General features: G+C 47.1%; 39 protein-coding genes, 2 tRNA genes and 3 rRNA genes (2 of these 44 only partly in view). 8 read left to right on the top strand and 36 right to left on the bottom strand.

What is annotated here, in order from left to right; translation table 11 throughout:
- Positions 1-1,171, top strand: the 3' portion of a protein-coding gene (locus tag OIM59_RS01525; protein ID WP_299174366.1) for an MFS transporter. It extends 29 nt beyond the left edge of the window; 1,171 of the gene's 1,200 nt are visible here — the last part of the coding sequence; its start codon lies beyond the left edge, outside the window; the stop codon is at positions 1,169-1,171.
- Positions 1,172-1,181: 10 nt separating this feature from the next.
- On the opposite strand, the gene OIM59_RS01520 is transcribed toward OIM59_RS01525, so the two are convergent.
- Both OIM59_RS01520 and OIM59_RS01515 read right to left on the bottom strand, forming a co-directional pair.
- Positions 1,182-2,318 (bottom strand): hypothetical protein, encoded by a 1,137-nt coding sequence (locus OIM59_RS01520; RefSeq protein WP_299174368.1) that lies wholly within the window; start codon positions 2,316-2,318, stop codon positions 1,182-1,184.
- Positions 2,319-2,393: 75 nt separating this feature from the next.
- On the bottom strand, positions 2,394-3,218 hold the full coding sequence (locus OIM59_RS01515; RefSeq protein WP_299174371.1) for a lipopolysaccharide assembly protein LapB: 825 nt from the start codon (positions 3,216-3,218) through the stop codon (positions 2,394-2,396).
- 112 nt (positions 3,219-3,330) lie between these two features.
- Between OIM59_RS01515 and msrA the strand changes: the two genes are divergently transcribed.
- The gene (gene msrA, locus OIM59_RS01510; protein ID WP_299174374.1) at positions 3,331-3,816 is read left to right on the top strand and encodes a peptide-methionine (S)-S-oxide reductase MsrA; all 486 of its coding nucleotides are present in this window, start codon (positions 3,331-3,333) and stop codon (positions 3,814-3,816) included.
- 63 nt (positions 3,817-3,879) lie between these two features.
- Here the strand turns inward: msrA and leuB are convergent, their stop codons facing one another.
- From leuB to OIM59_RS01425, 17 genes are all read right to left on the bottom strand, one after another.
- Positions 3,880-4,941: a 3-isopropylmalate dehydrogenase gene (leuB, locus tag OIM59_RS01505; RefSeq protein WP_299174377.1), complete on the bottom strand. Its 1,062-nt coding sequence runs from the start codon at positions 4,939-4,941 to the stop codon at positions 3,880-3,882.
- Between the two features lie 12 nt (positions 4,942-4,953).
- On the bottom strand, positions 4,954-6,486 hold the full coding sequence (locus OIM59_RS01500) for an alpha-isopropylmalate synthase regulatory domain-containing protein (protein ID WP_299174380.1): 1,533 nt from the start codon (positions 6,484-6,486) through the stop codon (positions 4,954-4,956).
- Positions 6,487-6,504: 18 nt separating this feature from the next.
- A complete protein-coding gene (leuD, locus tag OIM59_RS01495) occupies positions 6,505-7,101 on the bottom strand; it encodes a 3-isopropylmalate dehydratase small subunit (protein WP_022354342.1) in 597 nt (198 codons plus the stop codon).
- Between the two features lie 12 nt (positions 7,102-7,113).
- Entirely contained in the window at positions 7,114-8,511 is a 1,398-nt protein-coding gene (gene leuC / locus OIM59_RS01490) for a 3-isopropylmalate dehydratase large subunit (protein ID WP_148330476.1), read from the bottom strand.
- A 17-nt stretch (positions 8,512-8,528) separates the two neighbouring features.
- Positions 8,529-10,025, bottom strand: a complete 1,497-nt coding sequence (locus tag OIM59_RS01485) for a 2-isopropylmalate synthase (RefSeq protein ID WP_022354344.1) — start codon at positions 10,023-10,025, stop codon at positions 8,529-8,531.
- Positions 10,026-10,337: 312 nt separating this feature from the next.
- The gene (pncB, locus tag OIM59_RS01480; RefSeq protein ID WP_148330472.1) at positions 10,338-11,510 is read right to left on the bottom strand and encodes a nicotinate phosphoribosyltransferase; all 1,173 of its coding nucleotides are present in this window, start codon (positions 11,508-11,510) and stop codon (positions 10,338-10,340) included.
- Between the two features lie 28 nt (positions 11,511-11,538).
- Entirely contained in the window at positions 11,539-12,867 is a 1,329-nt protein-coding gene (locus OIM59_RS01475) for an alpha-L-fucosidase (RefSeq protein WP_299174389.1), read from the bottom strand.
- Positions 12,868-13,071: 204 nt separating this feature from the next.
- Positions 13,072-13,182 (bottom strand): 5S ribosomal RNA (gene rrf / locus OIM59_RS01470).
- Between the two features lie 161 nt (positions 13,183-13,343).
- Positions 13,344-16,225: ribosomal RNA gene (locus OIM59_RS01465) — 23S ribosomal RNA — on the bottom strand.
- Between the two features lie 149 nt (positions 16,226-16,374).
- Positions 16,375-16,448, bottom strand: a tRNA-Ala gene (locus OIM59_RS01460).
- Positions 16,449-16,532: 84 nt separating this feature from the next.
- Positions 16,533-16,606: transfer RNA gene (locus tag OIM59_RS01455), tRNA-Ile, on the bottom strand.
- 152 nt (positions 16,607-16,758) lie between these two features.
- Positions 16,759-18,285: ribosomal RNA gene (locus OIM59_RS01450) — 16S ribosomal RNA — on the bottom strand.
- The 16S, 23S and 5S rRNA genes sit together here with 2 tRNA genes alongside, the layout of an rRNA operon.
- A gap of 1,453 nt (positions 18,286-19,738) precedes the next feature.
- Entirely contained in the window at positions 19,739-21,253 is a 1,515-nt protein-coding gene (locus tag OIM59_RS01445) for a SusD/RagB family nutrient-binding outer membrane lipoprotein (RefSeq protein ID WP_303894454.1), read from the bottom strand.
- Positions 21,254-21,281: 28 nt separating this feature from the next.
- On the bottom strand, positions 21,282-24,491 hold the full coding sequence (locus OIM59_RS01440) for a SusC/RagA family TonB-linked outer membrane protein (protein WP_299167651.1): 3,210 nt from the start codon (positions 24,489-24,491) through the stop codon (positions 21,282-21,284).
- A 453-nt stretch (positions 24,492-24,944) separates the two neighbouring features.
- Entirely contained in the window at positions 24,945-26,519 is a 1,575-nt protein-coding gene (locus OIM59_RS01435) for an IS66 family transposase (RefSeq protein WP_299170862.1), read from the bottom strand.
- Positions 26,520-26,596: 77 nt separating this feature from the next.
- Positions 26,597-26,953, bottom strand: coding sequence for an IS66 family insertion sequence element accessory protein TnpB (gene tnpB / locus OIM59_RS01430; RefSeq protein ID WP_177865198.1), 357 nt, complete (start codon positions 26,951-26,953; stop codon positions 26,597-26,599).
- Complete coding sequence (locus tag OIM59_RS01425) at positions 26,940-27,515, bottom strand: hypothetical protein (protein ID WP_303894447.1); 576 nt, start codon at positions 27,513-27,515, stop codon at positions 26,940-26,942. The genes tnpB and OIM59_RS01425 overlap by 14 nt, the downstream gene beginning before the upstream one ends.
- Positions 27,516-27,717: 202 nt before the next feature.
- On the opposite strand from OIM59_RS01425, the gene OIM59_RS01420 reads away from it, so the two are divergent.
- Positions 27,718-29,229 carry an IS1182 family transposase gene (locus OIM59_RS01420; RefSeq protein ID WP_303894444.1) on the top strand — a complete coding sequence of 504 codons (1,512 nt, stop codon included), beginning with the start codon at positions 27,718-27,720 and terminating at the stop codon, positions 29,227-29,229.
- 170 nt (positions 29,230-29,399) lie between these two features.
- On the opposite strand, the gene OIM59_RS01415 is transcribed toward OIM59_RS01420, so the two are convergent.
- From OIM59_RS01415 to OIM59_RS01400, 4 genes are read right to left on the bottom strand one after another with little or no spacing between them, the layout of a single operon-like run.
- Positions 29,400-30,668 carry an adenylosuccinate synthase gene (locus OIM59_RS01415; protein ID WP_299170128.1) on the bottom strand — a complete coding sequence of 423 codons (1,269 nt, stop codon included), beginning with the start codon at positions 30,666-30,668 and terminating at the stop codon, positions 29,400-29,402.
- Between the two features lie 29 nt (positions 30,669-30,697).
- Positions 30,698-31,156 (bottom strand): Fur family transcriptional regulator, encoded by a 459-nt coding sequence (locus OIM59_RS01410; RefSeq protein ID WP_299170129.1) that lies wholly within the window; start codon positions 31,154-31,156, stop codon positions 30,698-30,700.
- 53 nt (positions 31,157-31,209) lie between these two features.
- The gene (locus OIM59_RS01405; protein ID WP_299170276.1) at positions 31,210-31,884 is read right to left on the bottom strand and encodes a DNA alkylation repair protein; all 675 of its coding nucleotides are present in this window, start codon (positions 31,882-31,884) and stop codon (positions 31,210-31,212) included.
- Positions 31,885-31,886: 2 nt separating this feature from the next.
- The gene (locus tag OIM59_RS01400) at positions 31,887-33,854 is read right to left on the bottom strand and encodes a dihydrofolate reductase (protein ID WP_303894441.1); all 1,968 of its coding nucleotides are present in this window, start codon (positions 33,852-33,854) and stop codon (positions 31,887-31,889) included.
- A 192-nt stretch (positions 33,855-34,046) separates the two neighbouring features.
- Here OIM59_RS01400 and recQ point away from each other — a divergent pair, with 192 nt between their 5' ends.
- Positions 34,047-35,867 carry a DNA helicase RecQ gene (gene recQ, locus OIM59_RS01395; RefSeq protein WP_299170278.1) on the top strand — a complete coding sequence of 607 codons (1,821 nt, stop codon included), beginning with the start codon at positions 34,047-34,049 and terminating at the stop codon, positions 35,865-35,867.
- Here the strand turns inward: recQ and OIM59_RS01390 are convergent.
- The 7 genes from OIM59_RS01390 to OIM59_RS01360 all read right to left on the bottom strand — a co-directional run bounded on the left by OIM59_RS01390 (position 35,864) and on the right by OIM59_RS01360 (position 44,371).
- A complete protein-coding gene (locus OIM59_RS01390) occupies positions 35,864-37,513 on the bottom strand; it encodes a M64 family metallopeptidase (protein WP_299170131.1) in 1,650 nt (549 codons plus the stop codon). The genes recQ and OIM59_RS01390 overlap by 4 nt on opposite strands.
- Positions 37,514-37,679: 166 nt before the next feature.
- Positions 37,680-38,915, bottom strand: a complete 1,236-nt coding sequence (locus OIM59_RS01385) for a sodium ion-translocating decarboxylase subunit beta (protein ID WP_022353506.1) — start codon at positions 38,913-38,915, stop codon at positions 37,680-37,682.
- Entirely contained in the window at positions 38,915-40,771 is a 1,857-nt protein-coding gene (locus tag OIM59_RS01380; protein WP_299170132.1) for a biotin/lipoyl-containing protein, read from the bottom strand. The genes OIM59_RS01385 and OIM59_RS01380 overlap by 1 nt, the downstream gene beginning before the upstream one ends.
- Before the next feature lie 28 nt (positions 40,772-40,799).
- The gene (locus tag OIM59_RS01375; protein ID WP_299170133.1) at positions 40,800-41,057 is read right to left on the bottom strand and encodes an OadG family protein; all 258 of its coding nucleotides are present in this window, start codon (positions 41,055-41,057) and stop codon (positions 40,800-40,802) included.
- A gap of 148 nt (positions 41,058-41,205) precedes the next feature.
- Entirely contained in the window at positions 41,206-41,709 is a 504-nt protein-coding gene (locus OIM59_RS01370) for a nitroreductase family protein (protein WP_303894436.1), read from the bottom strand.
- A 13-nt stretch (positions 41,710-41,722) separates the two neighbouring features.
- On the bottom strand, positions 41,723-42,391 hold the full coding sequence (locus OIM59_RS01365) for a DUF2490 domain-containing protein (RefSeq protein WP_299170135.1): 669 nt from the start codon (positions 42,389-42,391) through the stop codon (positions 41,723-41,725).
- 300 nt (positions 42,392-42,691) lie between these two features.
- The gene (locus OIM59_RS01360) at positions 42,692-44,371 is read right to left on the bottom strand and encodes a putative transporter (RefSeq protein ID WP_299170136.1); all 1,680 of its coding nucleotides are present in this window, start codon (positions 44,369-44,371) and stop codon (positions 42,692-42,694) included.
- 281 nt (positions 44,372-44,652) lie between these two features.
- Here OIM59_RS01360 and mutA point away from each other — a divergent pair, with 281 nt between their 5' ends.
- A complete protein-coding gene (gene mutA / locus OIM59_RS01355) occupies positions 44,653-46,560 on the top strand; it encodes a methylmalonyl-CoA mutase small subunit (protein WP_303894433.1) in 1,908 nt (635 codons plus the stop codon).
- A 10-nt stretch (positions 46,561-46,570) separates the two neighbouring features.
- Positions 46,571-48,724 (top strand): methylmalonyl-CoA mutase, encoded by a 2,154-nt coding sequence (gene scpA / locus OIM59_RS01350; RefSeq protein ID WP_072541777.1) that lies wholly within the window; start codon positions 46,571-46,573, stop codon positions 48,722-48,724.
- Between the two features lie 219 nt (positions 48,725-48,943).
- Here scpA and OIM59_RS01345 read toward each other — a convergent pair whose 3' ends face one another.
- The 4 genes from OIM59_RS01345 to OIM59_RS01330 all read right to left on the bottom strand — a co-directional run bounded on the left by OIM59_RS01345 (position 48,944) and on the right by OIM59_RS01330 (position 53,325).
- A complete protein-coding gene (locus OIM59_RS01345) occupies positions 48,944-50,197 on the bottom strand; it encodes an ABC transporter permease (RefSeq protein ID WP_299170138.1) in 1,254 nt (417 codons plus the stop codon).
- A gap of 18 nt (positions 50,198-50,215) precedes the next feature.
- Positions 50,216-51,133, bottom strand: coding sequence for an ABC transporter ATP-binding protein (locus tag OIM59_RS01340; RefSeq protein WP_148330187.1), 918 nt, complete (start codon positions 51,131-51,133; stop codon positions 50,216-50,218).
- A 165-nt stretch (positions 51,134-51,298) separates the two neighbouring features.
- A complete protein-coding gene (locus OIM59_RS01335; RefSeq protein WP_299170280.1) occupies positions 51,299-52,585 on the bottom strand; it encodes an NCS2 family permease in 1,287 nt (428 codons plus the stop codon).
- A 38-nt stretch (positions 52,586-52,623) separates the two neighbouring features.
- Positions 52,624-53,325: a DUF5020 family protein gene (locus OIM59_RS01330; RefSeq protein ID WP_072541774.1), complete on the bottom strand. Its 702-nt coding sequence runs from the start codon at positions 53,323-53,325 to the stop codon at positions 52,624-52,626.
- 113 nt (positions 53,326-53,438) lie between these two features.
- Here OIM59_RS01330 and OIM59_RS01325 point away from each other — a divergent pair, with 113 nt between their 5' ends.
- The gene (locus tag OIM59_RS01325) at positions 53,439-55,541 is read left to right on the top strand and encodes an alpha-L-fucosidase (RefSeq protein WP_299170140.1); all 2,103 of its coding nucleotides are present in this window, start codon (positions 53,439-53,441) and stop codon (positions 55,539-55,541) included.
- On the opposite strand, the gene metF is transcribed toward OIM59_RS01325, so the two are convergent.
- Together metF and OIM59_RS01315 are read right to left on the bottom strand one after the other, a co-directional pair.
- Positions 55,538-56,491 (bottom strand): methylenetetrahydrofolate reductase [NAD(P)H], encoded by a 954-nt coding sequence (gene metF, locus OIM59_RS01320; RefSeq protein ID WP_022354010.1) that lies wholly within the window; start codon positions 56,489-56,491, stop codon positions 55,538-55,540. The genes OIM59_RS01325 and metF overlap by 4 nt on opposite strands.
- A 175-nt stretch (positions 56,492-56,666) precedes the next feature.
- Complete coding sequence (locus OIM59_RS01315; RefSeq protein WP_139255700.1) at positions 56,667-57,137, bottom strand: Lrp/AsnC family transcriptional regulator; 471 nt, start codon at positions 57,135-57,137, stop codon at positions 56,667-56,669.
- Between the two features lie 160 nt (positions 57,138-57,297).
- Here OIM59_RS01315 and OIM59_RS01310 point away from each other — a divergent pair, with 160 nt between their 5' ends.
- A protein-coding gene (locus OIM59_RS01310; protein WP_303894420.1) for an O-acetylhomoserine aminocarboxypropyltransferase/cysteine synthase family protein crosses the window boundary here: on the top strand, positions 57,298-57,671 show its start. 913 nt of this gene lie beyond the right edge of the window; the window shows 374 of its 1,287 coding nt (coding positions 1-374); the start codon lies at positions 57,298-57,300; its stop codon lies beyond the right edge, outside the window.

The following is a 57,671-nucleotide window of genomic DNA, read 5'->3' as shown; positions in this document are numbered from 1 at the left end:
TTTCTGCGCCATCCTGGCAGCTAATTTTCTACTCTATTTCGGATTCTGGCTACTGACGCCGATTCTTCCGTTCTATCTGTCGGAAGTATTCCATACATCACACACTACCATCGGAATCGTCCTTTCCTGCTATACGGTTTCTTCCTTGTGCATCCGTCCGTTTTCCGGTTATTTTCTGGACACGTTTGCCCGCAAACCTTTATACCTGCTGGCCTACTTCATCTTTACGCTGATTTTTGCCGGATACATGACTGCCACCGTATTGACCTTGTTTATCATTTTCCGTGTCGTCCACGGTTTTTCCTTCGGAATGGTTACCGTAGGCGGTAACACCCTGGTCATCGACATCATGCCGTCTTCCCGACGAGGAGAAGGATTAGGTTACTACGGACTGACCAACAATATCGCGATGTCCATTGGGCCGATGTTCGGTTTGTTTCTGCACAGTGGAGGGGCTTCTTACACCACTATCTTTTCGTATGCACTCGGCTCGTGCGTCTTAGGCTTCATTGCTGCCTGTATCGTACGCACTCCCTACAAAGCTCCCGTTAAACGTGCTCCCATTTCACTCGACCGTTTTATCTTACTCAAAGGACTTCCTGCTGGTCTCAGTCTGCTGCTGCTCTCCATTCCTTATGGAATGACTACCAACTACGTAGCCATGTATGCACAAGAAATTGGCATTACTGCAGAAACGGGGTTCTTTTTCACTCTCATGGCGGTAGGAATGGCTGTCAGCCGGTTATTTAGTGGAAGACTGGTAGACAAAGGACTGGTAACCCAAGTCATCGCCGCAGGATTATACCTGGTCAGTGCCTGCTATTTCGCTTTGACAGCCTGCGGATGGCTCGTAGAATGCAGCCTGAAAATAACGACAATCATTTTCTTCCTGATTTCATTGCTGCTGGGTATCGGATTCGGAACCATGTTCCCGGCTTACAACACCTTGTTTGTAAATCTTGCTCCCAACAACCAGCGAGGAACTGCCACCAGCACCTATCTGACCTCATGGGACGTCGGTTTGGGAATCGGGATGTTGACCGGAGGATACATTGCAGAAATAGCCACGTTCAAAATAGCCTACCTGTTTGGTGCCTCATTGACTGTAGTTTCCCTGCTGTATTTTCATTTCAAGGCAGGTCCTCATTTTGAAAGAAACAAACTCAGATAAAAAAGAAGGTTTAGTCTTTGTAAGTAAAGACAAAGATATGTGACAACCGATTGTCCACTTCCGTAAGCTGTACAGACAAAATAAAGGAACGGAACAAATCGGCATGCCGAAGCATAAACGGCGGAAGATAAGAAGCATATTTTTCAGGGGCCTCCATCACCTTTTCCATATCTGTCACCATAATATAAGAAGCATCCCGTGACAAATTGGATACACATTCATCGAACAATGAATGGGAAGGAGACGCCGCTATCTGTGCCACACACGAATCCACCTTATTATGTCCTGACACAATAAGCAAACTGTCCGGTTCGCAAACCGTAGGAATCGCACGCACCGCCTCGATGGTACGCTGCTGGCAGTCTGCCGACTCATACATCTGCCCACTCAAATAAAATACCTCGCTGTTCAAGTGAATATCATACTCACTCCAGCTGTGGCAAGCTTTCTTTCCTAAAAATGGGATGGATGTCGTACGCCCGTAAATAGTAATGAAATTGGCAGGTTGTGGATGATGTATGGAAGCAAATACGGAATCATCGTGAAGTGATTTATTATCCTTCACCGCATCGATTACCTCTTCAATCAACTTCTTCTGATAGCTCACCACTACCAATCCGTCGGTCGTATAAACTGACAGATATTTTGTAGAACTAAGAGGATATATTTCTATTTTCTTTCCACGATAAACTTCCTTCTTCGGTGCAAAACCTACTCCATACCGACTTTGTACCGCCTCAATCAACTGATGTTTCCCTTCTTTCCCCGTACGGAAATAAGCTACCACATCCATGGCCGTATGAGGACGATGGAAACTCATCACCACATAATGCATCTGATATGAAAGGCCGTGTGCAGCCACAGAAGAATACTCGTTCAAATCGGACAAGAGATCATTAATCAAGCCGGAACGATGCAGCGTGTCCAACTGAGAGGAATAGGCCACCTGCGAAAAGGCGTGCATAAAATTATCGATATTATCGGTCTCAAGAACTCCTGCACAATCCTGAGGTACAAAATCGAAAACATCAATCTGGTGTTCCTTGTCGGCCATACTCAAACGAGCAAAACCATAGAAGGCAATCCCGATACAAAACAGTACCACGGAAAGTATAACTCCTAATTTTATGACCGAACGAATTTGCATTGTTACACGATTTTATGCAAAGATAGCAAAATCTTTTTAAAAAGTACAAACAAAAACGAACATATTTTTAGAAAGTCATTTGCACTGTTTTAATTTTTCCAGCAATTCCGCACGTGATACCCCCAAAGTTATGGCTTTTTCGTAAGCGTCACGAGCCTCCGACTTTCTTTTCAGCTCCAAGTAAATGTCTCCTTTCATTACATACGAAGCTGCATCCCGAGCATCTAATTTCAGCACCTCATCCAAGTCATATAAAGCCGCATCCAATTGTCCGTGCTCCCATTCCATATTCGCACGCATCTTCCACACCGAGACATCCTGCGGATAATCAGACACCAGGCGGTTCATGGCATCCATGGCCGACTGAAAGCGTCCTTCCTTCTCGTCCAGCATGGCCAGGCCGATACGGGCCGTTTTATTCTTCACATCCTGTTCCAGCACCACATTATAGTCTACGCGCGCTTCCTTGTATTCACGCCGTTGCATATAGATATAGGCCCGAAACAGACGAGCTTCCTGATTCTTCGGCACAAGATCAATCACGTTGCAATAATCCAGATACGCTTTCTGAAGCAAATCCTTTTCCAAATAAAGAGCTGCCCGGTTCAGCAACATGGCTGTAGAATACGGAATGATGTTCAACGCCAGCGTGTACGATTCAATGGCCTCATCCGTCTTTCCCAAACGTTTCTGCACAGTTCCCAAATTGGAAAAAAGCAAAGCATTCCGTGCATTGTTCGGTTCAAGTTTCAATGCTTTCCGAAAAAGCTGTTCGGCCTGTACCAGGCTGTCCTTTTTCACACACTCCATAGCCTGCTCAACGATTTCATTATACGACTGTGCCTGCAAGACACACACAGAAGAGAATATACTACACAAAATCAAGACTAAATATTTCATTCCTTATTTCTTTGAATTGATGCGAAGGTAGTATTTATAAATCGAACACGAAGACATTACAATATTTTTTTGTAAGTTTGAACAATCATTTATACATAAAAGCAAGAAAATTATGAAAACCGAAAAAGCGATTTTTGCCTGTGGATGCTTCTGGGGTGTCCAGCACCAGATGGAACGTGCCGCAGGAGTGATACGTACTACCGTAGGATATACAGGAGGACACAAGGAAAACCCCACTTACCCGGAAGTAAAAGCCCATACTACCGGACATGCGGAAGCGGTGCTTGTGGAATACGATGCCGCACAGACCACTTATACCGACTTATGCAAATTGTTTTTTGAGATACACGACCCGGCACAGACCGACGGACAAGGTCCGGATATCGGCCCGCAATACCGCAGTGAAATTTTCTACCTGAACGAAGAACAGAAGCAACAGGCCGAAAAAGTCATTCAGATTTTGAAAGACAAAGGCTATGAAGTACACACCCTGCTGACTCCTGCCACCACCTTCTGGCCCGCAGAAGAATATCACCAACATTATTATGACAAGACCGGCGGAGAGCCCTATTGCCATATCCGGGTCAAAAAATTCTAAAACAAAAAGAGGGAGCTTCCACGCGGAAAATCCCTCTTTCTATTTCTTTTCGGCTCAATCTAATCAGGCCTTCTTGATGTAATCTACAATCCAGGCACCCACTTCTTTCGTACCGTATTTGGCTCCGCCTTCCACTTGAATTTCCGGTGTACGCACGTTGGCATCCAATGAAGCATCTACTGCCCGACGGACAAGCGCTCCTTCTTCCTTGCAGTTGAAATATTCAAACAACATGGCAACCGACAGAATCTGTGCCAACGGGTTGGCGATGTTCAAGCCCTTTGCCTGTGGCCAAGAACCATGAATCGGTTCGAATACCGGAGTACTCTCACCGGTAGAAGCAGAAGGAAGCAAGCCCATTGAACCGCTGATGACAGAGCCCTCATCGGTCAGGATGTCTCCGAATGTATTTTCCGTCACCATAACATCAAAGAACTTCGGTTCCTGAATCATCTTCATGGCGGCATTGTCTACGAACATGTAATCGGTCGTCACTTCCGGATACTGAGGAGCCATCTCTTGGGCAATCTGACGCCACAAACGGGAAGAAGCCAACACATTGGCCTTATCTACTACCGTCAGGTGTTTCCGACGTTTCATGGCATATTCAAAACCAACCTTCAAAATACGTTCAATCTCCGGACGAGTGTACATATTGGTATCGTATGCCTTGTCGTTGTCCTGATATTTTTCGCCAAAGTACATACCGCCTGTCAATTCACGGATGCAGAGGAAATCGGCTCCATCCACCAGTTCGGCTTTCAACGGAGATTTGTGTACCAGACACTTGAAGGTCTGTACCGGACGGATGTTCGCAAACAATCCCAATTTCTTACGCATGGCCAGCAAACCTTGTTCCGGACGTACTTTCGCCGTAGGGTCATTATCGAATTTCGGGTCACCTACCGCCGAGAACAGAACCGCATCGGCATTCTTACAAATCTGGTAAGTTTCTTCCGGGAACGGATCGCCCACTTCATCAATGGCGTGAGCTCCGCAAAGCGCATACTCATAAGTTACTTTGTGGCCGAATTTTTCACAAACGGCCGTCATTACATCTACTCCCTGTACAGAGATTTCCGGTCCGATTCCGTCACCGGCTAATACTGCTATTTTAAAATCCATAATCAGATACGTTTAATTTAAATCTTCTATCAAGTTCAACATTTTAATCGTAGCCTTAATGGCTGCTTCCGTCTGGTCGGCATCAAATCCACGGGTACGGAACTCCTTATCCTCGTAATTCCATGTAATCACGGTCTGCACAAAGGCATCGGTCCGTCCGCCCGGCGGAATGGTAACGGCATAATTCACCAGCATCGGGAACTTGCGGCCCAGCGTATTCTTATAAATCTTACGCAACGCACGCACGAAAGCGTCATACTGTCCGTCGCCGGAAGAGCTTTCCTGATAAGTCTTTCCATCAATCTCAATGCTCAACGTAGCCATCGGTTTCAGCCCTTGAGCCAAAGTGACAAAATAACTGAGCAATTTCACCTTGTTCTGTATCCCGTCGTGCTTGAGCACGTCGCTGATGATATACGGCAAATCTTCCGGGGTGACCTGTTCCTTGCGGTCGCCCAACTCAATGATACGGTTGGTCACCTTCTTCATCGATTCTTCATCCAGTTCAAGCCCCATGCTTTCCAGGTTCTTGCGGATGTTGGCTTTTCCGGAATTCTTTCCCAAGGCATATTCCCGTACACGCCCGAAGCGCTCCGGGAGCAAATCGTTGAAGTACAACTTGTTCTTATTGTCTCCATCGGCATGTACGCCTGCCACCTGTGTAAAGACACTTTCACCCACAATCGGTTTGTTTGCCGGAATCGTCACTCCGGAATAAGACTCTACCACGCGGCTCACATCGTTCAGCCGGCTCTCGTCAATGCGGGTAATCGCATGAAAATGATCTTTCAAGATGGCCTGCACACTGGCCAACGGAGCATTTCCTGCCCGTTCGCCCAATCCGTTGATGGTGGTATGCAAACCTTTTACCCCACTCAGCACAGCTGCCAGCACATTGCTCACGGCCAAATCATAATCATTATGGGCATGAAAATCGAAATGCAGGTCGGGATACCGCTTCTTCATCTTGCGCATGTATTCAATCACCTGCAAAGGATTGAGAATTCCCAGTGTATCCGGCAACATAAAGCGCTTGATGCCACTGTCCTTCAAATCGTCCATCAGCCCAAACACATACTCAGGAGAGTCCTTGATTCCGTTACTCCAGTCTTCCAGATACAAATTGACATCCATATCATTCGCCAAAGCATAATCCACCACCTGATGAATATCAGACAGATGTTCCGCAAGCGTCTTCTTCAACTGATAGCGGCAATGCTTTTCCGAACCTTTTGCCAACAGATTGATGACCCGGCATCCTGCACGATGAATCCAGTCCACAGAAACGGTTCCATCCACAAAGCCCAGCACCTCCACCCGCTGCAACAGGCCACGGCGTGCCGCCCAGTCACAAATCATTTTTACCGCGTTGAACTCACCATCCGACACACGGGCAGAAGCCACCTCTATCCGGTCCACTTTCAGGTCTTCCAGCAGCAGACGGGCTATCATCAGTTTCTCATGAGGCACGAACGATACGCCACTGGTCTGTTCACCGTCGCGCAACGTAGTGTCCATTATTTCTATTCTCGGATGATTATCCATAATCTATTCTTCCGCCGGTTAGTTACGTGCCTTTTCAAAGGCTTCTATCTTATCTTTGTTTTCCACCAAAAAGTCAATGTCATCCAGCCCGTTCATCAGACAATGTTTCTTATAGGCATTGATTTCAAACTTTTCAGACTTACCGGTCGCTTTATTGGTAATAGTCTGCTCCGGCAGATTTACTTCTACTTCAGTTTTCGGATCGGCATAAATCGAGTCAAACAATTCTTTCAAGAATCCCTCACTTACCACCACCGGAAGCACGAAGTTGTTCAATTCATTGTTCTTGTGAATGTCGGCAAAAAAGCTGGACACCACCACTCTGAAACCATAACCGGCAATCGCCCACGCCGCATGTTCACGGCTGGAACCACTACCGAAATTCTTTCCGGCCACCAGAATCTGTCCACTGTACTTCGGATTGTTCAACACAAAATCCTTGTTCAACGAACCATCCGGATTGTAACGCCAGTCGCGGAACAAATTGTCACCAAAAAACTTTTCATCACGGGTCGTCGCTTTCAGAAAACGTGCCGGGATAATCTGGTCCGTATCCACATTTTCCAAAGGCAAAGGAATACAAGTACTTGTTATGATATTGAATTTCTGTTTCATGACACTCATTTTTTACATTAACGTTCTCGGATCTGTTATCACACCGGTTACGGCAGCGGCTGCCGCTGTCAACGGACTAGCCAGCAACGTACGGGAACCTGGTCCCTGACGTCCTTCAAAGTTACGGTTGCTGGTAGACACGGAATACTTTCCTGCCGGAATCTTGTCGTCGTTCATGGCCAGACAGGCACTGCATCCCGGCTGACGGATTTCAAAGCCCGCTTCTTCCAGAACTTTATCCAGTCCTTCCTGCCGAATCTGTTCATCCACCATCCACGAGCCCGGCACCAGCCACGCCGTAATATGGTCAGCTTTCTTACGTCCTTTCACAATAGAAGCGAAGGCCCGGAAGTCCTCAATACGTCCGTTAGTACAAGCTCCCAAGAACACATAGTCCACTTTCTTGCCCAGCAGACTCTCGCCCGGCTGGAAGCCCATGTAATGCAAGGACTTTTCAAACGAACCCTTTTCCACGTCACTCATACCTTCTGTAGTGGGGATATGAGCCGTAATGGCCATACCCATTCCCGGATTGGTACCATAAGTAATCATCGGCTGGATATCTGCCGCATCAAAACGAACCTCTTTGTCGAACACGGCATCGTCATCGCTCTTCAACGTCTTCCAATAAGCCAATGCCTTGTCCCATTCCGCTCCTTTCGGCGCATATTCGCGACCTTTAATGTATTCAAAGGTCACTTCGTCCGGCGCAATCATTCCTCCGCGGGCCCCCATCTCGATAGACAAGTTGCACAGGGTGAGACGTCCTTCCATGGTCAGGCTGCGGATGGCTTCACCGGCATATTCCACAAAGTAACCTGTGGCACCACTGGTCGTCATCTTCGACATCATGTACAAGGCTACATCCTTGGCTGTCACACCTTTTCCCAACTTACCGTCAATCGTGATACGCATGGTTTTCGGACGAGCCTGAAGAATGCACTGCGAAGCCATCACCATTTCCACCTCACTGGTACCGATTCCGAAAGCAACCGCTCCCATTGCACCGTGAGTAGAAGTATGTGAGTCACCACATACAATGGTCATGCCCGGAAGGGTCAGTCCACGTTCCGGACCTACCACATGGATAATACCGTTCTTCTTGTTCATCATTCCGAAATGCGTCAACCCGAAATCGGCTGCATTCTTGGCCAGCGCATCCACCTGTGCCTTTGAAACCGGATCTTCAATCGGTTTGTCCTGGTCGTGCGTCGGCGTATTGTGGTCCGGCATACAATAGATACGTTCCGGACGGAAACATTTCAATCCACGGGCACGCATACCGGCAAAAGCCTGCGGACTGGTCACCTCGTGACAATACAGACGGTCTATATACAATTGGGTAGGTCCGTCTTCCACCTTCTGCACCACATGTGCATCCCATATCTTGTCAAATAACGTATTAGCCATAAAAATATCTCGTTTAATTATTTTCTGAATTTATTGATACAATCGATGTATGCCTCTACCGAAGCGGCAATAATGTCAGTGTTGGCTCCGAAACCATAGTACATCTGTCCGTCGTATTCCACCTGCATGTGTACCTTACCGACATCATCACTACCTTTGCTGATGGCCTGAATAGTAAATTCCTTCAAGGTCATCTGGCGCTTGATAATCTGTTTCACGGCCTTGATGGCTGCATCCACCGGTCCGTTACCCGTAGCGGCTGCCTCAAAATGTTCGCCACTGATATTCAATCCCAGACTGGCCACGGAACGGACTCCTACTCCACTGGTCACCTGCAAGTATTCCAGTTTGATGTGATGGTTCACATTGCGGTCGGCTCCAGCCAATACCAGAATATCGTCATCCGTAATATCTTTCTTCTTGTCTGCCAGTTTCAGGAAATCCTCATACACCTTGTCCAATTTCTCCTGCGTCATTTCTACGCCCAACACATGCAGACGATGTTTCAAAGCCGCACGTCCGCTACGTGCCGTCAATACAATCGCATTGTCATCGATACCCACATCTTTCGGGTCGATGATTTCGTAGGTCTGTGCATTCTTCAGCACCCCATCCTGATGGATACCGGAAGAATGGGCAAATGCATTACGTCCCACAATGGCTTTATTGGGCTGCACCGGCATGTTCATCAAACTGGAAACCATGCGGCTGGTAGGATAGATTTTCTGCGTGTTGATGTTCGTATCGATATGGATATCGTGGTGACAGCGAAGAATCATGGCCACTTCCTCCAGTGAGGTGTTACCGGCACGTTCTCCAATACCGTTGATAGTCACTTCCACCTGACGGGCTCCGTTCAACACTCCACTGATGGTATTGGCCGTAGCCATTCCCAAGTCATTGTGGCAGTGGGTAGAAATGATGGCTTTGTCTATTCCGTCCACATGCTCCATCAGGTACTTGATTTTTGCGCCGTATTCATCCGGCAAGCAATAACCAGTCGTATCCGGAATGTTTACCACTGTAGCTCCTGCTTTGATAACGGCTTCTACCACACGTGCGAGGTATTCATTCTCCGTACGTCCGGCATCTTCGGCATAAAACTCCACGTCTTCTACATAACGTTTCGCATATTTCACCGCACTGACAGCCCGTTCGATAATTTCTTCACGAGTAGAATTGAATTTATATTTGATATGCGAATCAGAGGTACCAATACCCGTATGAATACGTTTGTGTTTGGCATACTGCAACGCCTCGGCAGCCACGTCGATGTCTTTCTGTACGGCACGTGTCAACGCACAAATGGTCGGCCAGGTCACGGCTTTGGAAATTTCAATTACCGAATTGAAATCTCCCGGACTTGAAATTGGAAATCCGGCCTCGATTACATCTACTCCCAAAGCTTCCAGCTGTTTGGCAACCTGAATCTTCTCAACCGTATTCAACTGGCATCCCGGTACCTGCTCCCCGTCGCGGAGCGTAGTATCAAAAATAAATAATCTGTCACTCATAATAGTATCTTTTTTATTTCTTATAATCCTAAAAAAAAGCCTTTCGCACAAGGAAGTGAGAAAGGCTTTATATGATTTTATTTTTACATCAATATGCACGCGACTCACTTCCCACCGGACTTTCCAGCAGATTAATCAGACCGCATAGCAAAATATGTAAAAACATAGTGTTCATTTTCAGAATCTTTTTACTCGTTTCTTTTTTGTTGCTGCAAAGGTATACAATATTTTGAAATGAGAAAATAAAAAGAAAGTTTTTTCAATATTTAAACAACAAATTCACACAAACAAATGCGATAGGATATAAATCTATCATTCAGAAAGCAAACGAAGCTCATGCAGACAAGCTTCTACCTCAGTCATGCTCCCCATGTGTTTGCCCATATCGTCCGACAACTTCACGCACTCACGCCATTCCTGGTTCATGGTCATCTTGCAGCGTGACAGCTTCATGACAATATTGGAAGGCTGATAACCTGTGTCATTCGTCAAATTGGTACCAATGCCGAACGAACAGCGTATTTTACCTTGGCAATACTGGAATATCTTCAGCGCTTTTTCAAAGTCGAGCGCATTACTGAAAATAATGGTTTTCGTAGTCGGGTCAATCCCCAGTTCCTTGTAGCGGGCAATCAGACGGTCAATAAACTCATATTCGTTGCCGGAGTCGCAGCGTACGCCGTCAAACAGCTTCGCCTGCTTCCGGCTGAAGTTACTCAAAAACGAATCGGAAGTATAGGTATCCGACAGGGCCGTACCCAAATCTCCATCGTACACATTCACCCAATTTTCCAGGGCCATGTAATTGGCATGCTTGTAACCGAACTGTGCCCCATGAAACATGAACCATTCATGCGGATGCGTTCCCATAGGCAGCATCCCATATTTCATGGCCAGATAACAATTGGAAGTTCCCGTACAATAACGGGCATGTTTCTTTAAGTACTCCACCACCAGTTTCTGCACGTCAAATGAGAAACGGCGCCGTGTACCAAATTCAGAGAAAGGCATCTGATGGGCGTTCGACAGTTCCACCTTTCCCGCCAACTTGTCCAGAATAACCTGTTTGTCCGGCATACGGTTCAGGAACTGATTTTTAATCTCCGATACGATAGCCAATAGGGGGACTTCATACAATGTTACCTTATATAAATAATCCGTAACGGACATTTGCAGATGATGCTGCTCATCCAGCCAGACTTCTATCTTATTGGGGTCGAAACGGAAAGACGATAGCCATTCCCAATACACTCTCGGAAGGAAACGACAATGAGAAGTCATATATTCCAGTTCCTCCGGTGCCAGTTTCACCATTTCCAGGTTATGGATTTCATTCTTCAACGCCTCCAGAAAACCTTCCGTATATTCCGTGTCGTCTCTATCCTTGAACGTAAAGGTTCCCATAGCGTACGGGAAGAGCTTGATATAGGCGTATGAAGTCGTAAACTTATATAAATCAGTATCTAAAATTGTTTTTATCACCATGGCATTCTATTTTTTATTGCAAATATAATTATTCCTTTAATTTCAACGCGACAATACAATCCACAGAAGGCTCCAAATTTTCAGTATGTAACACAATGCCCCCTTGAATTTTTTCCCATTTCACCTTCTCTCCGGTATGAAATACATTAGAAGAAAGAACTTTCTCCGTCAGAGGCAACGTCACAAACTGGGGCATTTCATCCGTCAGCAGATGCACGTAAAGCATGTTTCCCTTCCGGGTAGTCGTGCCCCATGAGGCAGTCATCACGTTTCCAGCTGCAGTGCCATAGATGGTTTCCCCGTTTTCCGACATCCACTTTCCGACCCCTCTCAGCCGTTCAACGGCCACCGCCGGAAGTTCTCCATTAGGCTGTGGGCCAATGTTCATCAGCAAATTGGCCCCTTTCCCTGCCGCACGGACTAACAGACGGACCAATTCCGTAACTGACTTGTAATTCTGGTCTTTTATCTGATATCCCCACATACCATTCATTGTTTCACAAGTTTCCAAAGGCAATCGCCCTACCACAGACTCACCGGAGAAGCCCGCTTTATTCTCACCGGGCAAGTCTCGCTCGAACATCTGGAAGTCCTCTCCGGGATAAGGTGCCTTATGATGATTGTTGCCAATCAGGCAGGCCGGCTGTAATTTATGAATCAATGCGTACTGTTCATCCAGCTTCCAGTCGAATCCGTCAGGCTGATCCCACATTCCGTCAAACCAAATTGCTCCAATCGGACCATAATTGGTCAGTAACTCCGTCAACTGATGATTCATGAACTCATAATAAGTAGCCCATTCCCCGTGCGAAGTACGGCCAGTTCCGTGTCCCGTTCTTCCCAAAGGATAGTAGTCCTCTCGTGTCCAATCCAGATGGGAATAATATAGATGCAACTTGATGCCCTGCTTCTGACACTCTTCAGCCAATTCCTTAATAACATCCCGTTTGAAAGGTGTCGCATCCACCACGTTGTAATCCGAATATTTTGTATGAAACATGGAAAAGCCGTCATGATGACGGGAAGTAATGCAGATATACCGGGCACCAGAAGCCTTGATAGCCGCGACCCACTCATGCGCATCAAATCGGGAAGGATAAAAGCCAGAGGCCACCTTCGCATATTCATGACAATCGATATTATCGTTATTCATGTACCATTCTCCTTGCCCGAACATGCTGTAAATTCCCCAATGCAGAAAGATGCCGAACTTATTATCTTGAAACTCTTTTCGCGCCTGCAAATTCTCCGGCGTAGGAACATACACTATATTCTCAGCTTGTACACAGAAAGCGGACGCACTCAACAATCCCCCGAGACAAATGGCTCTCAAAAAATGAAAGATGTGTGTTTTCATATTCATCTGATTAATTAAAAAGAATATTCGCTTTGATTCTATTTTCCAAAGATACGAAAACCACCCGCTGGGACAAACAGAAATTCTGATTTTCTCATTCGACTTCCCCAAAGCACATGCCAATTTATTTAAAAGTATTATTTCCCGTTCCCTTACGGGCACAAAAAAAAGCCCCGAGATATTGCTATCTCGAGGCTCTCTGTAAAACGGCGACTACCTACTCTCCCACTTGTACGCAGTACCATCGGCGTGGCGAAGCTTAACTTCTCTGTTCGGAATGGGAAGAGGTGGAACCTTCGCGCCATAGTCACCTTAATATCCTTTCAATTAACAATGAAAAATGAATAATGAACTTAATGACCTATCCATTCTCCTTATCAATCATATTTCATCATGACTTACAAGCAAGCAATCTCAGCACTCGGCTGAACGTATATATCATCCTTTCGATGTCTGTTCCATCCGCCCGGCGCGGATAAGGAAAGCTGACGGGCAATTAGTAATGCTCGGCTTTGCTGTCTCCAGCTTTACACCTGCATCCTATCAACGTTGTCGTCTTCAACGACCCTGAGAAATCTAATCTTGTGGCCGGCTTCGCACTTAGATGCTTTCAGCGCTTATCCGATCCCGACTTGGATACCCGGCGATGCGCCTGGCGGCACAACCGGCAAACCAGAGGTCGGTCCAACACGGTCCTCTCGTACTAGTGTCAGAGCCACGCAAATTTCATACGCCCACGATAGATAGAGACCGAACTGTCTCACGACGTTCTGAACCCAGCTCGCGTGCCACTTTAATGGGCGAACAGCCCAACCCTTGGGACCTTCTCCAGCCCCAGGATGTGACGAGCCGACATCGAGGTGCCAAACCACTCCGTCGATATGAGCTCTTGGGAGGGATCAGCCTGTTATCCCCGGAGTACCTTTTATCCTTTGAGCGATGTCCCTTCCATACGGAAACACCGGATCACTATGCTCTAGTTTCCTACCTGCTCGACCTGTCTGTCTCCCAGTCAAGCGCCCTTATGCCATTACACTCTGCGGACGGTTACCGATCGTCCTGAGGGCACCTTTAGAAGCCTCCGTTACGCTTTTGGAGGCGACCACCCCAGTCAAACTACCCACCAAGCAATGTCCTCCAACCCGGAGTTAGAACTCAAACAAACGAAGGGTCGTATTTCAACAGCGGCTCCACGAACACTGGCGTGCCCGTCTCTCAGCCTCCGACCTATCCTACACATCGCGTGCCCAAATTCAATGCTAAGCTATAGTAAAGGTTCACGGGGTCTTTTCGTCCCATCGCGGGTAATCGGCATCTTCACCGATACTACAATTTCACTGAGCTCACGGTTGAGACAGCGTCCGGATCATTACACCATTCGTGCAGGTCGGAACTTACCCGACAAGGAATTTCGCTACCTTAGGACCGTTATAGTTACGGCCGCCGTTTACTGGGGCTTCAATTCAATGCTTCTCTTGCGATGACATCTCCTCTTAACCTTCCAGCACCGGGCAGGTGTCAGGCTGTATACCTCTACTTTCATATTCGCACAGCCCTGTGTTTTTGTTAAACAGTTGCCTGGACCTATTCTCTGCGCCCTCCCATTTCTGGGTAGGGACCCTTTATCCCGAAGTTACAGGGTCAGTTTGCCTAGTTCCTTAACCGTGATTCACTCAAGCGCCTTAGTATATTCAACCCGACTACGTGTGTCCGTTTGCGGTACGGGTACCTCTGAAGTTATGTTTAGCGGATTTTCTCGGCAGTCTGCTTACCCGCGCTATCACCGCTTCCCGAAGGAGTTGGCGTACTATCAGGTTCGGCTCTTTCCGTGGATTTGCCTGCGGAAATCGGCGCCTACACCCTTCAACCGGCTATTCCGTCAGCCGGCGGCGGTGTCACTGCTGCTTCCCCACGTCACCCTCAAAGGTAGTAACGGAATATTAACCGTTTCTGCCATCGGCCTCGCCGTTCGGCTGAGCCTTAGGACCCGACTTACCCTGATCCGATTAGCGTTGATCAGGAAACCTTAGTCTTTCGGCGAGGGGGTTTCCCACCCCCTTTATCGTTACTTATACCTACATTTGCTTTTCCATACGCTCCAGAGTGGCTCACGCCACGCCTTCGACGCCGAATGGAATGCTCCCCTACCAACCATTGCTGGTTCTATAGCTTCGGCAGACAACTTGATACCCGATTATTATCCACGCCCGATTCCTCGACTAGTGAGCTGTTACGCACTCTTTAAATGAATGGCTGCTTCCAAGCCAACATCCTAGCTGTCTTAGCAATCAGACTTCGTTAGTTTAACTTAGCTGTCATTTCGGGGCCTTAGCTGATAGTCCGGATTCTTCTCCTCTCGGGCACGGACCTTAGCACCCATGCCCTCACTCCCGCGGTAGAACTGATGCGCATTCGGAGTTTGTCAGGACTTGATAGGCGGTGAAGCCCTCGCATCCAATCAGTCGCTCTACCTCACATCAGTAACCCGCGAGGCTGCACCTAAATGCATTTCGGGGAGTACGAGCTATCTCCAAGTTTGATTAGCCTTTCACCCCTACCCTCAGCTCATCCAGAAGCTTTTCAACGCTTATTGGTGCGGACCTCCATCTGGTGTTACCCAGACTTCATCCTGGCCAAGGGTAGATCACTTGGTTTCGCGTCTGCCGCATCTGACTTGACGCCCTCTTCAGACTCGCTTTCGCTTCGGCTCCGGGACTCGTGCCCCTTAACCTTGCCAGACACGGCAACTCGTAGGTTCATTATGCAAAAGGCACGCCGTCACGCTTGCGCGCTCCGACCGCTTGTAGGCGCACGGTTTCAGGTACTCTTTCACTCTTCTGTTCGAAGTGCTTTTCACCTTTCCCTCACGGTACTGGTCCACTATCGGTCTCTCGGGAGTATTTAGCCTTGCCGGATGGTCCCGGCGGATTCACGCAGGATTCCTCGTGTCCCGCGCTACTCAGGATACCGCTACGCTTCCTCTCGCTTCATGTACCGGACTCTCACCGTCTTCGGTCTGATTTTCCAAACAGTTCCATTCACGAGATGTCTTGCGATGTCGCGGTCCTACAACCCCTCAGATGCCGTAACATCTGAGGTTTGGGCTCTTCCCCGTTCGCTCGCCACTACTGGGGGAATCATTGTTATTTTCTTTTCCTGCAGGTACTAAGATGTTTCAGTTCCCTGCGTTAGCCCCTTACTAAGTAAGGTAATATCTCTTCAAGATATTGGGTTGTCCCATTCGGAAATCCGCGGATCAAAGGTTATTTGCACCTCCCCGCGGCTTATCGCAGCTTATCACGTCCTTCATCGCCTCCGAGAGCCAAGGCATCCGCCATGCGCCCTTTCCTACTTTCCTTATCACGTGCACATTCCGTCTTTCGACGGGTGCGGGATGATATATACTTTTAGCTTTCGTACTAAAATTACTTTTTGCTTGTTACATCATGTCATAGACCGTTTTTTCAATGAACAGTTAATAATGAATAATTAAAAGTTCACTGCTTGTGGAGAATAACGGATTCGAACCGTTGACCCCCTGCGTGCAAAGCAGGTGCTCTAGCCAGCTGAGCTAATCCCCCGTTTTTTTGCGGCTGCAAAGGTAAGCATTTTCCTTCGTTCCTGCAAAATTTTAAGGAAGTTTTTTTCGCTCCCTTCTTTCGAGGTAGTCCCAGGCAGAGTTGAACTGCCGACCTCTACATTATCAGTGTAGCGCTCTAACCAACTGAGCTATAGGACTGTTTCAATTAATAATTAAAAATGAATAATTAATAATTGGATGATTTCAGTTCAACCTCGTCCGTTCCGACTCGGCTTCATCTTTCTCTCTTCATATCGAAAAACAAACTCATCTGCAGCACAAGGCAAGAACCTTCGTCGGTCCCTCTCCAGAAAGGAGGTGTTCCAGCCGCACCTTCCGGTACGGCTACCTTGTTACGACTTAGCCCCAATTACCAGTTTTACCCTAGGGCGCTCCTTGCGGTTACGCACTTCAGGTACCCCCGGCTTTCATGGCTTGACGGGCGGTGTGTACAAGGCCCGGGAACGTATTCACCGCGCCGTGGCTGATGCGCGATTACTAGCGAATCCAGCTTCGTGGAGTCGGGTTGCAGACTCCAGTCCGAACTGAGAGAGGCTTTCGGGATTGGCATCCGGTCGCCCGGTAGCTGCCTTCTGTACCCCCCATTGTAACACGTGTGTAGCCCCGGACGTAAGGGCCGTGCTGATTTGACGTCATCCCCACCTTCCTCACATCTTACGATGGCAGTCTGTCCAGAGTCCTCAGCTTGCCTGCTAGTAACTGGACACGAGGGTTGCGCTCGTTATGGCACTTAAGCCGACACCTCACGGCACGAGCTGACGACAACCATGCAGCACCTTCACAGACGCCTTGCGGCTTGCCTGTTTCCAAGCAATTCGTCTGCAATTCAAGCCCGGGTAAGGTTCCTCGCGTATCATCGAATTAAACCACATGTTCCTCCGCTTGTGCGGGCCCCCGTCAATTCCTTTGAGTTTCACCGTTGCCGGCGTACTCCCCAGGTGGGATACTTAACGCTTTCGCTAAGCCGCTGACAGTCTATCGCCAACAGCGAGTATCCATCGTTTACCGTGTGGACTACCAGGGTATCTAATCCTGTTTGATACCCACACTTTCGAGCCTCAACGTCAGTCGCGGCTTAGCAGGCTGCCTTCGCAATCGGGGTTCTTCGTGATATCTAAGCATTTCACCGCTACACCACGAATTCCGCCTGCCTCAACCGTACTCAAGGACGCCAGTATCAACTGCAATTTTAAGGTTGAGCCCCAAACTTTCACAGCTGACTTAACGACCCGTCTACGCTCCCTTTAAACCCAATAAATCCGGATAACGCTCGCATCCTCCGTATTACCGCGGCTGCTGGCACGGAGTTAGCCGATGCTTATTCATAAGGTACATACAAACACCCACACGTGGGTGACTTTATTCCCTTATAAAAGAAGTTTACAATCCGTAGGACCTTCATCCTTCACGCTACTTGGCTGGTTCAGGCTCGCGCCCATTGACCAATATTCCTCACTGCTGCCTCCCGTAGGAGTTTGGACCGTGTCTCAGTTCCAATGTGGGGGACCTTCCTCTCAGAACCCCTATCCATCGTCGACTAGGTGGGCCGTTACCCCGCCTACTATCTAATGGAACGCATCCCCATCGTACACCGATGAATCTTTAATGATGTTACCATGCAATCTCATCATACCATCAGGTATTAATCTTTCTTTCGAAAGGCTATCCCTGAGTGTACGGAAGGTTGGATACGCGTTACTCACCCGTGCGCCGGTCGCCATCAAACTTAGCAAGCTAAGTTCATGCTGCCCCTCGACTTGCATGTGTTAAGCCTGTAGCTAGCGTTCATCCTGAGCCAGGATCAAACTCTTCATTGTAAAATATTTTCTTACCCTTGCGGGTATTTTTTTAATCTCTGTTTCAGGAAACCGATTCTCTATATCCTTTTTCAGGTTATTGACGGTTCTTGTTTCATCCCATATATACATTATATATAAGACTACTTCTTGTACTACATCTTCGTTTGTTTATCTAAAGTCTTTCAAAGAACTATCTTTCTTTCGTGCTCCCGTTTCAGCGGGAAAGCGTTTGCAAAGGTAAGGCGTTTTTTCTTTCCCTCCAAATTTTTCCGAAGTTTTTTTTCGGAAAAGTTTCTCGGGAGGACCTCGCGGGGCTTATCCGTTTCTCGCTCCCTTGCCGTCTTGCAAGGTAAGATACTCGGGTGCAGCGCCTTTGAAAGTCTGCCTCTCTTCACCAGTCTGTCATTCTCAGCGGCTCTCCCTCTCGAAAGCGGTTGCAAAGGTACGCACTTTTTCCGATCCTGCAACTTTTGTCACACTCTTTTTTGAAGATTTTTTTGAAGTTTTTTATAAGCGTCTGAAAAAGAACGTGTTGAAGGACATGTTTTTCCGACCACTCCGGAAACGGACGGGAACAGCCCTACATTATGTATTTCGCGCGGGCGCGTACGTGCGCACATATATGCATAAATGCAAAAGGGGAAAGGCGAAGATACACACCGGATCGGCATAAAAAACAGCGGAAACACGGAAAAACCTTATTCGAAACTTTCCTGCACGAAAGCTAAAAACCGAAAAAAACGCCCGAAAACGCAGGAAACGGAATCGCCAGCCCATCATAAAAGCCGTGATTTTCACAGGCGGCATGACAAATAACGCCCCGGAATATTCACACCGCAGGCACATTTTTTTCAGAGACTCCCGGCATTTTCTATGTCTCCCTCTCGGGAAACGTAGGTTTCCGCCGGGGAAAACATACAGTTCACGACAGGAAAACATACGTTTCTGATGGCGGAAACCTAGAAAACTTAAAGGCAGCGGAAAATCATCCCACCAACATTTTCAGATTAAGGAACGCCTGAAAGGGAAACAAACGGAACTCGTACAAAGAAAAAACGGCATGCCGATTATGGGAAAGACAGAAAAAACGGCTTACAAAAAACGTTCAGGAAAACAAGCAAACAAGAACACCCCAGAAACCAGGAAAAGGAAACCTCACGTAAGGACATAAAAAAAGGAGTTCCGCTGAACTCCAACCTTTGTTAACCTTAAATCTAATACTATGAAAAACACAGTACAAAAGTAAGCATTCCAGGTGAATACGCAAAGAAAACGGTAGAAAAATCATGTTTTACAACACATATTAACCACTAAAGAACAATATTCAAAGTGATTAACAAATTCCATAAAATAAAAAAGAGGCCCCTCATCACTGAGAAACCCCTTCAAAATGCAAATTAAAAGAGAGACATATACATTAGTGTCTACTAAAAAGATACACCTCTGTCCAATGTAAACTTTAAGCGTAGGATTAATATACACCCTCTCTGGTGTCCCACCACATAGGTTTACCCCATAAGTTATCCACGACTTCAGCATTATAAGGTGCATTGTTGGCCGCGTTCAAATTCAGTTCGGTTGAAGGATACGGCGAACGCAATGGGGGCACATTATGGTTTGCGTACTGAGCAGGACGTCCCGGAGCAATATAGTTGTTTTCAGGAACTCCCGTACGTCGGTACAACGACCAACCTTCCATCGCCTGCTTAAACATAGCAACCCATTCTTCATACCATATTTTCTTTAACGTATTATCAAATTTGCCTCCATTTTCCAAGTACTCGGCTGCGTCTGCATCACTTACTTCATTTTCAACCATAGAAAAACGCACGGCTTTTTCATAGTTGGCTGCCGCAGTACCGTAACTACCAGTATCATAGTTCAGCATGGCAGCCTCAGCAATATGGAAATACACTTCGGCTACACGCATCCAAGGAGAAAATCCTCCTAAGTCCTGCCCGTATTTATAATTCCATACCGAATATAACTTAGAAACAGCGTTGGAGGAAGCTCCGATAGTATATCCTCTATACACAGGAGTTCCATCGGTATAATCATCATCACCCTCCGTTTGACTGGCCGGCGTAGGAGTGAAATAAATGCCAATACGTGGATCGTCGGCCGCCAACAAATTGTCGACCATCACGTCGGACGCACAATATTCCGTTTTACGTGTACGATACTGGTCGGCTATCGGCTCGAAAAAGTTGGAATCGGACCCCTGCCACCAGAAGAATGCATTGTCATCATTAGAGTCCATAACCGGATAGCGTGAAGGATCACCCAACACTTCCTCAACTGTTGATTGTGCCAGCTCAGGGCTTACCTCAGATATGCGGATAGCCAAACGAAGGCGCAGTGAGTTGCAATACTTCTGCCATTTGGTGATATCCCCACCAAACAATAAATCACCATCGCTGATGTCATCGGTTCCCTCGTTACTGGCGAAACCATCGGCAGCTTCTTTCAACTTTGCGAGCAAGGCCGGATAAATATCTTCCTGCTTATCGTATTTAGGAGTAAGAATACCTTCACTCATTTTTACGGCATCGCTGTAAGGAACGTCACGCCATCTGTCGGTAGCGACCTGCATGACAGTTACTTCCATCACTTTGGCCACATTCAAAAGATTCGAACCGGGCGTAGCACGTCCCTGCAAATCCATCACATTATTCAGGATGCGATATACATATTCCCAGTTACTATCTTGTATATTCGTACGATAACTGTAACGCGATTCATCGATGTAACTCATCTTTGCCGCATAACCGCAGAAAGTCATAGGCTCATCCATCGCAAACCAGCGGTCATTGAATCGATAGGAAGTATAGTAAATAACATAAGCAAGAAGGTTCCCATTTGGAACATTGGTTGCATTGTCCGGGTCTTGGTTTATTTCCTCGAACGAGTTCGTACATCCGGTGGCACTCCAAATTAAAGCTCCAGCCATGAATGCCATGGTGATTTTCTTAATATATCTTTTCATATAGTCAGTTCCTTTTAAATTAATTTTATCAGAATGTTACTCCTAATTTTAAACCGATGCTTCGTGAAGGAGGGTAAGAGTTTGATTCGAAACCTACGTCTCCATTGCTTGAACCCGTTGTAGATTCCGGATCAAGGTGAGTGAGGTTCGAACTATGTACCCATAACAGTGCCAAGTTTGTTCCAACCAATGAAATTTTCGCTGATTTGATGAACGTATTCTTCAACAACTGTTTAGGGAAAGTATAAGTAAGATGTGCTTCACGCAACTTCAAGTAAGAACCATCAAAGACTGACATTTCACAGATGGTATAGAAGTTATAGAAGAAGTCTTCCGCATTCACTGCCACATCATTGATTTTACCGTCGGCTGTCTTGAACACTTTGTCGGTCAACACGTTCTTACCTGCAATAACACCGTTTTCACGAATATCTCCCGCTGCAGTAAAATCATATATACCTGTCTGTGTACCAAAAGCCTGTGAGATAGAGTAAACGTCTCCCCCTTTGCGGAAGTCAAGCAGGAACCCGAAACTCCAGTCTTTGTAAGTAAATTCGTTGCTCCAGCCAGCCAGCCAGTCCGGACTTACATTTCCAATCTTTTTTGCACTCTCATATACCGGCATTCCGTTTTCTACCCGAATGGAACCATCGTCATTATATACATATCCTGTTCCCACAAGTGTTCCCCAGCTTTCACCAGGTATTGCATAGCTGGTACAGCTCCAGCTGCTTCCGATTTCATAAGCGTCCAGTTTCTGTCCGGTAACAGGATCAGTATAAAGTTCGTCGATACGGCTTTTATCCTTTGCCCAGTTTAATGTGGTAGTCCAGCTGAATCCTTTTGGATTACGGAAAATATCGGCTGACAACTGAAGCTCAACACCTTTGTTGCTTACCTTACCCGCATTGATATACATAGAACTATAACCAGTGGAAGTTGCGACATTGGCTTGCATAATCTGATCGGTAGTAACTTTCTGGTAATAAGCTCCATCGAAGTGAATGCGATTATCCAACAAGCTTGCCTCAAGACCGACTTCCCATGTCTTTATCATTTCAGGACGCAGATTACGTGCGGGGTAAGTCGTAGGATTGTAGTAAAGCGTAGTACCGTTAAACGGTGCAGATATGACTGAATAATATGAGTTAGATACGTATGGATCTGTTGCATTACCGATTTTAGCCCATCCACCACGAAGTTTCAGGAAATTGAGAATACCCCCGCTGGTCAGCATCGGAAGTGTTTCTGTCAAAATCCAGCTACCGCTGAATGACGGATAGAAGAATGCATCCTTAATGGTAGAATCCCAGTCGTTACGCACACTGATATCTGCATAAAGCTGATTTTTCCACCCCAACGAAAGGTTGGCGTACACAGAGTTCGAACGCCGTGTCTCATGGTTCTGTGCAGTATAAGCTGTTCCTTTTGCGTTGGCCACGGTATAAAGTCCGGGGACGGTCAACTGGTCAGCCCCTATTGTATTGATTTCATACGCATAATCACGATAGTTAGCTCCAGCCAACGCATTCACATTGAGGTCACCGAATTGCTTGGTGAAGTAACCGATGAAATCGGCATTGATTTCCGTGGTACGACGGTCATAGTTACGGAAATATCCATCCGGGTAATCAACGCTCCATTCTATATTAGACAGCTGGTTTGAATCAAAATGATCAAAACCAAGGCGTCCTTCAAACTTCAACCAGTCAGTAGGCTTGATAAAAATAGAAGACTTGCCATAGAAACGGTCACGGGTGTATTTGTTCAAGTTATGGTTCAACACCCAGTACGGGTTCATGGCATAAGCCTGCTGCCAGTTGTAATGAGTATAATTACCCATCTCGTCCTTTTGGTCATAATTTGCCTTCAAATCCTGTATGTCAATCTGGCGTCCATGCCATTGCAGCAATGACTGCAGTACGTTTGAGCCGCTGTATCCGGTTCCAGGAAGATTGTCACTCTTCGTGCGGACAAAGTTTGCAGACAAATCGAAGTCCAGATACTTGTTTACACTCATTTTCGAGTTTATGGCAATAGAGTAACGTTTTTGGTCTGTGTTGGGTGTAGTACCTTTCTGGTCGCGGAATCCCAACGAAGCACGAGTTGATGATTTTTCATTGGAAGTAGTCAATGAAATCATGTGACTCTGTGAGTAACCAGTTTCAAAGAAATCTTTGATATTGTCCGGATGAGACACCCACGGAGTAGCTTGGCGCACACCATTAACAACCGGACTATTATATTGTGGAATCATCAGACCGATATCCAAACGCGGTCCCCAAGACTCGTCAGCGTTGTCATTCACCCCATTTCCCATACCGTCGTAGTAGGAGAATCCATGCTCTACGGCAAAGTCTGCGTATGACATAATATCGCTGTAACCTCCTTCTTTCCAGTCGAACTCACTTCCGTAATATCCCTGCCCGTATTTGTTCTGAAGTTTTGGCAAGTTATAAATCTGGTCAACCGTAAAACTTCCGTCATACGATATCTGTACGCCTTTATCTTTTTTACCCGACTTGGTTGTGATAAGGATAACACCGTTTCCGGCACGCATACCATAAAGGGCTGCCGAACCACCTTTCAATACCGATATGGATTCAATATCTTCCGGATTAATATCATTCAAACCTGAACCCAGATTGACATCTGAACCGGTTCCGTTATCGTTCTGTACAGGCACACCATCCACCACAATCAAAGGTGCATTGTTTCCGAATGAAGAATTACCACGGATTACAATATTTTGAGAGGCTCCGACCTGCCCACCTTGCGAAGTAATCTGTATTCCGGCAATCTTTCCCGAAAGTGCATTAGCCACATTCAACTGTGCAGCTTGAGTAATTTCTTCTGATTTTACTTCTTGCAAGGCATATCCTAATGCTTTCTTCTCTCTTGAAATACCCATTGCGGTAACCACTACCTCATCCAAGGTTTCCGTATCCGATTGCAATACAATCTTCATGTTGGGCTTTATCGCTACCTCCTGACTTTTCATTCCTACAAATGAAACAATCAAGGTCTTGCTTCCAGCCTTCACACCTGAAATCTCAAAATTACCATCCACATCGGTAATGGTTCCTTGGGTAGTACCTTTCACCAGCACTGATGCTCCTACAATAGGAAGCCCGTCTTCTTCTGAAGTCACCACACCTTTCACCGTTAATCCTTGCGACCATGCTACTCCCATCCATACAAACAGAAAGGTCAGCATCAATGTAAGTTTCCTTTTCATAAATCCCTCCTTTGATTAAACATAAATAAATCTCGTTTAGTTAATAAAATACATTATAAACACACGTTAAAACTCATTAACAACACCACAAAGATATATATTTAATCAAACAAACAACAAAATATCACAGAAAAATAATAAAAAACGCCAAAACGACACGCGATAACGAATATCAATTCATTTTTAATACAACAACCAATAATATAAACAGAAAGAAAAAACAAACAGAATAAGCAAAAGACAACAATAAAAGCCGTAAAATAAAAACAAAACCAAACAGAAATATATAAACAATAACGCCTATCAAAAAGATAGAAACAACAAAAGAATTAAGATACAATCAGCTTCATTAAAAGAACAAAAAAAAGAGGCCGTCTCAAAATGAAATATAAGTACAACCGTCCGCGATAGCGTTCACCACATAAAAAGATAGCCTTCCAGATTTTTGGGCGGCTATCTTTTCATCTTCTTCCATCTATCCGGAAGCAAATCACGATATTTATCTATAGGAGTATTAGGAGGCCATGCGGCACAACGGTCTATAATGTCGCAGAAGTATTCAAAGATGTTTATTCCACATCTATGGCATGTTATGGCTAATGAGTGGTATAACACCGCCACTTCGGCTCCTGTATGAGAGCCTATTGTCAGACGTCTTCGTGTCAGTGATATATACCTGTTTATTCGTTCAACTTCATTGTTGTCAAGCCTGTATTTAGGAGAAGAGAAGATTGCCGGTATTTCATGCCACTGTTTCAGCGCATAATCGGCGGCGGCATTAAGAGAATCATCAGGAGGTATCCCCGGACGGTCTTTAATCTCAATCAATCCTCTGTAGATTTTTTCAATCATCACTTTTGAGTAGCGTTGCCTCCACTGAAGGTGGTCCTCGTCAGTCCATCCGTCCTTTCCTGTTTTGTGTTTATGCTCGAAGTGATACAATAGGCCGAAGCGCTTGGCCATTTGCTGGGCAATAGTACTATCCTTTATATCCAGAAACTTCCGTTTTATATGCTGCAGGCATGGAAGTCTTTTTATTCCTTTCAGATTGCCGATTCCGATATGACGGTATCCGGAGTAAAAGTCACACTGGAAGGCTCCGTTAAATCCTTTTATTTCATTTTCAAAGACTTCAGCCGAACGTGATCCGTCATCATAAAAGAAATACACCAGACCTGTGGTCATACCGACAAACACCCAGATATATCCTTTCTTTATTTTCTTCCCTGAATCAGTGACTGTCTGCAGACGTACTTTCTGATAAGTCTCATCACCACAGATATAGTTGTCCTCAAGGATTGCCTTTGCAAGAGCCTTATAAAGGTTCTCAAGCTGAACCTTGGTTTTGCTGACAAGCTTCCGGGCGGTACCCTTATCAAGATCGAAGCCGTGTGAGCGGAAGTATTCTACCGCATTTTCAAGCGGCATTCCGTGCAGATAGCGCAACTCCGCCAGACCTGCGATAAAAGAGGAAGTGTATTGGGAGTTCAGCAGCGGAGTTGCCGGAACAGAACCTTTGAAGATTGTACCGTTCTGAACATACTTCTTGACCTTATAGATTGTCTTGATAAAGCGCATGGGAACCATTGAATAACGCACGACATCGCATGTACACATATATCTGGCCAGTTCCGGATCAAACCCCGGGTCGTCAGGTTCTACATCAAAGGTTTCAATCTCACATTCCGGATGTGTCTTTTTCTTCGCACCGTTGTTTGTATGTCTCTTTTGTATCTTCTGTTCAGGAACATCAGATTTGGGGAGCATCTGTCCGGTCTGTCTTTCCGAGGGAGATTCCTGCAGACGGCGCATTGCCTGACGGACAGTTTTTTCCTTGCTGAGTTCAATGTCCTTTCCTTTGAGAGTTTCCTCCAGAGAGGTTATCTGCTTTCTCAGTTCTTCAACCGTGGCAGTCAGTCTCTCGTTGGCTGAAGTCAGTGAACGGACAGATGATAAGGCTTCCTCCAGTTTGCCCTGAAGGAAGCCGTTCTGGCGTTGCAAAAGTTCTATCAGTTCATCCTTTTTCATGCTTTAAAGTTACGAAAAAAGGCGGATTTATGCAACTTCTTATAGATTTAATTATTTGATTATCAATATTATATATACTACCTTGCAGCCATTCTAAAGCGTTCTTCGACAGTTACTTTTACAGGTGTGAGCCCCCTCATCAGCATGTAGAAGTCATCCCATTGAAACCTGCGGACGCTGCCATCACCGTTTTTCAGCACCTCACGGAAACGCCCTTGGGACAGTCTTTTAGTGTACATCAAAAAACCGTCGCCGTCCCATTTTAATGCCTTCATGGTCTTACGGTCCTGTGAGAAAAACACATATACATCCCCCGAAGCCGGAGAATGTCCTTTCCACGACCATATCATTTGTGTCAGACCACGGATGCCATAACGCATGGATACAGGATGCTGACAGACCCACAGATGCAGACATGAATCAAGGCTCCACATGAGTGACCTCCTTTCCCATTTTACGGATAAACTTCGCAATAACAGACAAGTCCGTATCTTCCGGAAAGCTTACTTCCACATTGCCATCTACCCTGACAGTAATCACATTGCAGCTTTCTGCAGGAAGAAAACCGGCTTCCTCAAATATCACATCCTCAAAAGGTATTTCCTTATACCGGGAACTTCGACATGTATGGGGACTTGTATATCCGGGCAAATCCGAAACACGGAGTCTGTTGCGCCACAGAAAGTCCTTCATCTGTTTCCTTGTTATTCCAAAACCTTTATAATAATCAATAAAGCGTCCCGGTTGTCTGCCATCGGCACAGAGGGACTTAAATTCTTCGTAAGCCTGAGAACAACGAAACTTCAGACAACTTCCTCTTGTATATCCGGGAACATCATTCAAGCTTGTGTATTCTTCCTTCAATATCAGATACATCCTGTAATAATTGACACCATGCCCGCGGCAATATTCACGAAAGGAGCATGATTGTTTGCCAGATGAACATAATTCTTTAAAAGCAGAAAAAATCTGCCTGTAGTATTCTATTTTTACCATATCTAAAATTTTATGGCAAAGTTAGAATTACTACAGGCAGACTACAAGACGCTATCGCGGACGGTTGTACAAATATAATTTGAGATGGCCTTTTTTGTGTCTGCAAAAAAAATCGGGCAAGCCCAAACTTCGCTCAGTCAGGACTTGCCCGTCTCCCTAATTTTTCGTACCTTAGGGAATCAAGCAATATATCCCAAAGATAATGTTTAAAAACTATACCTCCAACGATAATCTGCTTTTACCTCCGTGTTTAGGCGATTTTATTCCCCAGAACGATCCGGTCCGGGTTGTTCACCGTATCATTGAACAGATCAGCCTGGAAGAACTTTACCGCAAGTACTCCGTCAAAGGCTGTCCGGCCTACCATCCCCGCATGATGCTGCAGATTCTGGTATATGCCTATCTGCGCAATATCTATTCCAGCCGCCGCATTGAGGAGTTCTGCCGCAATGACATCCGCTTCATGTGGCTGACCGGTACCAGGGTGCCTGACCACAACACCATCAACCGTTTTCGCAGCAGCCGGCTGAAGGATGTGCTCAAGACCGTCTTCGCCACCATCGTGAAGTTCCTCGTGGCGGAGGGCTTTGTAAGTCTGGACGTGGCCTGCACCGACGGGACGAAGATGGAGGCGAACGCCAACCGTTATACGTTCGTCTGGGGCAAGTCCATCCACACCCGCATCTCCAGAATTGCGGAACAGCTTGAGGAGATATGGCGGTACGCCGAGTCCGTCACCAAGCAGGAACTGCGCGACTCCGCTCCCGTCACTTACCAGGACATCACCCCCGAGAAGGTGGAAAGGGCGCTGGAACAGATACATGAAGCTCTGGAGGGAACGGATGCGGACCGGAAAGTGAAGGCCAAGGTCCGGCGCGTGAGGAAGGCATGGCCCGAACAGCTGAAGAAATACGAATCCCAGGGAAAGATTCTCGACGGGCGCAACAGCTACTCCAAGACAGACCCCGACGCCACGTTCATGCGGATGAAGGAGGACCACATGAGGAACGGGCAGCTCAAGCCCGGATACAACCCGCAGGTCAGTACCAACGGACAGTTCATCCTGAACTATACCCTCCACCAGTGTGCCGGTGACACCTCCACCTATCCCCTGCACATGGAAGACTTCCATTCCCTGTACGGCAGATATCCTGACGTGTCCGTCTGTGACGCCGGGTACGGAAGTGAGGAGAACTACCTGTACGCCTTCAGGCACGGCATCGAAACCTTCATAAAGTACAACTATTTCCACAAGGAACAGAAAAGGAGCTTCAGGAATGACCCGTTCCTGTCTGCCAACTTCTATTATAATGAAGAAACCGACGGCATGTACTGTCCGATGGGACAGAGGATGGAAAGACTCTCCGATGTAAAGCGGACGACAGACAACGGTTTTGTACAGACCATCTCAAGGTACAGGGCACGGAACTGCAAGGGCTGCCCGTTAAGATGCCGGTGTCACAGAAGCCGGTCGGAAAGGATTGTGCAAGTGAATCATCGGCTGAGAAAAATCAAGGAAAGGGAACGTGAGAAACTCCTCTCTGCGGAAGGTCTTAAATACCGGAGCCAGCGGCCACAGGATGTGGAAGCCGTATTTGGAAACCTCAAGAACAACAAGCACTTCAAGAGGTTCCATCTCCGTGGGCTGAAAAAGGTGGAAATTGAATTTGGCCTGCTGGCCATAGCACATAATCTTGCAAAAGTAGCCTCTTAGGAGGCTTCTGACGGGGGGAAAACGGTTTAAAATGATGAAATTTGCAGGAGGAAACTTGGATACTCCTTTTTTGAGGAAAATCCAAACAACTTCAATCTGAGATGAAACGACAGAGGCCATCTCAATTCATTTTGAGACGGCCTCTTTCCCAATTTATTCAGATAAATAAATCAATCTACGTAACGTTCGATTGTCTGTTCACGGTCGGGACCTACAGACACAATCTTAATCGGAGTTCCCAGCTGTTCTTCCAAGAAAGTGATATACGCATTGAATTCTTCAGGGAATTCATCCTCACTTGTCATTTTGGTCATGTCGGTCTTCCAGCCCGGAAGCTCTGCATACACCGGCTCCACGCCTTCTGTGATGTCGTACGGGAAGTAATCGATTTCTTCTCCATTCACATTGTATGCCACACAAGCCTTGATGGTATCAAAGCCGTCCAGCACATCGCTCTTCATCAGAATCAATTGAGTAACGCCGTTAATCATAATCGCATAACGCAAAGCAACCAAGTCAATCCATCCGCAACGACGCTCACGACCTGTCACAGCTCCATATTCATGTCCCAAGTCACGGATTGTCTTACCAGTTTCATCGAAAAGCTCAGTAGGGAACGGACCTGAACCCACACGTGTACAATAAGCTTTCATGATACCATACACTTCACCGATTTTGTTAGGACCCAATCCCAGTCCTGTACAAGCACCGGCACAGATGGTATTGGAAGAAGTCACAAAAGGATAAGAACCAAAATCTACATCCAGCATGGTTCCCTGAGCACCTTCACAAAGTACAGACTTACCTTCGTTCAGCAGACGATTCACTTCATGCTCGCTGTCTACCAAATGGAACTGACGAAGGTATTCAATACCTTCCATCCATTGTTTTTCAAGTTCTGTAATATCATATTCATAGTTCAAACTCTTCAAAATAGCTTCATGACGAGCCTTGGCCGCAGCATATTTTGCTTCAAAGTCATGCAGGATGTCACCCACACGCAATCCGTTACGGCTCACTTTGTCAGTATAAGTAGGGCCAATACCTTTTCCGGTAGTTCCTACTTTAGACGCACCTTTGGCAGCTTCGTATGCGGCATCCAGAATACGGTGAGTAGGAAGAATCAGATGGGCCTTCTTGGAAATGTGCAAACGTTCTTTCAACGGATGTCCGCTTGCCTCCAATGCCTCTGCTTCCGCCTTGAACAAAGCCGGATCAAGCACCACTCCATTTCCAATAATATTTACCTTATCACCCTGAAAGATTCCAGAGGGAATAGAACGGAGCACATATTTCTGACCTTCAAACTCAAGAGTATGTCCAGCGTTCGGGCCTCCTTGAAAGCGGGCAACCACATCATAACGGGGAGTCAACACATCGACTACTTTACCTTTTCCTTCGTCGCCCCACTGTAAACCTAACAAAACATCTACTTTCATGATTCTTTATGTTTTTATATTCTTTGGTATTATTTCTTTTTCCGTTTCACCGCCATGCACTTGTTGCACAGGCCATAAATATATAAAGAATAATGCGAAGCATAAAATCCTTTCAGCTTTGTCTGTGCAATGGCCTGCTTTAAATTCTCATCCTCAAATTCAGAGACTTTTCCACAGCAGGTGCAAATCATGTGATGATGGGTTTCATTGTTGTACGAGCGTTCATACTGGGAAGTATTGCCAAACTGGTGCTTGATGACCAACCCGGCATCTATGAGTAAAATGATGGTATTATACAGGGTAGCACGACTCACCCGGAACTTCTCCTTTTCTGCCATATAACTATACAACTCATCCACATCAAAATGCCCTTTGATGGAATAAATTGTCTCCAGTATGGCATAACGTTCAGGCGTCTTCCGATGTCCGTTCTTCTGCAAATACTCGGTAAGGATTTGCTTGACTGTATCTTTTATGTTCTCTTCCATCCCAATAATCGTTCAGCGGTCAAAGTTATATTTTTTTGAGTAATTTAGAAAGATTACAGGCTATATTCTATCTCATTTTTTAATTCTTCAGCCATTATATGGACCTCAGGTTTTGAAGATTTTATGAGATTTCCCAACATACGGAGTACCTTGCGTGCATTTGCTTTCGACTGCAAAGCAAATTTACAAACCGCTTTTCCCGCCACATTGCGCATATCTGAATCACCTTCCAATACGGTAAAAGTCTGGTCTAAGAATTCCTCTTCTGCCCGCTCGTTCAATGTCCATCCTTTCATCAGCAGACGGGCCATCAACAGATACCCGCAAAGCTGGAAATATTCCCGTTCGTCGGCCATCCATGGGAAAACCACCTCCGAAGCGTATGGCAAACGCTGAAAAAGATTCATTACGGTATATTCAGCCAGTTCCGGATAGTGCATGTCTTCTATCCATATTTCTGCAATTTCCCGATAAAAGGTTTCTACAGGCTGGAGCAAACCGGCCATTATTTTACACTCACGGATATTCTCCTTCCATAACGCCCGGGCCAGTTCATGATTGGGCTCGTATCCTGCCGCAATCTCTTTGATACGGGGATATTCAATACCAAAATTCAATTTATAATCAAACCCTTTCTCCCGCATGCTTTGGGAAACCACTCCATTCATAAACAAACGGAACTTCGACTTGATTTCCCTTATCGTTTCATGTATTTCTGCTTCTGTCATCATCAAATTTTCAAATTAGAATAATCGCGGCCATAACGAAGCATCTGCTCCGTATAACCTTCTGTATAATCTACTTTCACATCTACAATCCGGCCCTCCGCATCGTATTCAGGACGATACACGGGATTGACAAACCCCTTGTAGGGAGCCAGATGCAAGGCACGATAACGGGCCAGCACTTCTTCGTGAAGCGACGCATCCAGTTTCACGCCATATTTTTCCACCAAAGCACGGGCTGCTTCATAATTACCTTCGCTCTTGATACGCTGAATCTTGCTCAACAACATCCCAAAAAGTCCGCGCAACTGAAGATAATCATTGACTTTCACATACGTCTTTCCTTCCTTCTGCACCAGTTCCACGACATTCATCGACTTCCCATATTCAAGCGCCCAACGGGCAATCAACTGACGATTACGCATGTGTGCCTCCTCCAAATCACGACCCGGTTCAATGCGCACCATCTGAGTGAGAAGTCCGTTCATCATATAGGCATAATATTCAGCTTTATAAGCTTCTTCATCAGGAGTCAACCCCAGTTCCACCAGCTTTTTATCAGCCAGATAATACAGGCCGAACAAATCGGCACGAGCTTCTTCAATCGTAGAGCCATAGGCTTTCAAGGCATCCGGGTCAACTCCCGGAATCAATCTGCCGGAACCATGCCCCACACATTCGTGCAAATCCGTATGCAGTTCACTCGTGATATCGGCATATTTCTCCAACAAATCCCGCTCAGTCTGACTGTATACAAATTCTTCCCGGAAACCATTTCCTTTAGCCGCCTTGTTGTAAGCATCCGTCAAGTTTCCGATTGTCACCGACTTGGAACCATGGCGACTGCGAATCCAGTTCGAATTAGGTAAATTGATACCAATGGCTGAACTCGGATATAAATCTCCTCCTAACATGGCAGCCGTAATGACCTTGGCCGAAACGCCCGTCACCACTTCCTTTTTAAAAGCTAAAGCTACTGGAGAATGGTCCTCAAACCACTGTGCATTTTGGCTGATGATTTCCGTACGCCGGGTAGCCTCCTCGTCTTTAAAATTCACAATCGACTCCCAGCTGGCTTTCATTCCCAACGGATCACCGTAACTTTCAATAAAACCATTGACAAAATCCACCTTTGAAGCAGTGTCTTTCAACCAAGCGATGGAGTAGGCATCAAAAGTCTTCAAGTCGCCCGTGCGGTAAAAATCCACCAACAAGCGTATCACCTCACGTTGTGCTTCACTCTCGGCTACGGCCTCAGCTTTCTCCAGCCAAGCAATGATTTTCTCGATGGCTTCCCCATACATTCCTCCTACTTTCCATACTTCTTCCCGAAAGATCCCGTCTTTCTTTACCAGCCGGCTGTTCATGCCATACATCACCGGATGAGGGTCTCCTGGTATTTTCAAAATGGAATAAAATGCTTCCGCCTCTTTCTGTGTCACACCTTCATAATAGTTGGCCGCAGAAGTCATCACCAGGTCTTCTCCATCTGCCTGGTTCACCCGTTTAGGCATGACTTGCGGATTGAAAATTACCGGAAACAGTGTGTCACACATTTCCTGTACAGACTCTCCCTCCTTTAACGGGAGCTGTGTCGCATCCGCTTTTTCTATCCATTTCCGTAGAAAGTCCGGAGAAAAAGAAGGCACAAATTTATCACATGCATAATGGTGATAAATTCCACTGGAGAACCACACCCGTTTCAAATAGACCTCCAGTCCCTGAAATTCGGCATCCTCCTTGTCACCCGTATAAGTCGTATAAACCACTTCCAGCAATTTCCGGATACGCAGATTATACTTCCCGTTCTGGTCGAAAAGGATGTCCCGTCCCTCCAAAGCCGCCTGCGACAGATAATAAACCAATTCTTTCTGTTGTAAAGATAGATTCTCAAAGCCGGTCACACGATAGCGTAACAATTGCAAATCGGCAAATTGTTCTACTATATAATTAAAATTCCCTTGTGCATTCATTCTAGTTCGTTCTTAATAAAGTATTCTTATTACATAACCATACAAAAGTCGTAGAAGTTTTTCGATTTCACAACAATCCCCTCAAAAACTTTATCAAAAAACTTTACGCACAGACAAAAGTCGCCATAAAACGGCAAGGTTTTAAAATTTTCTCTATCTTTGTGAACAAAATTCAAAATCATGAGAGAACAAATGCTGAAAACCCTCAAATCTTATTTCGGGTACACTTCTTTCCGTCCGCTTCAGGAGCAAATTATCACCACCATCTTACAGAAAAAAGACACACTGGTACTCATGCCTACCGGAGGAGGAAAGTCCATGTGCTACCAGCTTCCGGCACTCATGATGGAAGGAACAACCGTGGTGGTCTCCCCACTGATATCTCTCATGAAAGACCAGGTGGAATCCTTACAGGCCAACGGCATCATTGCCCGCGCGCTGAACAGTACCAACGACGAGACCACCAACGCCCAGCTCTATTTTGAATGCATACAAGGAAGGGTGAAACTGCTCTATATCTCTCCCGAGAGACTGCTCTTTGAAAGCAACCATCTGCTGCGCGACATCAAGATTTCCTTGTTTGCCATCGATGAAGCCCACTGTATCTCCCACTGGGGACATGACTTCCGCCCGGAATATACCCAGCTGAAAGTGATACGCCAATGTTTTCCACAAGTACCTGTCGTAGCCCTGACCGCTACCGCCGATAAAATTACCCGGGAAGACATCATACAGCAACTGAACATGCGGAATCCGGAGATTTTCATCTCCTCTTTCGACCGGCCCAACCTGAGCCTGGAAGTAAAACGAGGTTACCCGCAAAAAGAAAAAATAAAAACCATTGCCAATTTCCTGCGACGCCACCGGAAAGAAAGCGGCATCATCTACTGCATGAGCCGTAACGGAACGGAGAAGGTGGCCAGCCTGCTCGAAGAAGAAGGATTTCATGCAGGAGTCTATCACGCCGGGCTATCAAACGAACAACGGGAAATGACGCAGGACGATTTCATCAACGACCGCATCCAGATTATCTGCGCCACCATCGCCTTCGGAATGGGAATTGACAAGTCCAACGTACGATGGGTCATCCATTACAACCTGCCCAAAAGCATCGAAAACTTTTATCAGGAAATCGGACGGGCTGGACGTGACGGCCTGCCCAGTGAGACCCTTCTTTTCTATTCTTTCAGCGACATCGTCATGCTCTCCCGTTTTGCAGCCGAAAGCAACCAGCAGGGAATCAACCTGGAAAAGTTGAACCGCATGCAGCAGTATGCCGAATCCGACATTTGCCGTCGAAGAATCCTGCTGAACTACTTTGGAGAAACCATGGACCACGATTGCGGCAACTGCGACGTGTGCAAGAATCCCCCGAAACGTTTTGACGGTACCATTATCGTGCAAAAAGCCTTGAGCGCCATCGCCCGTACCAACCAGCAAGTCGGTACACGCACCCTGATTGATATCCTCAAAGGATATGCCACATACGAAGTGATGGAAAAAGGATATGACAAACTCAAAACTTACGGAGTGGGAAGAGACGTACCCGGAAAAGACTGGCAAGACTATCTGCTTCAGATGTTGAACCTGGGATATTTTGAAATAGCCTACAACGAAAGCAACCATCTGAAAATTACAGAGGCCGGGAAAAAAGTCCTGTTCGGAAAAGAACGTGCACAGCTGGTTGTCATCCAGAGAGAAGATGCCCGCGGAAAGAAAGGCGCCAAAGGTCACAAGAGCTCCGCTCCGGCACCGTTGTTCGTCTCAACCGTATTCGAAGAAGAAGATGCAGAATTGTTCGAATCCCTCCGGCTGCTTCGGAAAAAGCTGGCCGACCAGCTGGCTATTCCTGCCTACATTGTGCTATCCGACAAAACACTGCACCTGCTGGCACTCAGAAAGCCGGAAACCATCGAAGAGTTTGGCGAAATCAGCGGCATAGGTGAATTCAAGAAAGAAAAATACGGCAAGGAATTCCTCAGCGTCATCAGCAAACATCTATATAAAAATTAATCAAGAAGTTTCTTCCCTGTCCACACCGGACGAGCCAGCCGCTCCACAGCCTGCGCCGAACGGGTAGGTTTACTTTCCGGAAGATGCCACCTGTCGAACGCCACAAAGTCCTCCCATGCCACCTGTTCCATTCCTTTTCCCAGCTTCATCACCTTGTCATAAAGAGCCTTGCGGGAAGGGGCGTTAAACCCACATGCCGTTGAGTTCATCATGCTGTCATCCGACGAACGATAAACTCCTTTAGGATATGTACAACCGCCTTCATATACTCCAAGAGCATCGTCCTGATAACGGGAATCCTTCAGGAAAGAAGCCCAGCATACCGAATCCGCTTCCACCGTAAAATCCACATTCTGCGACCAGCCATTGGCCTGCATGACCTTTATTTTCTGCATCTCAAGCGTAGAAATACTGCCTTTCTCCGGATAAGAATATTCATCCTCCAATTTTCCAAGCCCATGCCCCACCGCCTCATGCACCAATACCCGGCGGAATGATTCGCTTTGCAGATTCTCAACCACCGGACAATAAGCTATGGCAAACTCCACGAACTTACCTTTCCCATCCTGATAGCCGAAATATGTGGTTCCCGCATAAGCCGAAGTGTTGAGCACAACCACTGCCAGACTGTTTTTCTTTTCCGTTTGCTTCAGTGCCTTTCTCACATAAACCTGTACAGAGCTGTCGTCTCCTGTAATCGTCGCGGCTTTTCCTCCTGCCAACCTACAGCTGAATGCCGTTTGATAGCCCATTCCAAAATCATTGTTTTCGGACACGGCCTGAACCATAAACACATCAAAATAAGCCCTAAGCGACCTTATCGGTTCTTCAGAAAACAAATTCTCCATTGCCGTTTCCATTACCCTCCGGTAAATGCCGTCCGCTATTTCCTGGTCCACAAATCCATCTCCCATCAAGACAACCGGTATGCCTTTACCTTCTGTGTGTTTCTGCAAAACATCCACTTTCCCGTCTGCTGAAAAATCTACCGACTCCAGCACCTGACCGCCCAGTTGAGAAATCTTGACAGTAGCCAGCTTCTTCTGAGTCCCACTGGCTTCTTTCATAAACAGCAAATAAGCCGAACGAGACATCCCTCCTTTATTGGGAGCCACATTCAATACAACCTCATGTTTTCCCGCCGGAACTGCCCGGGTCGATATTTCTTTCCGCAGCCAGTTCTCGGGCTCAGAAGGAGTATATATCCGCAAATCTTTCATCTCTACATTCGATTCGAAGCGGATGACAAGACTTTCTCCATCCACCTTCGCCAGATACTCCCCTTGTTCGGGCAACACATAATCGCCCACTTCCTGAAATACGGACACTTCATAAACCGCATCTCCGGATGTCAGCCTCACTTTAGCCTCCCGCGGTCGGTTGGAGTTATTCTCCGAAACCACCCTGACCGTCACTTTTCTTTCTCCTGCTCTTCCGGAAAGAGGAGAAAGAGTCAGCCATGTGGCATCCGTAGTTGCATTCCATGTGCCGGAACAAATGAAAGATATTGAAGCCTCATCTCCTTCCACCGACGGCAACGTGACACTTTCCGTAACATTTTCAAACGGAATCACCGCTGCTTCCTTCTGGCAAGCAACGAACAACAGGGAAAAAATCAGATACAGGTTAAAAAGGTTAGCTTTCATACGTTGAATTAAGTCATTCTTGTGTTTTCTGCAAAAATGGGAAATAGTTTGCTTATCAGAAAAGAATCGACAAAGAAAGTGAGGCAAAATGACAAAAAAAGATTCCAAAGAGCGTTTTTTCTGTCACACTCTTTGGAATCTCGCCTATAATCAGAATCCTGTCCTATTATCCGAGGAAAGAAATCAGCACACCTGCAGCTACAGCTGAACCGATTACACCGGAAATATTACTTGCCATGCAGTATTGCAGCACATGGTTCTTCGGATCGTATTTCAAGGCAATTTCATTGGCTACACGGCTGGCCATCGGCACGGCACTCAATCCGGTAGCTCCAATCAGCGGATTGATTTTCTTCTTGGTGAAGAGGTTGACTACCTTCACAAACAAGATACCACCTGAGATTGACAAGGCAAATGCCAGGAAACCACCAATCACGATACCGATGGTTGTCCAGTTCAGAAAAGCGTCGGTCGTCATGGTTGCTCCTACGGAGATACCCAGGAAGATGGTAGCCGCATTCATGATGCTGTTGGAAGCGGCATCAAACAAACGGGAAGTGTTGCTGCCGATTTCCTTCACCAGGTTACCGAACATCAGCATACCAATCAAGGGCACTGCACTCGGTACGAACAAGGCCACAATCGTGGTACATGCAATCGGGAAAATGATTTTCAGCACCCGCAGGTTCTTGATTTCCGTCTTCGAAGGATATTTCTTCTCCTGTTCCTTCATGTTGATGGACAGCTCCTTCTTCGTACACCAGATACGTACCACCAGCGGTACGATAACCGGTACCAAGGCCATATAAGAATAAGCCGCAATGGCAATCGGACCCAGCAAGTGCGGAGCCAGCTTAATGGTAGTAAAGATGGCTGTCGGACCGTCGGCACCTCCGATGATACCCAGAGAGGCAGCTTCCTTCGGAGTGAAGCCCATCAGGATAGAAACCAGCAGTACGGCAAAAATACCCAGCTGGGCAGCCGCGCCGAAAATAGAAAGACGAAGATTACGCAACATCGGACCAAAGTCGGTCAGCGCACCCACACCCATGAAAATAATCGGAGGCAGGAATCCCGTCTTAATCAACATATAATAAATGAAGTTCATCAGTCCCAGGTCGTGCGCAATCTCATGCAGCGGCATTTCCCAGATGTTCTTCATCACACCGTTCACCATGACCATTCCGTTCTCGTCGGCCTGCACCACTCCCATGTCGCCTCCCGGGAAGTTGGCCAGCAACACACCGAAAGCGATGGGCACCAGCAACAGCGGTTCATACTGTTTCTTGATACCCAGATAGAGCAGGACGAAAGCGATGGCATACATGATGAGAAACCGCGGGTCAGCAGCAATGTTGCTGAAAGCGGTCATATCATATAATCTTTCTAATATCTCTTCCATCACAAAATCTTCATTAATACGTCATCTTCTGATACGGAATCACCGGAATTTACACAAATGGCGGTCACCGTTCCACTGAATTCTGCACGGATGGCATTGTAAGTCTTCATTGCCTCCACGTAGCAAATCACGTCACCTTTATTTACCTTGTCACCCACTTTCACCGGAGTTTCCTGCGCACCTTTTGTCAGGAAGAACTTACCTTCCAGCGGAGAGAGGATTTCCTTTCCTTCGCCAGCCGGTACCTGCGCAGCCGGAGCGGCTTCTGCACCTGCCTGACCTGCCAGTTTGGCCGGATTGACATCACCAAAGGCTACCGTTACCCGATAAGCCTGACCGTTGACGTCTACCGTCAATACCTTGGTCTGGTCGTTGGCCATGTGGACTTCTTCCTTGGCTTCACGACGTTTCTTCACGTCTTCCAGGAAGTCGGCCTTGGCCTTTCCGCTCTTGTAGGCTTCATACTGAGCCGGATGCATGGCATATTCGAAGAGTTCCTCGTCGTCCTGTCCGGTTTCCCATTTCTTTTCCCACATCATCTGGCGATATTTCTCCAGCTGGTCAGGATAGTTGTCCTGTGGGTTACCCGTGAAGAACTTGCGGCCTTCGCGTTCTGCCTTTTCCACGATTTCAGGAGCCAGTTTGCCCGGAAGCTGTCCGGCCTTGCCCAGAATCATGTCCCAAATATCATCGGCAATCATGCCCCAGCGTTCCTTGCCTTTTTCCATCTGAATGACGTTCATCATGGCCAGGTTCTTCACATACTGGCTGAACGGAGTGACCAGACACGGATAACCTACACGCGGCCATACGTAAGCCACTTCGTCGAACAACTTAATCAGCAGTTCATCCTGTGTCATGAACGGCAGGTTCCGTTTTGCCTTATATTTGTTGATAGATTCCAGGTTGGTATCCAGGTCGGCCATCAAACTTCCCATCATACCGCCCGGCAGTCCCGGTCCGATGAGCAGAGAGTTCATCAAGCGGTTTCTCGGACTGATGTACAAGCCCAGGAAGTCGTCCATGAATTCCTGAATCAGTGAGCGCACCTTCATGTAAGCCTGCATGTTGATTTCCGGCACCTTGAAGCCCGCATCCTTCAGCATGGCCTGCACACTGATGACATCCGCATGTCCGGTTCCCCAAGACAACGGATCCATACCTACATCCACGTAATCGCAACCGGCCTTGCAGACTTCCAGGATAGAAGCCATGTTGAAACCGGGTCCCGCATGTGAGTGATACTGAATCGTGATATCCTTGATTTTCTTGATGCCGGCCACCAATTTACCCAGGAACACCGGACGGCCGATACCAGCCATATCCTTGATACAGATTTCATCGCAGCCTGCATCAATCAGCTTCTTGGCCATATCCAGGTAATATTCTACGGTATGAATCGGAGAATAAGTGATGCAAAGACAGCACTGTGAAATCATGCCGGCATCGTGTGCATAGCCGATAGAAGGGATAATGTTGCGCACATCGTTCAATCCGCAGAACGTACGGGTAATATCCGTACCCTGTGCTTTCTTGACTTTATAGAACAATTTTCGTACATCGGCAGGCACCGGACTCATTCGCAAACCGTTCAGCGCACGGTCGAGCATGTGCGTCTGAATACCGGCCTCGTGAAAAGGCTTTGTCCACTCGCGGACAGCCTTGTTCGGATTCTCCCCGAACAACAGGTTAACTTGTTCAAAACCTCCCCCGTTTGTCTCTACACGGGCGAAACACCCCATTTCAATAATGGCTGGGGCCACCTTTACCAACTGGTCTACACGCGGTACGTATTTTCCGGCACTCTGCCACATATCGCGGAAAACCAAACTAAATTTGACTTCTTTCTGTTCCATGATTCTACATGCGTGTTTTTCTAACGGACTACTGCAACTTTTCTACTTTTATTACCTGGCCTTTTCCGGCTGTCAAAATGTCGACGGCTGCCTTGATAGCATCCATTGCACCTGCATCAGTAGATGCTCCCGATGAAGTGTTTTTCTTTTTCGGAGTTTCCTCTGGAGCTACTTTATTGACAACGGAAATCAGAAGTTGGCTTAACCAGATAACGATGAGCAGAATTACGAAGACAGTGACCATTCCAACCACCATCAGCAATAATCCCAGTTCAAAGTTTTCCATTTTTCAACTAATTTGAATGTATATAAAAAGGCGCTCTTCAGAAAACCAAGTTCCGAAGAGCGTCCCAAAAGTAGAAATTTCAAGCAAATATCGTAGCTAAAACTCGTTAAATATTTGATATTTTGTTTACAAACCTACCATATTACTATCAAAATAAAATCTCATCCAAGGATTTGCGCTTCTTAGCTGACATTTCCTGTTCGGCAGAATAGCCCACCGGAATCAGTACCGCAGGCTCTATATGGGCAGGCAACTGAAGCACTTCCCGGCAAAGAGGTACGTCAAAATTGCATACCCAGCAGGTGCCCAGTCCCTGCTCTGTGGCTGCCAGGCAAAGGTGCTCCACAGCAATAGCCACGTCAATGTCGGCATGGTCTTTCCCGTCCGACTTGCGATGCCATGATTCCTCGTGATTGACACACGCCACAATGAGGCAAGGCACATTGGATATCCATTCCCTCGGATAAGCCTTTTTCAGCTGCGACAACCGAGGCTCATCGGTCACCACCGCAAACTTCCACGGCTGAAAATTCACGGCCGAAGGAGCCATCCGCACACATTCCATCACATAATCCAGTTTTTCTTTCTCTACCGCACGGGGTTCATAACTCCGCACGGAATGACGTTGTTTTACCAGTTCCAAAAAATTCATGTCTATAATTCTTTTATAATTTTATTTCCAGATTGATTCCCATCACATTCAGACATCGCTTCACATCGTACTGCCGGCAGTAATACACATCCAAGGCCGTTTTCCGTGACAGCCCCCAACGCACTCCCGGGCGATAACGGACACGCGGCAGCGAAAAGAAAGCTCCTCCCCCCACCGGCTGAAACGACTCTACCGAGAAATAAGGATGCAGAAGCCAGCCTGTCGGTTCATATACAGCCTGCAACCGCGAACGAAGCTGTGCCTCCTTTCCTCCTCCGATAAACGTATGCTGGAAAAGTTCCCTCCAGCCAAGCTTGAAGTCTCCCACAGGGCCGGACACCACAAAACCTGCCTGATAGCGATGGCCGGTTTTCCATCCCGCCTTTCCGCGGTCACGATACTGCAACTCGTAATAGCCTTTAAGCTGCATCAACGGAAGCACCCGACAGTTCACCCCCACATTCAGCCGCTCCCGTTCCATCTCTTTCAATCCCTTCTGGGTTCTTGCCTGAAAGGTACCTCTGAACTTCCAATACCTGTTCATCTGCCAGTCTACCCGTACGCCCGTCCATGCGGCGAACTCTCCATGTGACACCGCGTACGTACGTACCGGCAGCAGCCATCCGACACACGCCCAAACGATTCCAAAAACCAGGAATCCGTACAGTTTCTGTTTCCTCATCCTATCCGCAGAAAGATTTAATCCCATATTCTCTGCAAGATATCAAGAAAATCTTGAATAACATAAAAATATTTCCACAAGATTTCCCAAATTCTTTCCCTTCTTTTAGGTTTCCCAATCCAGAAACGTATGTTTCCCTTATGCGAAACATACGGCTCCGCCTCGGGAAACGTACGTTTTCCGATAGGGAAACATAGAAAATGAAACGTGGAATGACTCTTTATGTACTGGAGTTTACAAAAAAAGCGCCCTGAACCTTTTCAGATTCAGGACGCTCCTCTTATTTCACCTGCACGAAACTTATCCCGCCATCAGCAAGACAAGCAACTGTGCGGTCAGAATACGCAAGAACATAGTCAACGGATATACCGTAGAATAGCCTACAGCCGGTGCATCGTTACCTGCTATCTGGTTGGCGTATGCCAAGGCAGGAGGGTCGGTGTTGCTACCGGCAATCAGACCCATTAGCGTGAAGTAATTCACCCGATGATGCCAGCGGGCTATAATACCTGTAATAATCAATGGAATGAACGTTATCAGGAAACCAACTCCTACGTAAAGCACGCCATCGCCTTCCACTACCATCTGCACGAAGTTCTCACCGGCCTTTATTCCCACACTGGCCAGGAAGAGCACCAATCCCACCTCACGCAACATCAGGTTGGCACTCATCGTCGTATAGGTGACCAGTTTCACCTTGTGCCCAAAACGGCCAATCAGGATGGAAATAATCAGCGGGCCACCGGCCAGACCGAGTTTTACCGGAGTCGGCATGCCCGGAATGGCAATCGGCAGACTACCGAACAGAATACCACAGAGGATACCCACAAAGATGGTCACAATGTTCGGATGGTCCAGACGGCGCAACTGGTTACCCAGCAAGTTAGCCACCCGCTCGATGGCATCCTGCGGGCCGACCACCATCACACGGTCGCCCACCTGCAGACGCAGCTGACGGGCCGCAAACAAGTCCATACCCGAACGGTTGACACGTGTCACATTCACTCCATACATACTGCTGAAGTGAAGTTCTCCCAAGGTTTTTCCGTTGATGTTCGGCTGTGTCACCAAAATACGACGGGAAACCATCGGTTTGTCCTGCTGGTTCGTCACATCCCAGTCCTGTTCAATCTTCGGACCGATGAAAGCCATAATAGCCTCGGAATCATCTTCAGCACACACCACGAACATACGGTCGCCCAAACGAAGCACCGTATTGGCATTCGGCGTAATCATGTGTCCGTCCTGAATAATGCGCGTACATACAAAATCGCGTGCCAGGAAGTTCTGTACCTGCGACAACGTCTTGCCGCTCAAAGCCTCGTTCTGCACCTTCAAGGAGATGGTGTAAGGCTTCATGTGAGGATTTGCCTCCTCCTCTTTCTGAATTTCATCGCTGTCCTGCTTCACATCTACCCGGCAGATATAACGGATGATAATCATGGAAAGAATGATACCCATCACTCCCAGCGGATAAGCACAGGCATATCCCATGGCAATTTCAGGACCCTGATAATGCAGCTGCTGCAACGCCTCGTTAGCCGCACCAAGTCCCGGAGTGTTGGTCACCGCCCCACAAAGGATACCTACCATCATCGGAATATCTATCCTGCCCTGCAAGGCAAAATACAGAATCAGTGCTACTGCAATATTCAGGAACACAATTCCCACCGCCAGCAGGTTGAGCGTGATACCCCCTCGCTTGAACGAAGAAAAAAAGGAAGGACCGACCTGAAGTCCGATACAGAAGACAAAGAGAATCAGTCCGAAGTCTTGTACGAAAGAAAGAATAGCCGGATTTCCGGTAAAGCCGAAGTGTCCTGCCAAGATTCCGACAAACAAGACGAATGTAACTCCCAGCGAAATGCCGAAGAATTTAATTTTTCCCAACAATACCCCCGCCGCAATCACAAAAGCATAAAGTGCTACGATATGCGCTATTGAGTTGGGATTCGTCAATAAATCTTGTAGCCAATTCATAGATATTAAATTATTTTATTCGGGAGGCAAATGTAACCAATTAAAAAGAATAGGACAAACTTTTCTTTCTTTTTTCACCACAAGCCCTCCCGATGGGTTTACAGCATACACTTTACCTCACTGAATATATAATACCAGTTTCATGTTTTTAGCTTTCTATGGCTGTAAAAAAAGGACAAATGTAGAATAAAAAACCGGAAAATTTGTATATTTGCCCATGCAGGTAACCAACCTACACAAATAATTTTAAATCTGAATATCAACAAAAACACTAATTCACTATGGCAGATAGTAAAGAAAAACTCTTTTCAGATTTTCCGCCTGTGTCTACCCAAGAATGGATGGACAAAATTATGGTCGATTTGAAAGGAGCCGATTTTGAGAAAAAGTTGGTGTGGAAAACCAACGAGGGTTTCAAAGTGAAACCGTTCTACCGTCAAGAAGATTTGGAAGGCCTGAAAACCACGGAAGGACTTCCCGGACAGTACCCTTATATAAGAGGTATAAAGAAAGACGACAACACTTGGTTCATCCGTCAGGATATTACGGTGGAAGATGCAGCCGAAGCCAACGCGAAAGCCCTTGACATCTTAAACAAAGGAGTCGATTCACTCGGATTCCAAATCAAAGCCAAAGAACTCAATGCCGAATACCTCGACACCCTGCTGAAAGATATCTGCTGCGAATGCATCGAACTGAACTTCTCTACCTGCCAACGCCATACCCTGCAACTGGCGCAGCTGCTGGTAGCTTACTTCCAGAAAAAAGGCTACGCGCCTGAAAAACTGAAAGGTTCGCTGAACTTCGACCCCATCAGCAAAATGATGCAGAAAGGAAAAGATGTGAGCGCCGTCATCGCCACCGGCAAAGAACTGGTGGAAACACTGGCCGGATATCCGCATTTCCGTTGCATCGCCGTCAACTCGGTACAGCTGAACAATGCCGGAGCCTACATTTACCAGGAACTGGGATATGCACTGGCTTGGGGAAATGAATACCTCAACCAGCTGGTGGAAGCCGGCGTGCCCGCCGCACTGGCTGCCAAGAAAATCAAATTCAATTTCGGTATCAGTTCCAACTATTTCATGGAAATTGCCAAATTCCGTGCGGCACGTATGCTGTGGGCCGACATCGTAAAACAATATCAGCCGAAATGTCCGCGCACGGACTGCAAAAATACAGGGGCCGACGGTACTTGCTACTGTGCCTGCAAGATGGTGGCACACGCTGAAACTTCCAACTTCAACCTCACTCTGTTTGATGCACATGTCAACCTGCTCCGCACACAGACGGAAGCCATGAGTGCGGCCATCGCCGGTGTGAATTCCATCACCGTTTCGCCGTTTGACAAGACTTACGAAACGCCGAACGATTTCTCTGAACGTATCGCCCGCAACCAGCAACTGCTGTTGAAAGAAGAATCTCATCTGAACCGCATCGTCGACCCGGCTGCCGGTTCTTATTATATTGAAAACCTGACTGTCTCCATCGCGAAAGAGGCTTGGAAACTTTTCCTGGCTGTGGAAGAAGCGGGAGGCATGCTGCAAGCGGTCAAAGCGGGCAGCGTACAGGAGGCCGTGAACCAGAGCAACAAAGCTCGTCATGAAGCAGTCTCCAAACGGAAAGAAATTCTGCTAGGAACCAACCAGTATCCTAACTTCAACGAACTGGCCGGCGACAAACGCCCGCTGGACGGATGTACGAAATGCGGATGTGGCGGTCATGAAGAAGAGGAAACGGCTTTGGTTAAATTGCAGACGGCACGTGCGGCCAGCGAATTTGAGGCTCTCCGCCTGGAGACTGAGAACTCCGGCAAACGTCCGAAGGCATTCATGCTGACCATCGGCAACCTGGCCATGCGTCAGGCCCGTGCCCAGTTCTCCTGCAACTTCCTGGCTTGTGCGGGATATCAGGTCATCGACAACCTGGGATTTGCCAGCATTGAAGAAGGTATCGAAGCGGCCATGAAGGCGCAAGCCGACATCGTGGTGCTCTGCTCCAGTGACGATGAATATGCCGAATATGCCATTCCGGCCTTCAAGGCCCTCAACGGACGTGCCATGTTTATCGTGGCAGGTGCCCCGGCCTGCATGGAAGAACTGAAAGCTGCCGGCATTGAGAACTTCATCCATGTACGCTGCAACGTGCTGGAAACTTTACGCGAATACAACCGCAAACTCTTATCTTGAATTGCACACTATGAGACAGAATTTTACACAAATCGATATATTTGCCGGTTTCCATCCGCAGAACGGCATGGAATGGCAGAAAGAGAATGGCATCACCGCCAACTGGAAAACACCTGAACAGATTCAGGTGAAGCCTGTATACACCAAGGAAGACCTGGAGGGCATGGAACACCTGAACTATGCGGCGGGTATTCCTCCTTATCTTCGTGGCCCGTACTCCATGATGTACACCTTCCGTCCGTGGACCATCCGTCAGTATGCCGGATTCTCTACCGCAGAAGAATCCAACGCCTTTTATCGTCGTAACCTGGCTTCCGGACAGAAAGGTCTGTCTGTGGCCTTCGACCTTCCGACTCACCGTGGTTATGACCCGGATCATCCGCGTGTAGTGGGCGATGTGGGTAAGGCGGGTGTATCTATCTGCTCGCTGGAAAACATGAAGGTGCTTTTCGATGGTATTCCGTTGAACAAGATGTCTGTATCCATGACCATGAACGGGGCGGTACTTCCCATCATGGCGTTCTACATCAATGCGGGACTGGAACAGGGGGCCAAACTGGAAGAAATGGCCGGAACCATCCAGAACGATATTCTGAAGGAATTCATGGTGCGCAACACCTATATTTATCCGCCTGCCTTCTCCATGAAGATTATTTCCGACATCTTTGAATACACTTCCCAGAAGATGCCGAAATTCAACTCCATCTCTATCTCAGGATACCACATGCAGGAAGCAGGTGCCACTGCCGACATCGAACTGGCTTATACCCTGGCCGACGGATTGGAATACCTGCGTGCGGGAGTGGCTGCCGGCATTGACATCGATGCCTTCGCTCCCCGTCTGTCGTTCTTCTGGGCCATCGGCATGAACCACTTCATGGAAATTGCCAAGATGCGTGCCGCCCGTATGCTGTGGGCGAAGATTGTAAAACAGTTCCATCCGAAGAACCCGAAATCACTGGCTCTGCGTACACACTCACAGACTTCCGGATGGTCACTGACCGAACAGGATCCGTTCAACAACGTGGGACGTACTTGTATCGAGGCCATGGCTGCCGCACTGGGACACACGCAGTCACTGCATACCAACGCACTGGATGAAGCCATCGCCTTGCCGACGGACTTCTCGGCCCGTATCGCCCGAAACACGCAGATTTACATTCAGGAAGAAACACAGATTTGCAAGAACGTAGACCCGTGGGGAGGTTCTTACTACGTGGAGGCCCTGACCAACGAACTGGCTCACAAGGCATGGGAGCATATTCAGGAAATCGAGAAACTGGGTGGTATGGCCAAAGCCATCGAAACAGGTATTCCGAAGATGCGTATCGAAGAAGCGGCTGCCCGCACACAGGCCCGTATCGACTCCGGAGAGCAAACCATCGTGGGAACCAACAAGTACCGTCTGGAAAAGGAAGACCCGATTGATATTCTAGAGGTGGACAACACAGCCGTACGTCAGGAGCAGATTGAGAACCTGCGCCGTCTGAAAGAAGGCCGTAACCAGGCCGAGGTGGACAAGGCACTGGAGGCCCTCACCGAATGTGTACGCACCGGAAAGGGCAACCTGCTGGAACTGGCCGTAGAAGCCGCCCGCGTACGTGCCACACTGGGAGAAATATCCGATGCCTGCGAAAAAGTAGTAGGACGTTATAAAGCAATTATCAGAACAATATCAGGCGTGTATTCATCAGAAAGTAAAAAGGATGCAGATTTCGCACGGGCTTGCGAACTGACCGAAGAATTTGCGAAGAAAGAAGGCCGCCGTCCGCGTGTCATGATTGCCAAGATGGGACAGGACGGACACGACCGTGGTGCAAAAGTTGTGGCTACCGGATTTGCCGACTGCGGTTTCGATGTGGATATGGGACCGTTGTTCCAGACTCCGGAAGAAGCAGCCCGCGAAGCCGTGGAAAACGACGTGCATGCAGTGGGCGTTTCGTCACTGGCTGCCGGACACAAAACCTTGATTCCGCAAATCATTGCCGAATTGAAGCGTCTGGGACGTGAAGATATCCTGGTCTTTGCCGGAGGTGTCATCCCGGCACAGGATTATGACTTCCTGTATAAAGCCGGCGTAATGGCCATCTTTGGCCCGGGTACTTCCGTAGCCAAATCGGCTTGTCAGGTAATGGAACTGCTGCTGGAAGCGGAAGAGGAATAAAAGAAGGATTTCTATAAAAAAGCAGAGGCGTCTCAGATTTTGAGATGCCTCTGCTTTTTTATACGTCCTCCATCATTTTTTCAGCTTGATGTAAAAGAAACTCTTTACCAGCCTTTTAGGCAATATCAGTACTTCCCAGGCTGTACTAGAGTACTTTACTGAAAGTACTGCAGTACTTCCTTGAAAGTACTACGGTACTGCCCTGGAAGTACTGGAAAGTCATTTGTACGTAATCCAGCGAATCATTTCCTTGAAAGAAGGTTTCTTGCCATACATCAGAATACCTACCCGGTAAATCTTTCCCGCTATCCAAATCATGCCGAAAGCGGCGGCATACAGAATCACCACCGACAGTACGGTTTCCCATACCGGTACATCGAAAGGCAAACGTACCATCATGACAATGGGAGAAGTAAACGGAATCATGGAACACCAGATAGCCAGCGGTCCGTCAGGATTGTCGGAGCTGTAGATACCCGCATAAAGAGCAAAAATCAGCAACAGAACAATCGGAGTCATAAATTGCTGGGAATCTTCCTGCCCGTTGATGGCGGCCCCGATGGCTGCAAAGATAGAGGCATACACCAGATAACCTCCGATAAAGTTCAAGACAAAGAATCCTCCCATCTTGGCCAAATTCAACCCATGGAGCAGAGCCAACACACCAGAAGCCTCTCCCATCAGTTCCGGAGAGCTGCCGGATAGACTACCCGCAATACCCAACAACACCACAATCAGCAGAATCCAAATAGCCAGCTGGGCCACGCCTACCAGTCCGATACCCACAATCTTTCCAATCATCAGCTGGAAAGGACGGACAGAAGACACAATGACTTCCACAATGCGGTTGGTCTTCTCCTCCATCACACTTTGCATCACCATACCTCCGTAAGACATCACGAACATGTAAATCAGAAACGTCAATACCATGCCGGCTGCCATGGCGGCTCCTGCATTCGACTCGCTTTCCGTACCGTCGTCACTCCATTTCACCGTACGGATATTCAGCTTACGGTTCATATCCTGCATAATGGAAGGCAACTGGGGTATGTCATAACGAAGCAGTTTGTCCTGACGTACCTGTTCATCGAGTGTCTCGCTCACCAACCGCGAAAGGCTGTTCGGCACTTCCTTCCGTGAATAAATGGCCACAGCTTCCGGATGGACGGCCAAATCGGCCTTGATTTCCACCACGGCGTCAAACGTACTGGAATCTGTCCGGAAAGAAGCCTCCATCTGAGGAACTCCGACGAAATGATACGATTCATCGTCCTTGAACTGAGGCAGATATTTCATCGTTTCATCAATGACGGCCACCTGTTTCTGGTCGCCTCCCTTGACGGTAGACAACCACAAGGGAACAAAAATAAGTGCCGCAAACACAAACGGCATCAGAATGGTAAGCAGAATAAACGATTTCTTGCTTACCCGATTTATAAATTCACGCTGAATTATAATCCAAGTCTTGTTCATAGCAAAAGCAGATTTTAGTTAGACTTTTCCTTCTACTGTACGGATGAAGATATCATTCATGGAAGGAATACATTCCGAGAACTGGGTGATTTCGGCCTGGGCCCCAATCTGTGACAGCATTTCCGAATTGGAAATGGAAGTCAGCTTACGCAATTTATAGCTGACCGTCTGCGCATCGAGCACTTGACGACCGACCACTTCGAAGGCATCCGATTCCGGCAATGGCTGGGCCGACTGCACGGTCAATTCATACAGATTGCTCTTATACTGGGAACGAATATCCTTCACCGCTCCCTGCAACACCACCTTGGAATGATTGATCAAAGCAATATGGTCACAAATCTCTTCTACGGACGCCATGTTGTGCGTAGAGAAGATAATGGTATGCCCTTCTTCTTTCAGCTTCAGAATTTCGCGTTTCAGCAGTTCCGCATTTACCGGGTCGAAACCGGAAAACGGCTCATCGAAAATCAACAAAGGAGGACGGTGGAGTACCGTAATGACAAACTGCACTTTCTGCTGCATACCTTTGGACAGTTCTTCCAGCTTCTTGTTCCACCAAGGCATAATGTCAAACCGCTCGAACCAGTCGGTCAGGCGCTTCTTTGCCTCCTGACGGCTCAAGCCTTTCAGTTGGGCCAGATAAACAGCCTGCTCGCCCACCTTCATTTTTTTGTAAAGTCCGCGTTCTTCCGGAAGATAGCCGATGGAATAGATATCCTGTGGTTGGGAAAGGCGGCCGTCGAACCAGACTTCTCCCGCATCGGGAGCCGTAATACGGTTAATGATACGAATCAAAGTGGTCTTTCCAGCCCCATTGGGTCCCAGTAGACCAAAGACCTGCCCCTTAGGCACCTGAATGCTCACTCCATCCAGTGCCGTATGGTTGGCATAACGTTTGGTGACTTGTCGTGTTTCTAAAAAAGAATCATTCATGTCTTAGATTTTAAAAGTTTGAACATAAAAACAATTTCACATTCAACAAAGGTAAAAAAATCCCATTAATCGGAAACATTTGACCACATTTTATGCATAAAAAAAGCGGAAATACCGATTCCCATTACACCGGTATTTCCGCCGTATACTCGAAACGGACTCAAACTACAAGAAAAACTTAAAGACAAAGATAACCGACAAGATGTACATAGCCGGTGTCAGTTTCTTGGTATGCCCGCACAATAAGTTAATCAGCACATAACTGATCATTCCCAACACAATACCGTCGGAGATACTATAAGCCAACGGCATGAAAATGATACAGATGAAAGCCGGAATCGCTTCGGAATAATCCAGGAAGTCCACTTTCTTGACGGAAGACATCATCATCAGTCCTACCAGAATCAGTACCGGAGCGGTGGCAGCTCCCGGAACGGCCAGGAAGAAAGGAGCCAAGAACAAGGACAACAGGAAACAAACGGCAGTCACGAAAGCTGTCAGACCGCTGCGTCCCCCTTCTCCCACTCCGGAAGCACTTTCTACAAAAGTGGTAATGGTACTGGTTCCCAATACGGCACCGGCAGTTGTACCAACCGCATCCACCAGAAAAGCCTGTTTCAAATGCGGAATCTTTCCGTCTTTCGTCACCATCCCCGCCTTGGTAGTCACTCCGACCAGCGTACCAATGGTATCAAACATGTCCACAAACAGAAAGGTAAAGACTACGATAACCATTTCCTTGGTGAAGATATGCTCCCACTGGAACTGGCAGAAAATCGGTGCAATAGAAGGAGGCGTACTGAACACGCCGTCCAAATGGGTCAGCCCCATCGGAATGCCGATGACAGTAGTCAGCAAAATACCAATCAGCAGGGCGCCACGCACCTTCTTCACCAGCAAGATGGAAGTTACCAGCAGACCGATGATTCCCAGCAAAGCAGAGCCGGAAGTAATATCCCCCAACGAAATCAAGGTCGCATCGTTATTCACAATGATACCGGCATTCTGCAGACCGATGAAAGCGATAAACAGACCGATACCGGCTCCGATGGCATTCCGAAGCGTCAGCGGAAGCGCATCCACAATCTTTTCACGCAGATTGGTCACCGTCAACAGAATAAAGATAATTCCTTCCAAAAGGACAGCTGTCAGGGCAAACTGCCAAGTATATCCGAGCGTCAGACACACCGTATAGGCAAAAAACGCATTCAAGCCCATACCCGGGGCCAGTCCGAAAGGAAGTTTCGCATACACTGCCATCAATAAGGTGGCAAAGGCAGAAGCGATGACTGTGGTAGTAAACAGCGCTCCTTTATCCATCCCCGTAGCCGCCAGAATATTCGGGTTGACGGCCAAAATATAGGCCATGGTCAGAAAGGTGGTGATACCGGCCAGGATTTCCGTACGCACACGGGTCTCACGAGGATTAAAACCAAATAATTTTTCAAGCATTTTCATTGTATAATTGCGTTAAGTCTATTCCAACAACATCAGAAAGTCCACTTCATGGCCAGCGTCGGGATGAAATAAAAACCGTCGCGCGTAGCAAAGTTGTGACTCAGTTCCCATTCCGAACCCACGCTCAGGTTCAGATTGTCATTCACATGTTTGAACTTGTTCAGGTTTATCCAGAACTGAGGCTCACTGATGAATATGAAGTTATGATTCTTCCCGTTCACATCGGTATGCTTCTCGCGCCAGAAATCGGCAAATCCGCTGAACGTGAACTTTTCCTGCCAGAAGTTCAGTGTCCAGGTACCCGTTAACTGGAAATTATGGGGCTTTACATTCTTCTGAATATATTTATACAACACCTGAATACCAAATGTCTTTGAGAAATCACTGTTGTTCCAAGAATAAGTGGCACCTCCCAGAAAAGCGTTGTTAATGTAATTCAAACCACCGTTGTATTCCACGTGTGCAGAAAAAGGAGCTTTCCAGAATTTCAGTTCCCGGCTGATTTCCCAATAAGCAGAAGCCACTCCTTTATCCGTGTAATCCATATCGACAAAGAAATACGTGCTTCCCCACTTGTCGGCCTTGAACATTTCGACCGTGGTGGTTACCCAAGGACGCTCGTCGAGTGATTTGTACAAGGCACGTCCCAAGTCGTAGTGTAACTGAATGTTCTGCGCCACGGCTCCTCCCACGAAGGCAGACAGAAGAAGTACGAAAAGAAATAATTTTTTCATTTGAATTTAACTTGTTTTTAATGGTTTTTAAATCGGCTGCAAAATTACATAAAAAAGCACTATAAAAGCAAAGAACTCCTTATCTTTGCTTTCAAGAATACAAGTAAAAGCCCATGAAAAAGCTATTTATCCTCCTATTAATGTGCATAATCGGTCTGGGAGCGAAAGGTCAGGTATCTTCAGCCGCCTTCCAGAAATGGCACGGTGACAAATATTCCATGTTCATTCACTTCGGACTCTATTCCCAGCTGGGAGGAGTGTGGCACCAGAAACAGATTCAGGATGGATACAGTGAACAGATTCGGGCCTTTGCACAAATACCACAAGCAGAATATGAAAAGATAGCCCATGAATTCAATCCTACGGAATTCAACGCCGATTCTATCGCCCTGCTGGCCAGGAAAGCCGGCATGCATTCCATTATCTTTACCAGCAAGCATCACGACGGATTCTGTCTGTTCAAAACCGCCACTACCCCGTTCAACTCCTACGATGTCTCCCCTTGCAAACGGGACTTCGTCAAAGAACTGTCGGAAGCGGCCCGGCGGCAAGGACTGCGGTTCGGACTATACTTTTCACTCATCGACTGGCACTACCCGTATGCTTCGCCCATGTCACCGCACAATGCAGATTTCATCACGGAGAGTCACCACAATTACTCCAAACAGCAACTGAAAGAATTACTTACCCACTACGGAACCATTTCGGAACTGTGGTTCGACATGGGTTCCAATACGCCCGCACAGAGCAAAGAACTTTACGAAATGGTTCACCGGTACCAACCCGACTGCATGGTCAGCGGGCGACTGGGAAACGACCAATACGATTTCTGTGTGATGGCCGACAATGATTATCCGGAAAAGACACTCCATGCTCCCTGGCAAAGCGCAGCTTCCATGTTCGACGAAACATGGGGATACCGCTCTTGGCAGGCACGCGGCAACGTGGAAGACAAAGTACGGGAAAAGACACGCAGTCTGATTAATGTAGTTTCCAGAGGAGGAAACTACCTGCTCAACATCGGCCCTAAAGGCAACGGAGAAGTGGTCGACTTTGAGAAAGAAGTGCTGGAACAAGTCGGCAACTGGCTTTCCCATTACGGTTATGCCGTATATCAGACGGAAGCCTCTCCGTTTCAGGAAGAGTTCGACTGGGGAGAAGTGACCCGTAAAGACAATCACCTGTATCTCTTCCTATCGGGTACTTATCCCAAGGATGGGAAAATCACCTTCTCCATGCCGGGTTATATCCTGCAGAAAGGAGACGGGAAAATGGCCACCTATCTGCAATATGGTGACGAGGTGGTACTCACCATTCCGGCCTCAGCCTACAAAGACAAACAAATCCATGTGCTGACACTCTCGTTCGACAAAAAGATTGAACCTCTTCCGGGAAATACAGTCAGAAGCACGATGCTGACCGCACAAAATGCCACGCCACAATACAGCTATTCCTGCTTTGACTATTATACCAACTACCGCAGTGTCATCGGTTACAGCTGGGATTTTGAGCAACTGCTCCTCAAACAGCTGGAACTCATTTACACACCACAGGAAGCCGGACGGAAAATCGACCTGATTCTGGATGGAAAAACCTATCACGTCACTTTGAATAAAGGAAAGGAACAGAAAGTGACTTCGCTTTCCAATACGGTATGGGGAAAAACCTATATCTGTGGCCCGGGCAACGGGATATTCCATTCAAAAGACACGTTGATTGCCAACCTGCAACAAACTCCTCTCACCGGTAAAAACTGGAAGCCCGCAGCAGAGAGCGATACGTTGGATTGTCCCCAATTCGCCAGCTATTATATTCTGAGAGAAGTAGAATCACCCCGTTCACAACATATTCTGGCTGAAATCGGAGCGGGGAACGGAATGGAAGTCTATGTCAATGGAAAACTGATTGCCAAACACCTGAACCCGTATCGGACTCAGTTCCGTATGGAAAAAATCGTGCTCCCGCTCAAAAAGGGTATGAACCAAGTCGTGCTCCGCACTTACAACCGCTTTGAAGACCAAGCCACCTACCTGTTGCGCCCGGCAGAAGAACAGAAAGTCTACCGGCAGGATGTGGTACTACCCGATGCACTCAACGGGAAAGACCATCATCTTGTGCTGAAACCACACAATCCCTCTTCCCCGCATACTGACGCAGAATTGTCCAATCTGCGCATCCGGTTAAGAAGGATTGCTCTCAAAGGCCAAAGAGATTAATAAATCTCCTTGGCTACCTTATATACACTGTCGGAAGCCATGAAAGTGTAGAAATGCAGACCGGGAACCCCATGTGCCAGCAAGTCCTTGCACTGTGCCTTGCACCATTCCACTCCTACAGCTTTCACTTCCTCGTCATTCTCACATTTACGGAGCTCTGAAGCAAAGGCTTCGGGGATATCGGTACGGAACACTTTAGGCAGCACATTCAACTGGTTCTTGAAGACTACCGGCTTAATGCCCGGGATGATAGGCACCTCAATGCCTTCCTGACGACAACGGTCTACAAAAGCATAGTATTTTTCGTTGTCAAAAAACATCTGAGTCACCACGTAATCGGCCCCATTGCGTACTTTCTCTTTCAGATAGAACAGGTCCGATTCCATGTTGGGCGCTTCTTCATGCTTTTCCGGATAGCAGGCCATGCCATAAGAGAAAGGAGTTTCAATGCCTTCAATTTTCGAACCATCCAGTGAGATGCCTTGATTAAAACGGTTCACCTGCTCCTGCAAGTCGGTGGCGTGTTCGTTGTACAAATACAGGTCCTTGGCCGCAATGTCCAACGGTTTGGAGTCACCTCTCAGCAACAACAGATTGGTAATGCCCAGAAAGTTCAGGTCGAGCAAGGCGTATTCCGTTTCTTCCTTGGTAAATCCCTTACAGATGATATGGGGAACCGCCTGAATGCCGTACTTGTTCTGAATGGCTGCCGCAATGGCGACCGTTCCCGGACGTTTCCGGACAGTGGTCTTCTTCAGGTTGCCGTCGGGTTGCGGCAGATACACAATCTCACTGTGGTGAGCCGTGATATTAATGTACTTGGGATCGAACTCCCGCAACTTGTCGATGACGTGATATACTTTTTGTATGCTGTTTCCTTTCAAAGGCGGCAAAATCTCAAAGGAAAATATCGGTTCCTTACTATTCTTTATCAAATCTATTACTTTCATCGTGCATTTGTAAATTTATACCGACAAAGATACAAGCATTTGATTTATCCACCAACACTCTGGTGATATTTAGAAAAAAGAGAGTGTTTAACCCACAAAACACCTGTCAAAACAGAATAATATTCTATTCAGAGCTTCGATTATAGAATAAAAGAGCAGTAAACCGTACAGAGGTCTAAATATGAAGTCCGTAGTCGTGCTTCACTTCATCCATCACAAACATGCTTTCCAACGAACCCAGACTGTCTACCGTACCCAATACATTAATAATAAATTCCTGATAGTATTTCATGTTCGGAGCATGGATTTTCAGCAGGTAATCGTAGCTGCCGGAAATGTTGTAACACTCCGTCACCTCTGGTATCTGCTGCACGATACGGGTAAACTCCATGGCAATGTCCTTGTTCATCCGGCGCAGCTTCACGTTGCAGAACACCACAAACCCCTGATTCAGCTTGTCAGCATCGAGCACAGCAATGTATTTCTTGATGTATCCTTCCCGTTCCAGTCTTTTCAATCGCTCGAATACGGGTGTGGATGACAGACTGACCTGAGCCGCCAGTTCTTTGGTAGTCAGCCGGGCATTCTCCTGCAACGTGCGGAGAATCTGCAAATCTACTTTATCCAATTTTTCCGTCATCAGAATATTATTCTAGCAAAGTTTGTTTTATGTGTGCAAAACTAATCGTTTTTTCTTTCATAGCAGAACTTTATAGATAAATTTTCCATATTTTTCGTTCATATTGGAGGATATATCCATCAGAACTACTTTTGCATTGTATTTAAACCCCTAAAAACTCACTGCAATGGAAAAGACTAAGCTACACTTTGAAACACTTCAACTACACGTAGGACAAGAAACTCCCGACCCCACTACTGACGCACGGGCCGTACCTATTTATCAGACCACTTCGTATGTGTTCCGTGATTCTGCCCATGCAGCCGCCCGTTTCAGTCTGGAAGAGACCGGAAACATTTACGGTCGTCTGACCAATCCCACACAAGACGTACTAGAACAGCGGGTGGCCGCACTGGAAGGTGGAGTTGCAGCCTTGGCCGTCGCCTCAGGAGCTGCCGCCATCAGTTATGCGTTTGAGAACATCACCTGCCAAGGTGACCATATCGTATCCTCCTGCACCATTTATGGAGGCACCTATAATCTGCTGGCACATACTTTCCC

The sequence above is a fragment of the Bacteroides mediterraneensis genome (genome assembly GCF_025993685.1).
Classification (GTDB): domain Bacteria; phylum Bacteroidota; class Bacteroidia; order Bacteroidales; family Bacteroidaceae; genus Phocaeicola; species Phocaeicola mediterraneensis_A.
This window is presented reverse-complemented; position numbering and strand designations above follow the sequence as displayed.

Coding starts and splice junctions, on each gene's coding strand:
- OIM59_RS01435 (WP_299170862.1), bottom strand. CDS start 26,519: ATGAAAAAGGATGAACTGATAGAACTTTTGCAACGCCAGAACGGCTTC.
- OIM59_RS01370 (WP_303894436.1), bottom strand. CDS start 41,709: ATGAATTTTTTGGAACTGGTAAAACAACGTCATTCCGTGCGGAGTTAT.
- OIM59_RS01400 (WP_303894441.1), bottom strand. CDS start 33,854: ATGAATGCACAAGGGAATTTTAATTATATAGTAGAACAATTTGCCGAT.
- leuB (WP_299174377.1), bottom strand. CDS start 4,941: ATGGATTTTAAAATAGCAGTATTAGCCGGTGACGGAATCGGACCGGAA.
- OIM59_RS01445 (WP_303894454.1), bottom strand. CDS start 21,253: ATGAAAAGATATATTAAGAAAATCACCATGGCATTCATGGCTGGAGCT.
- leuC (WP_148330476.1), bottom strand. CDS start 8,511: ATGGCTAATACGTTATTTGACAAGATATGGGATGCACATGTGGTGCAG.
- OIM59_RS01415 (WP_299170128.1), bottom strand. CDS start 30,668: ATGAAAGTAGATGTTTTGTTAGGTTTACAGTGGGGCGACGAAGGAAAA.
- OIM59_RS01520 (WP_299174368.1), bottom strand. CDS start 2,318: ATGCAAATTCGTTCGGTCATAAAATTAGGAGTTATACTTTCCGTGGTA.
- OIM59_RS01380 (WP_299170132.1), bottom strand. CDS start 40,771: ATGGAACAGAAAGAAGTCAAATTTAGTTTGGTTTTCCGCGATATGTGG.
- OIM59_RS01500 (WP_299174380.1), bottom strand. CDS start 6,486: ATGGATAATCATCCGAGAATAGAAATAATGGACACTACGTTGCGCGAC.
- OIM59_RS01385 (WP_022353506.1), bottom strand. CDS start 38,915: ATGGAAGAGATATTAGAAAGATTATATGATATGACCGCTTTCAGCAAC.
- OIM59_RS01360 (WP_299170136.1), bottom strand. CDS start 44,371: ATGAATTGGCTACAAGATTTATTGACGAATCCCAACTCAATAGCGCAT.
- OIM59_RS01365 (WP_299170135.1), bottom strand. CDS start 42,391: ATGAGGAAACAGAAACTGTACGGATTCCTGGTTTTTGGAATCGTTTGG.
- pncB (WP_148330472.1), bottom strand. CDS start 11,510: ATGGTGATAAAAACAATTTTAGATACTGATTTATATAAGTTTACGACT.
- OIM59_RS01405 (WP_299170276.1), bottom strand. CDS start 31,884: ATGACAGAAGCAGAAATACATGAAACGATAAGGGAAATCAAGTCGAAG.
- OIM59_RS01390 (WP_299170131.1), bottom strand. CDS start 37,513: ATGAAAGCTAACCTTTTTAACCTGTATCTGATTTTTTCCCTGTTGTTC.
- metF (WP_022354010.1), bottom strand. CDS start 56,491: ATGAAAGTAATAGATTTGATAAAGAATAGTAAGGAACCGATATTTTCC.
- leuD (WP_022354342.1), bottom strand. CDS start 7,101: ATGAAACAGAAATTCAATATCATAACAAGTACTTGTATTCCTTTGCCT.
- OIM59_RS01375 (WP_299170133.1), bottom strand. CDS start 41,057: ATGGAAAACTTTGAACTGGGATTATTGCTGATGGTGGTTGGAATGGTC.
- OIM59_RS01425 (WP_303894447.1), bottom strand. CDS start 27,515: ATGGTAAAAATAGAATACTACAGGCAGATTTTTTCTGCTTTTAAAGAA.
- OIM59_RS01440 (WP_299167651.1), bottom strand. CDS start 24,491: ATGAAAAGGAAACTTACATTGATGCTGACCTTTCTGTTTGTATGGATG.
- OIM59_RS01345 (WP_299170138.1), bottom strand. CDS start 50,197: ATGAACAAGACTTGGATTATAATTCAGCGTGAATTTATAAATCGGGTA.
- OIM59_RS01420 (WP_303894444.1), top strand. CDS start 27,718: ATGTTTAAAAACTATACCTCCAACGATAATCTGCTTTTACCTCCGTGT.
- OIM59_RS01515 (WP_299174371.1), bottom strand. CDS start 3,218: ATGAAATATTTAGTCTTGATTTTGTGTAGTATATTCTCTTCTGTGTGT.
- mutA (WP_303894433.1), top strand. CDS start 44,653: ATGGCAGATAGTAAAGAAAAACTCTTTTCAGATTTTCCGCCTGTGTCT.
- OIM59_RS01335 (WP_299170280.1), bottom strand. CDS start 52,585: ATGCTTGAAAAATTATTTGGTTTTAATCCTCGTGAGACCCGTGTGCGT.
- scpA (WP_072541777.1), top strand. CDS start 46,571: ATGAGACAGAATTTTACACAAATCGATATATTTGCCGGTTTCCATCCG.
- msrA (WP_299174374.1), top strand. CDS start 3,331: ATGAAAACCGAAAAAGCGATTTTTGCCTGTGGATGCTTCTGGGGTGTC.
- OIM59_RS01475 (WP_299174389.1), bottom strand. CDS start 12,867: ATGAAAACACACATCTTTCATTTTTTGAGAGCCATTTGTCTCGGGGGA.
- OIM59_RS01410 (WP_299170129.1), bottom strand. CDS start 31,156: ATGGAAGAGAACATAAAAGATACAGTCAAGCAAATCCTTACCGAGTAT.
- OIM59_RS01330 (WP_072541774.1), bottom strand. CDS start 53,325: ATGAAAAAATTATTTCTTTTCGTACTTCTTCTGTCTGCCTTCGTGGGA.
- tnpB (WP_177865198.1), bottom strand. CDS start 26,953: ATGTGGAGCCTTGATTCATGTCTGCATCTGTGGGTCTGTCAGCATCCT.
- OIM59_RS01325 (WP_299170140.1), top strand. CDS start 53,439: ATGAAAAAGCTATTTATCCTCCTATTAATGTGCATAATCGGTCTGGGA.
- OIM59_RS01340 (WP_148330187.1), bottom strand. CDS start 51,133: ATGAATGATTCTTTTTTAGAAACACGACAAGTCACCAAACGTTATGCC.
- recQ (WP_299170278.1), top strand. CDS start 34,047: ATGCTGAAAACCCTCAAATCTTATTTCGGGTACACTTCTTTCCGTCCG.
- OIM59_RS01485 (WP_022354344.1), bottom strand. CDS start 10,025: ATGAGTGACAGATTATTTATTTTTGATACTACGCTCCGCGACGGGGAG.